This is a genomic window from Micromonospora sp. MH99 (genome assembly GCF_021442385.1).
GTDB lineage: Bacteria > Actinomycetota > Actinomycetes > Mycobacteriales > Micromonosporaceae > Micromonospora.
The window spans coordinates 1-57671 of record NZ_MUZA01000029.1 but is presented as its reverse complement, the minus strand read 5'-3'; the positions used below and the strand labels follow the sequence as shown (position 1 = coordinate 57671).

The 57671-nt window shown below is 71.5% G+C and carries 45 protein-coding genes, 1 tRNA gene and 1 pseudogene; 29 read left to right on the top strand and 18 right to left on the bottom strand.

The genetic code is table 11. The annotated features are described in order from the left end of the window. Window positions 1-119 precede the first annotated feature (119 nt). Window positions 120-2420, top strand: a complete 2301-nt coding sequence (locus B0E54_RS17175) for a cellulose binding domain-containing protein (protein WP_305076135.1) — start codon at window positions 120-122, stop codon at window positions 2418-2420. Window positions 2421-2613: 193 nt separating this feature from the next. Here B0E54_RS17175 and B0E54_RS17170 read toward each other — a convergent pair whose 3' ends face one another. Further along, window positions 2614-3624: an LLM class flavin-dependent oxidoreductase gene (locus B0E54_RS17170; protein WP_308195370.1), complete on the bottom strand. Its 1011-nt coding sequence runs from the start codon at window positions 3622-3624 to the stop codon at window positions 2614-2616. Window positions 3625-3669: 45 nt separating this feature from the next. Continuing rightward, a complete protein-coding gene (locus tag B0E54_RS17165) occupies window positions 3670-4149 on the bottom strand; it encodes an Lrp/AsnC family transcriptional regulator (protein WP_234584546.1) in 480 nt (159 codons plus the stop codon). An 83-nt stretch (window positions 4150-4232) separates the two neighbouring features. Between B0E54_RS17165 and B0E54_RS17160 the strand changes: the two genes are divergently transcribed. Beyond that, window positions 4233-5411: a PLP-dependent aspartate aminotransferase family protein gene (locus B0E54_RS17160; RefSeq protein ID WP_234584545.1), complete on the top strand. Its 1179-nt coding sequence runs from the start codon at window positions 4233-4235 to the stop codon at window positions 5409-5411. Here the strand turns inward: B0E54_RS17160 and B0E54_RS17155 are convergent, their stop codons facing one another. The 3 genes from B0E54_RS17155 to B0E54_RS17145 all read right to left on the bottom strand — a co-directional run bounded on the left by B0E54_RS17155 (window position 5412) and on the right by B0E54_RS17145 (window position 7081). Next, window positions 5412-6062 carry an epimerase gene (locus tag B0E54_RS17155; protein WP_234584544.1) on the bottom strand — a complete coding sequence of 217 codons (651 nt, stop codon included), beginning with the start codon at window positions 6060-6062 and terminating at the stop codon, window positions 5412-5414. A 155-nt stretch (window positions 6063-6217) separates the two neighbouring features. Continuing rightward, complete coding sequence (locus B0E54_RS17150) at window positions 6218-6952, bottom strand: transcriptional regulator (RefSeq protein ID WP_234584543.1); 735 nt, start codon at window positions 6950-6952, stop codon at window positions 6218-6220. Window positions 6953-6998: 46 nt separating this feature from the next. Next, a tRNA-Leu gene (locus B0E54_RS17145) sits at window positions 6999-7081 on the bottom strand. 83 nt (window positions 7082-7164) lie between these two features. Between B0E54_RS17145 and B0E54_RS17140 the strand changes: the two genes are divergently transcribed. From B0E54_RS17140 to polA, 8 genes are all read left to right on the top strand, one after another. After that, window positions 7165-7788, top strand: a complete 624-nt coding sequence (locus B0E54_RS17140) for an ANTAR domain-containing response regulator (protein ID WP_234584542.1) — start codon at window positions 7165-7167, stop codon at window positions 7786-7788. A 58-nt stretch (window positions 7789-7846) separates the two neighbouring features. Beyond that, entirely contained in the window at window positions 7847-9031 is a 1185-nt protein-coding gene (locus tag B0E54_RS17135; RefSeq protein ID WP_234584541.1) for a hypothetical protein, read from the top strand. 366 nt (window positions 9032-9397) lie between these two features. Next, the gene (locus B0E54_RS17130; RefSeq protein ID WP_234584540.1) at window positions 9398-10549 is read left to right on the top strand and encodes a branched-chain amino acid ABC transporter substrate-binding protein; all 1152 of its coding nucleotides are present in this window, start codon (window positions 9398-9400) and stop codon (window positions 10547-10549) included. 66 nt (window positions 10550-10615) lie between these two features. After that, window positions 10616-11599: a branched-chain amino acid ABC transporter permease gene (locus tag B0E54_RS17125; protein ID WP_234584539.1), complete on the top strand. Its 984-nt coding sequence runs from the start codon at window positions 10616-10618 to the stop codon at window positions 11597-11599. Further along, on the top strand, window positions 11596-12753 hold the full coding sequence (locus tag B0E54_RS17120) for a branched-chain amino acid ABC transporter permease (RefSeq protein ID WP_234584538.1): 1158 nt from the start codon (window positions 11596-11598) through the stop codon (window positions 12751-12753). Before B0E54_RS17125 ends, B0E54_RS17120 begins: the two co-directional genes overlap by 4 nt. 16 nt (window positions 12754-12769) lie before the next feature. Next, window positions 12770-13687: an ABC transporter ATP-binding protein gene (locus tag B0E54_RS17115; protein WP_374109281.1), complete on the top strand. Its 918-nt coding sequence runs from the start codon at window positions 12770-12772 to the stop codon at window positions 13685-13687. Beyond that, window positions 13674-14387: an ABC transporter ATP-binding protein gene (locus tag B0E54_RS17110; protein WP_234584537.1), complete on the top strand. Its 714-nt coding sequence runs from the start codon at window positions 13674-13676 to the stop codon at window positions 14385-14387. The genes B0E54_RS17115 and B0E54_RS17110 overlap by 14 nt, the downstream gene beginning before the upstream one ends. 135 nt (window positions 14388-14522) lie before the next feature. Then, window positions 14523-17222: a DNA polymerase I gene (polA, locus tag B0E54_RS17105; RefSeq protein WP_234584536.1), complete on the top strand. Its 2700-nt coding sequence runs from the start codon at window positions 14523-14525 to the stop codon at window positions 17220-17222. A gap of 146 nt (window positions 17223-17368) precedes the next feature. On the opposite strand, the pseudogene B0E54_RS17100 reads toward polA, so the two are convergent. The 3 genes and pseudogenes from B0E54_RS17100 to B0E54_RS17090 all read right to left on the bottom strand — a co-directional run. Further along, window positions 17369-17713, bottom strand: a pseudogene (locus B0E54_RS17100) (DUF3140 domain-containing protein); the annotation flags it as partial. 36 nt (window positions 17714-17749) lie between these two features. Continuing rightward, window positions 17750-18352: a Uma2 family endonuclease gene (locus B0E54_RS17095; protein WP_234584535.1), complete on the bottom strand. Its 603-nt coding sequence runs from the start codon at window positions 18350-18352 to the stop codon at window positions 17750-17752. A 57-nt stretch (window positions 18353-18409) separates the two neighbouring features. Continuing rightward, window positions 18410-19216, bottom strand: a complete 807-nt coding sequence (locus B0E54_RS17090) for a class I SAM-dependent methyltransferase (protein WP_234584534.1) — start codon at window positions 19214-19216, stop codon at window positions 18410-18412. A gap of 473 nt (window positions 19217-19689) precedes the next feature. On the opposite strand from B0E54_RS17090, the gene rpsA reads away from it, so the two are divergent. Together rpsA and coaE are read left to right on the top strand one after the other, a co-directional pair. Continuing rightward, the gene (gene rpsA / locus B0E54_RS17085; RefSeq protein WP_109819865.1) at window positions 19690-21189 is read left to right on the top strand and encodes a 30S ribosomal protein S1; all 1500 of its coding nucleotides are present in this window, start codon (window positions 19690-19692) and stop codon (window positions 21187-21189) included. A 350-nt stretch (window positions 21190-21539) separates the two neighbouring features. Further along, entirely contained in the window at window positions 21540-22724 is a 1185-nt protein-coding gene (gene coaE, locus B0E54_RS17080; RefSeq protein ID WP_234584533.1) for a dephospho-CoA kinase, read from the top strand. Window positions 22725-22755: 31 nt separating this feature from the next. On the opposite strand, the gene B0E54_RS17075 is transcribed toward coaE, so the two are convergent. Then, complete coding sequence (locus B0E54_RS17075; protein WP_234584532.1) at window positions 22756-24333, bottom strand: hypothetical protein; 1578 nt, start codon at window positions 24331-24333, stop codon at window positions 22756-22758. A 327-nt stretch (window positions 24334-24660) separates the two neighbouring features. On the opposite strand from B0E54_RS17075, the gene uvrB reads away from it, so the two are divergent. Together uvrB and B0E54_RS17065 are read left to right on the top strand one after the other, a co-directional pair. After that, window positions 24661-26769, top strand: a complete 2109-nt coding sequence (gene uvrB / locus B0E54_RS17070) for an excinuclease ABC subunit UvrB (RefSeq protein ID WP_234584531.1) — start codon at window positions 24661-24663, stop codon at window positions 26767-26769. Window positions 26770-26910: 141 nt separating this feature from the next. Then, window positions 26911-27768 (top strand): helix-turn-helix transcriptional regulator, encoded by an 858-nt coding sequence (locus B0E54_RS17065; protein ID WP_234584530.1) that lies wholly within the window; start codon window positions 26911-26913, stop codon window positions 27766-27768. Window positions 27769-27885: 117 nt separating this feature from the next. Here the strand turns inward: B0E54_RS17065 and B0E54_RS17060 are convergent, their stop codons facing one another. Next, window positions 27886-28179: an antibiotic biosynthesis monooxygenase gene (locus B0E54_RS17060; RefSeq protein ID WP_234584529.1), complete on the bottom strand. Its 294-nt coding sequence runs from the start codon at window positions 28177-28179 to the stop codon at window positions 27886-27888. A 401-nt stretch (window positions 28180-28580) separates the two neighbouring features. Between B0E54_RS17060 and B0E54_RS17055 the strand changes: the two genes are divergently transcribed. Beyond that, window positions 28581-29579, top strand: coding sequence for a TerC family protein (locus tag B0E54_RS17055; RefSeq protein ID WP_234584528.1), 999 nt, complete (start codon window positions 28581-28583; stop codon window positions 29577-29579). Window positions 29580-29617: 38 nt separating this feature from the next. Here B0E54_RS17055 and B0E54_RS17050 read toward each other — a convergent pair whose 3' ends face one another. Beyond that, window positions 29618-30535: an NlpC/P60 family protein gene (locus B0E54_RS17050; RefSeq protein WP_234584527.1), complete on the bottom strand. Its 918-nt coding sequence runs from the start codon at window positions 30533-30535 to the stop codon at window positions 29618-29620. Between the two features lie 59 nt (window positions 30536-30594). Continuing rightward, complete coding sequence (locus B0E54_RS17045) at window positions 30595-31692, bottom strand: mandelate racemase/muconate lactonizing enzyme family protein (protein ID WP_234584526.1); 1098 nt, start codon at window positions 31690-31692, stop codon at window positions 30595-30597. Window positions 31693-31735: 43 nt separating this feature from the next. Here B0E54_RS17045 and B0E54_RS17040 point away from each other — a divergent pair, with 43 nt between their 5' ends. Continuing rightward, a complete protein-coding gene (locus tag B0E54_RS17040) occupies window positions 31736-32533 on the top strand; it encodes a tyrosine-protein phosphatase (protein ID WP_234584525.1) in 798 nt (265 codons plus the stop codon). On the opposite strand, the gene B0E54_RS17035 is transcribed toward B0E54_RS17040, so the two are convergent. From B0E54_RS17035 to typA, 3 genes are all read right to left on the bottom strand, one after another. Then, window positions 32464-33195, bottom strand: coding sequence for a lysoplasmalogenase (locus B0E54_RS17035; protein WP_234584524.1), 732 nt, complete (start codon window positions 33193-33195; stop codon window positions 32464-32466). The genes B0E54_RS17040 and B0E54_RS17035 overlap by 70 nt on opposite strands. Window positions 33196-33249: 54 nt before the next feature. Beyond that, complete coding sequence (locus B0E54_RS17030) at window positions 33250-34101, bottom strand: serine hydrolase (RefSeq protein ID WP_234584523.1); 852 nt, start codon at window positions 34099-34101, stop codon at window positions 33250-33252. Window positions 34102-34215: 114 nt separating this feature from the next. After that, window positions 34216-36084, bottom strand: coding sequence for a translational GTPase TypA (gene typA / locus B0E54_RS17025; RefSeq protein WP_234584522.1), 1869 nt, complete (start codon window positions 36082-36084; stop codon window positions 34216-34218). Between the two features lie 133 nt (window positions 36085-36217). On the opposite strand from typA, the gene B0E54_RS17020 reads away from it, so the two are divergent. Both B0E54_RS17020 and B0E54_RS17015 read left to right on the top strand, forming a co-directional pair. Continuing rightward, window positions 36218-37633 carry a DedA family protein gene (locus tag B0E54_RS17020; RefSeq protein ID WP_234584521.1) on the top strand — a complete coding sequence of 472 codons (1416 nt, stop codon included), beginning with the start codon at window positions 36218-36220 and terminating at the stop codon, window positions 37631-37633. 33 nt (window positions 37634-37666) lie between these two features. Then, entirely contained in the window at window positions 37667-38551 is an 885-nt protein-coding gene (locus tag B0E54_RS17015; RefSeq protein WP_234584520.1) for a lytic transglycosylase domain-containing protein, read from the top strand. A 48-nt stretch (window positions 38552-38599) separates the two neighbouring features. On the opposite strand, the gene B0E54_RS17010 is transcribed toward B0E54_RS17015, so the two are convergent. Then, complete coding sequence (locus tag B0E54_RS17010; RefSeq protein ID WP_234584519.1) at window positions 38600-40726, bottom strand: efflux RND transporter permease subunit; 2127 nt, start codon at window positions 40724-40726, stop codon at window positions 38600-38602. 137 nt (window positions 40727-40863) lie between these two features. Between B0E54_RS17010 and B0E54_RS17005 the strand changes: the two genes are divergently transcribed. The 5 genes from B0E54_RS17005 to B0E54_RS16985 all read left to right on the top strand — a co-directional run bounded on the left by B0E54_RS17005 (window position 40864) and on the right by B0E54_RS16985 (window position 46064). Next, window positions 40864-41379 carry a MarR family winged helix-turn-helix transcriptional regulator gene (locus tag B0E54_RS17005; protein ID WP_234584518.1) on the top strand — a complete coding sequence of 172 codons (516 nt, stop codon included), beginning with the start codon at window positions 40864-40866 and terminating at the stop codon, window positions 41377-41379. A gap of 2 nt (window positions 41380-41381) precedes the next feature. Continuing rightward, the gene (locus B0E54_RS17000; protein ID WP_374109280.1) at window positions 41382-43061 is read left to right on the top strand and encodes a CocE/NonD family hydrolase; all 1680 of its coding nucleotides are present in this window, start codon (window positions 41382-41384) and stop codon (window positions 43059-43061) included. Window positions 43062-43223: 162 nt separating this feature from the next. Then, complete coding sequence (locus B0E54_RS16995; protein ID WP_234584517.1) at window positions 43224-44102, top strand: hypothetical protein; 879 nt, start codon at window positions 43224-43226, stop codon at window positions 44100-44102. Between the two features lie 109 nt (window positions 44103-44211). Next, window positions 44212-44787 (top strand): helix-turn-helix transcriptional regulator, encoded by a 576-nt coding sequence (locus tag B0E54_RS16990; protein ID WP_234584516.1) that lies wholly within the window; start codon window positions 44212-44214, stop codon window positions 44785-44787. After that, a complete protein-coding gene (locus tag B0E54_RS16985) occupies window positions 44784-46064 on the top strand; it encodes an MFS transporter (RefSeq protein ID WP_234584515.1) in 1281 nt (426 codons plus the stop codon). The genes B0E54_RS16990 and B0E54_RS16985 overlap by 4 nt, the downstream gene beginning before the upstream one ends. A gap of 48 nt (window positions 46065-46112) precedes the next feature. Here B0E54_RS16985 and B0E54_RS16980 read toward each other — a convergent pair whose 3' ends face one another. Then, complete coding sequence (locus B0E54_RS16980) at window positions 46113-46316, bottom strand: cold-shock protein (RefSeq protein WP_007072071.1); 204 nt, start codon at window positions 46314-46316, stop codon at window positions 46113-46115. 195 nt (window positions 46317-46511) lie between these two features. Between B0E54_RS16980 and B0E54_RS16975 the strand changes: the two genes are divergently transcribed. Continuing rightward, entirely contained in the window at window positions 46512-47195 is a 684-nt protein-coding gene (locus B0E54_RS16975; RefSeq protein WP_308195369.1) for a 50S ribosomal protein L11 methyltransferase, read from the top strand. A 101-nt stretch (window positions 47196-47296) separates the two neighbouring features. Further along, window positions 47297-47905: a DedA family protein gene (locus B0E54_RS16970; protein ID WP_234584513.1), complete on the top strand. Its 609-nt coding sequence runs from the start codon at window positions 47297-47299 to the stop codon at window positions 47903-47905. A gap of 105 nt (window positions 47906-48010) precedes the next feature. Here B0E54_RS16970 and B0E54_RS16965 read toward each other — a convergent pair whose 3' ends face one another. Continuing rightward, window positions 48011-48664 carry an MBL fold metallo-hydrolase gene (locus tag B0E54_RS16965; RefSeq protein WP_234584512.1) on the bottom strand — a complete coding sequence of 218 codons (654 nt, stop codon included), beginning with the start codon at window positions 48662-48664 and terminating at the stop codon, window positions 48011-48013. A 438-nt stretch (window positions 48665-49102) separates the two neighbouring features. On the opposite strand from B0E54_RS16965, the gene rsgA reads away from it, so the two are divergent. The 4 genes from rsgA (at window position 49103) to uvrC (ending at window position 56241) form a co-directional block, all read left to right on the top strand. Further along, window positions 49103-50173, top strand: a complete 1071-nt coding sequence (gene rsgA / locus B0E54_RS16960) for a ribosome small subunit-dependent GTPase A (protein ID WP_234584511.1) — start codon at window positions 49103-49105, stop codon at window positions 50171-50173. A 180-nt stretch (window positions 50174-50353) separates the two neighbouring features. Beyond that, window positions 50354-53299: an excinuclease ABC subunit UvrA gene (gene uvrA / locus B0E54_RS16955; RefSeq protein ID WP_234584510.1), complete on the top strand. Its 2946-nt coding sequence runs from the start codon at window positions 50354-50356 to the stop codon at window positions 53297-53299. A 249-nt stretch (window positions 53300-53548) separates the two neighbouring features. Then, window positions 53549-54034 (top strand): Rieske (2Fe-2S) protein, encoded by a 486-nt coding sequence (locus B0E54_RS16950; protein ID WP_234584509.1) that lies wholly within the window; start codon window positions 53549-53551, stop codon window positions 54032-54034. Between the two features lie 128 nt (window positions 54035-54162). After that, window positions 54163-56241: an excinuclease ABC subunit UvrC gene (uvrC, locus tag B0E54_RS16945; RefSeq protein ID WP_234584508.1), complete on the top strand. Its 2079-nt coding sequence runs from the start codon at window positions 54163-54165 to the stop codon at window positions 56239-56241. The last annotated feature ends 1430 nt before the right edge of the window (window positions 56242-57671 follow it).

The following is a 57671-nucleotide window of genomic DNA, read 5'->3' as shown; positions in this document are numbered from 1 at the left end:
AGGGCGTTTCACCCCGACCAGATCGCCGTTCGCCGTCACGTCGGCGGGCCGTTCACCGTGCTTCCCGGGCAGGGCAGGTGGACCACAGCGGTCATCACCGGATCCTCCGGAGGCAGTTCATGCACCCGTTACGACAACGGTTCATCCTGCTGGCCGCGTCGACGGCCGCCGCCGTCGTGGCCGGCACCGTCGGCACTGTCGTCGCCTCGGCCGCCGCCGTCGGCTGTCGCGTCGACTACCAGGTCAGCAACCAGTGGCAGGGCGGTTTCGGCGCCAGCGTCACCATCACCAACCTCGGCGAGGAGGTCAACGGCTGGGCCCTCACCTGGTCGTACGCCGCCGGGCAGCAGGTCACCCAGGCGTGGAGCGCCACCGTCACCCAGTCCGGCGCACAGGTGACCGCGCGCAACGTCGACTACAACGGTGCCCTCGCCACCAACGGCACCGCCTCGTTCGGGTTCAACGCCTCGTGGACGAGCAGCAACCCGGCGCCGACCAGCTTCGCGCTCAACGGCGTCACCTGCACCGGGGCGCCGGCCACCGACGGCCCGACCACCCCGCCACCCACGACGCCACCGCCCACGACGCCACCGCCCACGACGCCACCTCCGACGATGCCACCTCCGACGACGCCGCCCCCGACGACGCCGCCACCCACGACGCCTCCGGCCGGGGCGAAGCAGATGGAGAACCTGGACCGAGGGTTGATCAGCGTCCGCTCCGGTAGCGGCAACCTGGTGTCCTGGCGGCTGCTCGGCACCGAGACCTCCGGCGTGGCCTTCAACCTCTACCGGGGCTCGACCAGGGTCAACGCCAACCCGATCACCGGCGCCACCAACTACCTCGACAGCGGCGCGGCGGCCGGGTCGGCGTACACCGTGCGGGCCGTGGCGGGCGGCGCCGAGCAGGCGGCGTCCGCGCCCGCCCTGCAGTTCGCCAACGGCTACCTGGACGTGCCGTTGCAGGTGCCGGCCGGGGGCACCACTCCCAGCGGGGAGAGCTACACCTACAGCGCCAACGACGCCTCCGTCGGTGACCTCAACGGTGACGGCACCTACGAGATCGTGCTCAAGTGGGATCCGTCGAACGCCAAGGACAACTCGCAGTCCGGCTACACCGGCAACGTCTACGTCGACGCGTACACCCTGACCGGCACCCGGTTGTGGCGGATCGACCTGGGCCGCAACATCCGCGCCGGAGCCCACTACACCCAGTTCCAGGTGTACGACTACGACGGTGACGGTCGCGCCGAGGTGGCCATGAAGACCGCCGACGGCACCCGCTCCGGCACCGGTCAGCTCATCGGCTCGTCGTCTGCGGACTATCGCAACTCCAGCGGTTACGTGCTCTCCGGCCCGGAGTACCTGACCATGTTCAACGGCCAGACCGGCGCGATCGCATCCACGGTCAACTACGACCCGCCGCGCGGCACCGTGTCGTCCTGGGGCGACTCGTACGGCAACCGGGTGGACCGGTTCCTCGCCGGCACCGCCTACCTGGACGGGCAGCGTCCCTCGCTGATCATGGCCCGGGGCTACTACACCCGGGCGGTCATCGCGGCGTGGGACTTCCGCAACGGCACGCTGACCAAGCGCTGGACGTTCGACTCGAACTCGTCCGGCAACGGCGCCGCCGCCGGCCAGGGCAACCACCAGCTCTCGGTGGCCGACGTCGACGCCGACGGCCGTCAGGAGATCGTCTACGGCGCCGCCACGATCGACGACAACGGTCGGCTGCTCTACTCGACCGGCAACGGGCACGGCGACGCCCTGCACGTCGGGGACCTCGATCCGGGCCGCGCCGGCCTGGAGGTGTTCAAGGTCGACGAGGACGGGAGCAAGCCCAGCTCCTGGTTCGCGGACGCCCGTACCGGTCAGATCCTGTGGTCCACGCCGGCCTCGGGGGACAACGGCCGGGGCGTCTCGGCGGACATCTGGGCGGGCAGCCCCGGCGCCGAGTCGTGGTCCTCGGCAGTCTCCGGGCTCTCCAACACCCGGGGTCAGAACGTGGGCCGCAAGCCGTCGTCGGCCAACTTCCTCGCCTGGTGGGACGGCGACCCGGTCCGGGAGCTGCTGGACGGTACGAAGATCGACAAGTACGGCACCAGCGGCGAGACCCGGCTGCTCACCGGCGACCAGGTGGCGTCCAACAACGGCACCAAGTCCACGCCGGCGCTCTCGGGGGACATCCTCGGCGACTGGCGCGAGGAGGTGATCTGGCGGACCACCGACAGCCGGGCGCTGCGCATCTACAGCACGCCCACGCCGACCAGCACCCGGATCCACACCCTGATGCACGACCCGCAGTACCGGGTGGCGATCGCGTGGCAGAACACCGCCTACAACCAGCCGCCACACCCGGGGTTTTTCATCGGCGATCAGATGGCCAGCCCGCCGACCCCGAACATCTACCTACGTTGATCTGGCGGTCCTGATCGGGTTCGCCTAAGGTGGCAGGCACCGGGCCGCAGCCGCGGAATCCGCACAGCTGCAGCCCGGTGCTCCACACCGCGGCATTCCCGACCCGTCCCGACCGGGAATGCCGTACCACCACCGGCACCAACATTAGGCACCGTCCGGGTCGCGGGGGTGACGCTGACGTGAAGATCGTGTTTCACGCGTCCCGGCGCAGACCCCCCGCCACCTGCTCGGCGATCAATTCGTACGACCGCACCCGGTCCGCCACGTCGTAGACCAGGGTGGTGAGCATCAGCTCGTCCGCGTCGGTGCGCTCCTGCAACTCGGTCAACTGCCGGCGCACCGTCTCCGGCGAGCCCAGCGCCTGACCGTCGCGCCGCTGCAGCACGAACTCCCGCTCGAACTCGGTGTACGGGTAGGCCGCCGCCTCGTCGGGCGTCGACAGCGGTTCCGGTCGACCGGAGCGCAGCTTCAGGAACGACAGCGCGCTCGGCCCGGCCAGCCACTCGGCCCGCTCGTCGGTCTCGGCGCAGACCGCGTTGACGGCCACCATCGCGTACGGCTTGTCCAGCCACTGCGACGGCCGGAAGTTCTGCCGGTACAGCGCCAGCGCCGGCAGGGTGTTCGCCGAGCTGAAGTGGTGCGCGAAGGAGAACGGCAGGCCCAGCAGGCCGGCGAGTTGGGCGCTGAAGCCGCTGGAGCCGAGCAGCCAGACGGCCGGCTGCTCACCCCGACCCGGGGTGGCGATGATCTGCCCCGGCTTCTCTCCGCTGAAGTAGTTCATCAGGTCCGTCAGCTCACGCGGGAAACCCTCCGCGGACAGGCCCTCCATGGTGCGCCGCAACGCCAGCGCGGTCACCTGGTCGGTGCCCGGGGCCCGGCCGATACCCAGGTCGATCCGACCGGGGTGCAGCGCCTCCAGGGTGCCGAACTGCTCGGCCACCACCAGCGGCGCGTGGTTGGGCAGCATCACCCCGCCCGAACCGAGGCGGATCGTCGACGTGTTCGCCGCCAGGTGCGCCAGCAGGACCGCCGGCGCGGAGCTGGCGATCGCCGGCATGTTGTGGTGCTCGGCCACCCAGAACCGGTGGTAGCCCAGCTCCTCGGTGCGCCGGGCCAGCTCGGTGGTGGCCTGCAGGGCCGCGCCGGCGGTGGTCCCACGAGCGACCGGGGCAAGATCAAGAACAGACAACGGTACGGTGATCACACGCAGTGCCAACTCCCTGGCCTGCCCGTTCATTCCGACCGTCGCTCACCCCATCCCGCGGGCCTGCTCGAAGATCAGGCTGGTCTGCGTGTGCTGCACCGCCGGGTCGACCGCGAGATGGTCCAGCACGAAGTCCCGCAGCGCGTCGCCCGACGCCGCCCGCACGTGCAGCACGTAATCCTCCGCGCCGGCCACGTGGAACACCGACACCACCCCGGGCAGACGCACCGACCGGGCCCGGAACGCGTCCACCGCGGCCCGCTCGTGCGCGGTCAACCGCACCGACACCAACGCCTGCAACGGCAGACCCAGCGCGGCCGGATCCACCTCAGCGTGAAAGCCCCGGATCGCCCCGCGCTCGCGCAACGCCCGGGTGCGCGTCAGGCACGTCGACGGCGCCACCCCCACCCGTTCGGCGAGCGCGTTGTTCGGCAGGCGGCCGTCCGCCGCCAGCTCGGCGAGGATCGCGCGGTCCACCTCGTCCAGGGCCGGATACGGCCGCACTTCGTTCGGCTCAGGGGGCATCCGAGCATCCTCCACCGAATCTCCCGACGAAGCCAGCTCTCCTCGCAGAATCATTCACCAAACCATTGCCCAATCGACTCCGGATGTTCGACGCTACCGCCATGACGACGGTGGACACCCGGGCCGTACACGCCGGCCGCGACGACCTGCGCACGCTCGGCGTGCACGTGCCTCCGATCGACCTCTCCACCACCAACCCACTGCCCTCGGTCGACGACGGCGGCAACGCCTACGAACAACTCGCCACCGGCGGCACCCTCCCCGCCGACGGCAGCGCCGTCTACCAGCGGCTCTGGAACCCCACCGTCGCCCGCTTCGAAACCGCCCTCGCCGAACTGGAGGGCACCGCCCAGGCCGTCGCCTTCGCCAGCGGCATGGCCGCCCTCACCGCCACCCTGCTCGCCGCCACCCGCGACGGCCAGCGCCACATCGTCGCCGTCCGGCCCCTCTACGGCGGCACCGACCACGTCCTCGCCACCGGCCTGCTCGGCACCACCGTCACCTGGGCCCACCCCGACCAGGTCGCCGCCGCCATCCGCCCCGACACCGCGCTTGTCGTCATCGAGACGCCCGCCAATCCCACCCTCGACCTCGTCGACATCGCCGCGCTCGCCACCGCCGCCGGCGACGTACCCCTGCTCGTCGACAACACCGTCGCCACCCCCGTGCTCCAACAACCCGCCCGGCACGGCGCCGCCCTCGTCCTGCACAGCGCCACCAAGAGCATCGGCGGGCACGGCGACGTCCTCGCCGGCGTCGTCGCCTGCGACGCCGACTGGGCCGTCCGGCTGCGCCAGGTCCGCGCCGTCACCGGCGCGATCCTGCACCCCCTCGGTGGCTACCTCCTGCACCGCGGCCTGCAGACCCTGCCGCTGCGGGTCCGCGCCCAACAGGCCACCGCCGAGAAACTCGCCGGCTGGCTCGCCGACCACCAGGCCGTACACCGGGTGCACCACCCCTCGGTGTACGACCCGGCGGCGCTGGTCGGCCGCCAGATGGCCGGCCCCGGCAGCCTGCTCGCCTTCGAGGTACGCGGCGGAGCGCCCGCCGCCGCCACCGTCGCCGCCGCCTGCCGACTGATCACCCACGCCGTGTCCCTCGGCGGCGTGGACACCCTCATCCAGCACCCCGCCTCGCTCACCCACCGGCCCGTCGAGGGCGACGCGAAGCCCGACGGCGCGCTGCTGCGTCTCTCCGTCGGCCTCGAAGACCCCGACGACCTGCGCGCCGACCTCGCCCAGGCCCTCGACACGATCGCCTGATCAGCGCAGTTCGCGATTGCCCAGCACCCGGGTCGGTGAGCCCTCCCGAGCCACCCGCAGCATCGCCCGACCGATCCCGTCCGTCGTGGTGACCTGGTTGGGGAACAACCGGCGCAGCGCCGGGACCAGCGGACTGGTCGCCGCGTAGAGCACCCGGTACCACCGCGTCTTCGACACCGCCCCGTACGTCGGCTGGATGAAGCCCGGCCGCGCCGCGTACCCGTTGGGCAGCAGGTCGACGATCGCGTTCTCGGTGCGACCCTTGACCCGCGCCCACATCACCCGACCCTGCCCGGTCGAGTCGGTGCCGACGCCGGAGACGTAGATGAACGTGACCTGCGGGCTCACCTCGGCGAACAGCCGCGCCGCAGCCATCGGAAAGTCGTAGCTGACCCGGGTGTACGCCGCCTCGTCCAGACCCAGCGACGAGACGCCCAGGCAGTAGAAGCAGGCGTCAACGCCGGTCAGCTCCGCGCGGACCGTCTTTAGGTCGCCCACGTCGGGAACGGTCAGCTCCCGCAGCTTCGGATCCTGCCGGCCGGTCGGCCTGCGGCCGACGGTGAGCACCTCGCGCACGTCCTCGGCGAGCAGGCACTCCCGCAGCACACCCTGGCCCACCATCCCGGTAGCACCGAAAACCACCACCCGCATCAGAACCCGCCCTCCGTCGTCGACACCCGCCCAGGCTCCCACGCACGTCATGACCGCCGCCTCCGCCGGTCGATGATGAAGCTGTTGCCCTCGATGTCGGCGCGTCGGCGCGACAACTTCATGATCACTAGAGGTCTGGATGGCCCATCGGCGGTTCAGGACTTAGGGCCGACGTGTCGGTCTAGCGCGGCTACCGCGTCGCGTCGCGCCACCGACAGGGAGTTGCGGCGGTTCATCCGCCAGGAGATACCGAGCAGGTCCAGGCTCCACTGGCAGAGCCCCATGATGTCGGTCGACTCGTTGACGAACATGTAGCGCGGGTAGACGTACTCCTTGCCCCGCACGGTCACCCGGTTGGCGATGCGGCAGCCGTCGGAGTGGAACAGCCCTCTCAGGAAGTAGCCGGGGTGCTGTTCGATGATCGGCCTTTGCCAGTCGGCGAGGACGATCGGTCGATCGTGCTTCCTGCCAGGCCCGTGCTGCGGGAGCAGGCAGGGCCAGTGGAGGCCGTAACTCTGTACGCCCACGCAACCCTGCTTCTGGACCCGTTGCACCTTCGAGGCCAACACGGCTCGCATGGCCACATCGCACGCCTCGATCAGCCCCGGCCAGTCATTGGAACAGTAGATGCGCAACACCGGAACACGCGCCGTCGTCACCAGGTGGCCGTCGCCCAGGTAGAGGCCGAGCAGGTAGGCGTAGGCGGCGGGGTCGGTCGGATTGTCGACATCCGGCCGGCAACGAAAGCATCGGAGCTCGGTGCCGACCCCCGCCCGCTCGGGGCGATCGACGCACCAGTGCCAGACCGTGGAGTAGGGCAGGGCGAGCGAGCGAGCTACCGAGTGGATGTTCTGTCCACGAGCGCGGAGGGCGCGGGCGCGGGCCCGCATCTGCGGTGGGTGCACACCCGCATCGTCGAACACGTGTATGACAAAGTGCCGGGAGCGGGATTCGAACCCGCAAGCCCTTTCGGGCAGAAGTGTTTGAGACTTCCGTGTATGCCGTTCCACCATCCCGGCGGGTGACGCTCACTGTACCCGACTACTCTCATGCGGGAGCATGGGTGGTGACCGTGCAGTGATCGATGGTGGGGGTAGGGCTGGTGGCTGAGATGCCGACGGATGCCGAGCGTAGGCGCGTGCTGATCGCCGAGGACGAGGCGCTGATCCGGCTGGACCTCGCCGAGATGCTTGTCGAAGAGGGCTACGAGGTGGTGGGGGAGGCCGGCGACGGCGAGACCGCCGTGCGACTCGCCGAAGAGCTGAAGCCCGACCTCGTCATCCTCGACATCAAGATGCCGATCATGGATGGGCTGGCCGCCGCCGAACGGATCGCCGGCGCCCGGATCGCCCCGGTGATCATCCTGACCGCGTTCAGCCAGCGGGACCTGGTGGAGCGGGCGCGGGCGGCGGGCGCGATGGCGTACCTGGTGAAGCCCTTCCAGAAGAGTGACCTGGTCCCGGCGGTGGAGATCGCGCTGTCGCGCTACTCGGAGGTCGCGGCCCTGGAGGCGGAGGTCGCGAGCCTGACCGACCGCCTGGAGATCCGCAAGACCGTCGAGCGCGCCAAGGGCGCGCTGATGACGACGTACGGGATGACCGAGCCGCAGGCGTTCAAGTGGATCCAGCGCACGGCGATGGACCACCGGATGACCATGAAGGAGGTCGCCGAGCGGATCCTCGCGGAGACCGCCGGCGGCGAGGTGGCGCAGCAGCCGACCGTCTGAGCGCGTCCGCCCTGCTCGCGGGTCACCGCGCGCGCCGGGCGGTGGTTAGCATCGACGGGTGTCCGTCCGACGGGTGATTGCGGTGTTCGGCCTCTTCGCGCTGCTGCTCGCCGGCTGTGACGGGCCGGCCGCGCCGACCGGTGCACCGTCCGCTGCCGCCGCGCCCGCGCTGCGGCCGTCGTGGCAGGCGTTGACGCTGCCGGCGCCGCCGGGTGGCGCGGGCCGCCTGTTGGTGCGCGACGTGGCGGCGTGTGCGGGCCGCTGGTTCCTGGTGGGCGGTGTCGCGGATGCCGCTGGCGGCACGCGCCCGGCGGTCTGGACCAGCGTGGACGGTACGGCGTGGACGGTCCTGCCGGTGCGGGCGGATTCGTTCTATGGCAAACAGAACGTGCTGTCGTCGGTGGCCTGCCGCGACGGCCGGGTGGCGGTGATCGGCGCGAAGGTCGGCGGGGCGCACGGCTATCCACGGGTGAGCACGTGGCGGCAGGTGGCCGACGGCGCGCTGGTCGAGGTCCAGGCATCGTTCGAGACGTACGGCGGGCCGAAGGCGGTGAACGTGTCCCGCCTGGCGGCGGGCCCGGCGGGCTGGTTGATCGTGGGCAACCGTTCGGCGGGCGCGGCCTCGTGGGTGTCGGCGCCGGAGGCGGCGGAGTTCGCGCTGGTGGAGGGCGCACCGGGGCTGGCGAGTGACAGCACGGGGGTGACCTGGGCGTTCGACGCCGCGGCGACGTCGTCGGGTTGGCTGGCCGTGGGCGGTCTGCTGCCGGCCGGCCGGATCGACCGGGACCCGGCGGTGTGGTCGTCGCCGGACGGGCGGTCGTGGCAGCGCACGGTGTTGCCGGGTGGCCCGGAGTACGAGGAGTTGCAGCGCGTCGTGCTGGCCGGCGGGACGCCGGTGGCGGTCGGGCTGCGGGGGGCGACGTTCGGCGCGTGGCGTCAGGAGGCGGACGGCTGGGTGGCGGCGGGTGCGTTCGGGCGGCGGTCCGCGGCGGGGGTGCCCCAGGTGGCGTCGCTGGTGGGCTCCGGTGATCGGCTGTTCGCCGCGGTGACGGACGGCGGGCGTTACTCGGTGTGGGTGTCGACGGATCGCGGTGGGTCGTGGCGGGAGGCCGCGATGCCGCTCGATGTGGCGGCGGGCGCCGACCGGGATGTCGCGCTGGTCGCGGTGGGTGACCGGTGGTGGCTGGCGGTGGACGACGGTTCGCGGTCCGGGCTGTGGTGGGCGGGCGGGCTTGGCGACTGAGGGGTACGGCGAGGTGGTCCCGGCGGCCCGGCGGCCCGGTTGGCGGATTGTTTGCGCAGGTCAGTCCGACCCTCGGTGGGATCCGCCGCCCCGGGTGGGGGTGCGGGCGCTCCGACCGCCCCTGGGTTTAAGGACCGATCGACGGATTCACCTGTTACGGGCATCGACAGGATTGCCCACGTCTTCGTAACGGTTTCGCAGACCCCGCGTTCAGGCCTTCCGGGACGGTATGCGGTGTCGGTACGCTCCGCCATCACGAGCCGTTACGCAGGGGGCGTCCCTGCGGGGTGGGTGGATCTGCGGTCTGCGTGCTGTCGCCGTCACTACGGGTCAGCCGCGTCCGCATCTGGAGGAGGTCAGGAAGCCGTGAGGCGAAGCTATGTACGGGCGCTGGGCACTGTTGCGCTCGCCGCGACCCTGGTGGTCGCGGCCGGTTGCCAGGATTCCGGTGGCGGCGACGGTGGGACCGCGTCCGGTGACTGCGGTGGCAAGATCGCGATCTTCGGCGCGTTCACCGGTGACAACGCGGGTCTGGTGATCCCGTCGCTCAACGGCGCGAAGCTCGCCGTGAAGCAGTTCAACGAGGCGAACCCGAACTGCAAGGTCGAGATGCAGCCGTTCGACACCCAGGGTGACCCGGCTGTGGCGACCCCGTTCGCGAACCAGATCGCGGGTGACAAGTCGTTCCTCGGTGTCATCGGTGGTCACTTCTCCGGTGAGTCGGACGCCACCATGCCGATCTACCAGGCCGCCGGCCTGGCCATGATCAGCCCGTCGGCGACCCGGACGGACCTGACCCAGAAGGGCAACACGTCCTTCTACCGCGTCGTCGGCAACGACGGCACCCAGGCGGGCGCTGTGGCGACCTACCTGAAGGCGCAGAACGCCGCGAAGGTCTTCATGATCGACGACGGCAGCGCGTACGGCGCGGGCATCACCGCGGAGCTGGGCAAGAACCTCGGCGCCTCGCTGGCCGGCAAGGACAAGATCCAGGAGAAGCAGGCGCAGTTCGACGCCACCATCTCCAAGATCAAGTCGGCGCAGGCGGACTTCGTCTTCTACGGCGGTTACACCCGTGAGGCCGCGCCGCTGGTGAAGCAGATGCGCGCCGCCGGTATCCAGGCCAAGTTCGTCGGCCCGGACGGTCTGTACGACCCGGCCTTCCCGAAGGGTGCCTCCGGCGGCGCCGAGGGCGCGATCATCACCTGCCCGTGCCTCCCGGCCGACAAGGCCGGCGGCACCTTCTCCGCTGACTACCAGAAGGAGTACGGCATCGCGCCGGGCTCCTACGGTGCTGAGGGCTTCGACGGCGCCAAGGTCTTCCTGGACGCCTTCAAGGACGGCAAGAAGACCCGGCCGGACATCCTGGCGTACGTGAAGTCGTACGACAAGCAGGGTGTGTCGAAGTACATCAAGTTCGACGCTAAGGGCGACGTCGACCCGTCGAAGGTCGTCATCTGGGCCTACCAGATCAAGGGCGAGGCCATCGAGCCGCTGCAGGAGCTCAAGCTCAGCTGACGCCATGGCGATGGAGTGCGGCCGGGGTGTCTCACCCCGGCCGCACTCGATTCAAGGAGACCCCCGGTGCATTTCGATGAACTGATCGGTCATCTCGGCCAGCACACGGTCGATGGCCTTTCCAAGGGCGCCATCTACGCCCTGATCGCCCTTGGCTACACACTCGTCTACGGCGTCCTACGCCTGATCAACTTCGCGCACTCCGAGGTCTTCATGGTCGGCACCTTCGCGGTGCTGGGCGTTTGGACCGCGTTCGGCGTGCAAAATAACCCGCCGGTCGGCCAGGCGGTGCTCTTCCTGGTGCTCGGCCTGGTGGCCGCGGCGGTCGCGTCGGGCGGCACGGCCCTGGCGATCGAGCGGATCGCCTACCGTCCACTTCGCCGCAAGAACGCTCCGCCGTTGATCTTCCTGATCACCGCGATCGGCCTCTCCCTGGTACTGGTCGAGGTCTTCGGCCTGCTCCTGCCCGACACGGTCGGCGGCGCGCTGCCGGATCTGTTCGGCCGGCCCCGGCAGATCGTCGGCATGCCGACGATCATCAAGCAGGAGACCGTTATCCAGATCGGCAACACGGGGATCACCAACATCCAGGTGATCGTGTTCGCGTCGGCCGTGGTGATGATGGCCATCCTGGACTGGTTCATCAACCGCACCCGGTACGGCCGGGGCGTCCGCGCGGTCGCGCAGAACCCGGAGACCGCCGCCCTGATGGGCGTCAACCAGGAGCGCGTGATCATGCTGATCTTCGTGCTCGGTGGCATCATGGCCGGCGCCGCCGCGCTGTTGTGGAGCATGCGCTTCGGCTTCACCCAGAACAGCATCGGCTTCGTGCTGGGCCTGAAGGCGTTCACCGCCGCGGTGCTCGGCGGCATCGGCAACCTGCGCGGCGCGCTGGTGGGTGGTCTCTTCCTCGGCCTGGTCGAGGTCTACGGCGCCACCCTCTTCGCGTCCAACTGGGAGGACGTCATCGCCTTTGTGGTGCTGATCGTGGTGCTGATGTTCCGGCCCACCGGCCTGCTGGGCGAGTCGCTGGGGAGGGCCCGCGCATGATCGACAAGATCCGCACCGCAGACCGCCGCCGGCTCAGCCTGCTGACCTCGGTCGGGGACCGGTTCCGGGCGCTGCCGAAGTGGCAGCAGGCCGCGGCCTTCCTGGCCTTCGTGGCGTTCCTCTACTACCTGCCGCTGCTCGGCGTTCCCGGCCTCACCTGGCTGCGGACCGACTCGATCGCCGGCGGCAACAACTGGGCCGGTGTGCTCTTCGTCTGCGCCATCTACGTGCTGGTCGCGATCGGCCTGAACGTGGTGGTCGGCCTCGCCGGCCTGCTCGACCTCGGCTACATCGGCTTCTTCGCCGTCGGCGCGTACAGCGTGGCGCTCTTCGGCTCGGTCAACTCGCCGGTGGTGAAGTGGATCCAGCAGAAGTTCGACCTGCCGCCGACCTGGGCGGTGACCTGGGCGATCTGCCTGCTCCTCGCGATCGTGCTGACGATGATCTTCGGGGTGCTGCTGGGCTGGCCGACGCTGCGGCTGCGCGGCGACTACCTGGCCATCGTGACCCTCGGCTTCGGTGAGATCATCCGGATCGTGGCCCGCAACGCCACCAGCATCACCAACGGCAACCAGGGAATCTCGGCGATCCCCGGTCCGGAGGGCGCGCCGTCGGCGGACAACGAGGTCTTCGGGCTGATCGACGCGAAGCCGTGGTACTGGTTGGCGATCACCGCGGTGCTGCTGATGGTCTTCGCGGTGCGCCGGCTGGAGCACAGCCGGGTCGGCCGGGCCTGGCTGGCCGTCCGTGAGGACGAGGACGCCGCAGCGGTGATGGGTGTCTACCCGTTCAAGTTCAAGCTTTGGGCGTTCGCCATCGGCGCCGCCCTGGGCGGGCTCTCCGGGTTCCTCTTCGCCAGTCGGAACGCGTTCATCGACCCCACCCAGTTCAACGCGAACCTCTCGATCCTCTTCGTCGCCATGGTCGTGGTCGGCGGCTCGGGAAACATGATCGGGGTTTCGCTCGGCGCGGTGCTGCTGGCCTACCTGCCGGAGCGGTTCCGGGAGGTCGCCGACTACCGGTGGCTGGCCTTCGGCCTGGCCATGGTGCTGGTGATGATCCTGCGTCCGCAGGGTCTGGTGCCCAGCCGGCGGCGTGCCCGCGAGTTGTCCGATCGCGCGGCGGAGGCAGAGGAGGTGCCCGCTCGTGTCTGACCAGTCCACCAGCGCCGTGACGCCGAAGATCCCGACTCAGCCGGGGCCTCGGCAGGTGCTTCTCGAAGTCGACGACGTCACGCTCCGCTTCGGCGGCGTGGTCGCCCTCGACAAGATCAATTTCCAGATCTACGAGGGCGAGATTCTCGGCCTCATCGGGCCCAACGGTGCCGGCAAGACCACCAGCTTCAACGTGATGACCGGGGTCTACAAGCCGACGTCCGGCGCGGTCCGGTTCCGGGGCCAGAAGGTGACCGGCCGCAAGCCGCACCAGATCAGCCAGTTGGGCATCTCCCGGACGTTCCAGAACATCCGTCTCTTCCCGGAGATGACGGCGCTGGAGAACGTCATGGTCGGCACGGACTCCCGGCACAAGACCAGTGTGCCGGGGGCGCTGTTCCGGCTCTACCGGGTGCGACCCAAGCCGGAGGAGCTGCCGCAGGTCACCGCCGCGTCCGGGATCGTCCGGACCTGGCAGCAGGTGCGCCTGTCGGCCGCGAAGATCTTCGGCCTGTCCCGGCACATCCTGGAGGAGCGGGCGGCGGAGGCCAAGGCGCTCGAGTTGCTGCGCTTCGTCGGGATCGCCGACCGGGCCAACGACGAGGCGCGCAACCTGCCGTACGGGTACCAGCGCCGGTTGGAGATCGCCCGCGCGCTGGCCACCGAGCCGAAGCTGATCTGCCTGGACGAGCCGGCCGCCGGCTTCAACCCGGCGGAGAAGGAGGAGCTCCTCACCCTGATCCGCAAGATCCGTGACATGGGCCTGACCGTCCTGCTCATCGAGCACGACATGCGGCTGGTCATGGGTGTCACCGACCGGATCGTGGTGCTGGAGTTCGGCCGCAAGATCGCCGAGGGTGCGCCCGCGGAGGTCAGCCGCGATCCGAAGGTGATCGCCGCGTACCTGGGGGAGCCCGCCGATGACGCTGCTTGAGCTCGAGGACGTCGCCGTCGCGTACGGCCGGATCGAGGCGTTGCACGGGATCAGCCTCACCGTCAACGAGGGTGAGGTGGTGGCCCTGATCGGCGCGAACGGCGCCGGTAAGACCACCACGATGCGTGCCATCTCCGGGACCAGGTCGCTCAGCGCCGGGAAGATCACGTTCAACGGTGAGGACATCAGCAAGCTCCGGGCCGACCTGCGGGTGGTGCGGGGGTTGTGTCAGTCGCCGGAAGGGCGGCAGATCTTCCCCGGCATGACGGTCATGGAGAACCTGGACATGGGGGCGTACACCCGGCGGGACTCCGCCGGCATCGCCGCCGACCTGGAGCGGGTGCTGACCCTCTTCCCCCGGCTGGCCGAGCGGCGCAAGCAGGCCGGCGGCACCCTCTCCGGCGGCGAGCAGCAGATGCTCGCGGTCGGTCGGGCGCTGATGAGCCGGCCGAAGCTGCTGTTGCTCGACGAGCCGTCGATGGGTCTGGCCCCGCTGGTGATCCGGCAGATCTTCGACATCATCACCGAGATCAACCAGCAGGGCACCACCATCCTGCTGGTCGAGCAGAACGCCCAGCAGGCGCTCTCCCGGGCGCACCGCGGGTACGTGCTGGAGACCGGCCGGATCGTGAAGGAGGGGTCCGGCCAGGACCTCCTGCACGATCCGTCGGTCAAGGAGGCGTACCTCGGCGTGGCCTGAGCCACCGCATCCGGCGGCCGGTCGTCCCCTCGTGGGCGGCCGGCCGTCGGCGTGCGTGCCGTGGGGTGTGTTTTCGCGCCCGTGGCGCGGTGCCGCCACCCGGGGTTGTCGGTGCGACGGACTAGAGTCGCTGCCGTGACAGCTACGACGCCGCGCCTGCTCCTCGTCGACGGACATTCCCTGGCATACCGGGCGTTCTTCGCCCTGCCTGTGGAAAACTTCTCCACCACGACGGGTCAGCCGACCAACGCGGTGTACGGCTTCACCTCGATGCTGATCAACGTGCTGCGCGACGAGCAGCCCACCCACATCGTCGTCGCCTTCGACGTCTCCCGCCGGTCCTTCCGCACGGAGAAGTACGCGGAGTACAAGGCCGGCCGCAGCGAGACCCCGACCGACTTCAAGGGCCAGGTCAGCCTCGTCAAGGAGGTCCTGGCGGCGCTGCAGATCCCGGTGGTCGAGATGGAGGGCTACGAGGCCGACGACGTCATCGCGACGCTCGCCTGCCAGGCCCGCGACCAGGGCATGTCGGTGCTGATCAGCAGCGGCGACCGGGACGCGTTCCAGCTGGTCGACGACCAGATCACCGTCCTCTACCCGCGCAAGGGCGTCTCCGACCTGGCCCGGATGGACCCGGCCGCGATCGAGACCAAGTACGGCGTCGGGCCGCAGCAGTATCGGGACCTGGCCGCGTTGGTCGGCGAGACCAGTGACAACCTGCCCGGCATCCCCGGCGTCGGCCCGAAGACCGCGGCCAAGTGGATCACCACGTACGGCGGCGTGGAGGGCGTCATCGCCCGCGCCGACGAGATCAAGGGCAAGGCCGGCGACAGCCTGCGGGAGCGGCTGGCCGATGTGATCCGCAACTACGAGATCAACCGCCTCGTCTCCGACCTGGAACTGCCGCTGCGCCCAGAGGACACCCGCTGGACCGGGTGGGACCGGGAGGCCGTGCACCAGGTCTTCGACACCCTCGAGTTCCGCATCCTGCGCGACCGCCTCTACCAGTATCTGGAGGCCGTCGAGCCGGAGGCCGAGTCGGGCTTCGACCTGACCGGTGAGGTGCTCACCGAGCCGGGCGGGCTCGCCGCCTGGCTGGGCACGCACGCCCCGACCGGCACCCCGGTCGGCCTCGCGGTCAAGCTCGACACCGGCCCCAACCGCCGGCACACCGCCTCGATCACCGGCCTGGCGTTGGCCAGCGCCGGTGGCGCGGCCGCCTGGGTGGACCCGACCGGCCTGGACGCCTCCGACGAGAGCGCCCTCGCGGGCTGGCTGGCCGACGCGCAGCGGCCCAAGGTGCTGCACGACAGCAAGCCGGCGGTGCTGGCCTGCGCCGCGCACGGCTGGGACCTGGCCGGCATCGTCCGCGACACCCAGATCGCCGCGTACCTGGCCCGTCCCGACCAGCGGTCCTACGACCTGACCGACCTGGCCCTGCGCTACCTGCACCGCGAGCTGCGGGTGGACGTGCCCGAGACCGGGCAGCTCACCCTCGACGGGCTCGGCGACGAGGGCGTGGTCGAGCAGAACCTCATGCTCCAGGCCCGCGCCACCCTCGACCTGGCCGACGCGATCGACGCCGAGCTGTCCCGCGACGGCGAGCAGTCCGCGCGGCTGATGGCCGGGGTGGAGCTGCCGCTGATGCGGGTGCTCGCGGGCATGGAGCGCACCGGCATCGCCGCCGACACCGACTACCTCTCCGAGCTGGAGGCGCACTTCGCCGCCGAGGTGAAGGCCGCCGCCCAGGGCGCGTACGAGGCGGTGGGTCGGGAGTTCAACCTCGGCTCGCCCAAGCAGTTGCAGGAGATCCTCTTCACCGAGCTGGGCCTGCCGAAGACCAAGAAGATCAAGACGGGCTACACGACCGACGCCGACGCCCTGCAGTGGCTCTACGCGCAGCAGCCGCACCCGGTGCTGGCCCACCTGCTGCGCCACCGCGACGTCGCCAAGCTCAAGTCGACAGTGGACGGCCTGCTCAAGTCCGTCTCCGACGACGGCCGGATCCACACCACCTTCAACCAGACGGTGGCGGCCACCGGGCGCCTCTCCTCGACCGAGCCCAACCTGCAGAACATCCCGATCCGCACCGAGGAGGGCCGGCGCATCCGCCGGGCCTTCGTGGTGGGTGAGGGGTACGAGTGCCTGCTCACCGCCGACTACAGCCAGATCGAAATGCGGATCATGGCGCATCTCTCCTCGGACGACGCGCTGATCGAGGCGTTCAACTCCGGGGCCGACTTCCACGCCGCCACCGCCTCGTCCGTCTTCGGCGTGCCGGTCGACGAGGTCACCCCCGACCAGCGACGCAAGATCAAGGCGATGAACTACGGCCTGGCGTACGGGCTCAGCGCGTTCGGTCTGTCCCAGCAGCTCAACATCAACACCGAAGAGGCCCGTGGCCTGATGGAGAACTACTTCGCCGGCTTCGGCGGAGTGCGCGACTACCTGCACCAGGTCGTCGCCAAGGCCCGCCAGGACGGCTACACCTCGACCATCCTGGGCCGCCGCCGCTACCTGCCCGACCTGGTGAGCGACAACCGGCAGCGCCGCGACATCGCCGAGCGGATGGCTCTCAACGCCCCCATTCAGGGGTCGGCCGCCGACATCATCAAGGTGGCGATGCTGCACGTCGACACCGCGCTCGCCGACGCCGGCCTGCGCTCCCGGATGCTGTTGCAGGTGCACGACGAGCTGGTCTTCGAGGTCGCCCCGGGTGAGCGGGAGGCGTTGGAGGCGCTGGTGCGGCGCGAGATGGGCGGGGCGTACCCGCTGTCGGTGCCGCTGGAGGTGTCGGTCGGCGAAGGCCGGGACTGGAACAGCGCTGATCACTGACCCTCGGTCGCGGTGTGGGGGTTCCGGGGAAGCCCACACACCCTTGGGTGGTTGCGGTGTGGGGTTCCGGGGCAGCCCGACCCACTCCGGGCGGTCAGGCTTGATCCCTGCGTGGGTCGGGCTGCCCCGGAACCGCCTGCGGGTTACTTCATGGGGTCGTGGCCCCAGTTCATGAGGGACCAGCGCCACTTGGTGTCGTGGACGTTGCCGGACGGGCGCTGCGCCATGTGCCGGCGGACGTAGCCGACCACCTTGCGCATGTGCTTGTAGTCGCCCTCGGACAGGTCACCACGTTTACGGCGGAGCAGGTCGATGATCTTCCGGCCGGACTCGTGGCCGACGGACTCGCCGCCACCGGCGCGACCGCCCTTGTGCCAGCCGACCTGCTTCGACTCGTCGGTCTCCAGCCACGTGGACAGCTCGCCGGGCTTCATGTTCACCGCCTCGGTGAACTCCCGGTAGGTGTCCCGGCCATCGTCACCTCTGCTCATGACGCTCGGCTACCCGACCCGGCCGGGGAGAAACGACTACGGGGTGATCTCGGCGACCGGCAGTTTGATGTCGAACGGCTCGGCCAGCTCGATCACGTCGGCGCCGTCGGCGACCAGCTCGTACTGCCGCTCACCGCCCGGCCCCACCCGGTCGCCGATCCGGTACGCGTACACGTGCACCGGGTCCTGCTCGATCCGCCAGTAGAACGGGATGCCGGCGGCGGCGTACTCACCCGGCTTCGCGAACCTGTCGGTCCGTCGCGTGCCCGGCGAAACGATCTCCACGGCGAGGACGACGTCCTCCGGCCGCAGTGTGGACCGGTTGGACGGGATCTCGGCACGGCAGAGCAGCACGTCCGGCTGCCGGCTCGTGTTGCGGCTGAGCGCGACTCCGACTGCTTGGGCAGCACGAAGGTCCGCCGGGGCGTGGGAGCGCAGCCACAGCCACAGCAGGCTGCAGATGTCTTGATGGCCCAGGGTGGGGGAGGGTGTCACCTGGATAACTCCGTCGACGAGTTCGACGCGGGGGGCGTCGTCCGGCAGGGTGAGCAGGTCCTCCAGCGTGTAGTCGGCGCGCTGCTGCCGCATTGGATCCGGACACCAGGGGCCAGGTGGTGTCGGGATGGGCTCGGCGCTCATGGGGTCGAGCCTACCGGCGATCGATGGATCGCAGGTCGGACCGCGGGTGCGACGCGCTCACCCGGCCGGCTTCTCGGTGACGAAGATGGCGGTGCCGGGGAACAGCCGCCCGCGCAGCGGGCTCCACTGCCCCCAGATCCCCTCGTGCCCCTGCGGCCACTCCGGCTCCACCAGGTCCAGCAGCCGGAATCCGGCGCCGACCAGTTCGCGGATCCGGTCGCCGAGGGTCCGGTGCTGCTCGACGTAGGTGGCGACGCCGGCGTCGTCCTGCTCGACGTAGGGGGAGCGGTCGAAGTACGAGTGCACGGCCGTCAGACCGCCCTCGCCGGGATCGTCGAGGAAGATCCAGCGCATCGGGTGGGTCACGGAGAACACCCATCGGCCGCCCGGGCGCAGCACCCGGTGCACCTCGGCGAGCAGGGCCGCCGAGTCGTCCACGAAGGGGATCGCGCCGAACGCCGTGCAGGCCAGGTCGAACGAACGGTCGGCGAAGGGCAGGGCGAGCGCGTCGGCCTGCACCAGCGGTACGCGTACCCCGGTGCGGTCGGCGGCCTGCGCGGCGTGCCGCAACATGCCGGCGGACAGGTCGAAGGCGATCGGACGCGCGCCCTGCGTGGCGAGCCAGCGGGCGGCGGCGGCCGCGCCGCAACCCACCTCCAGCACCCGCCGCCCCGACAGGTCACCGAGCAGGCGGGCGTCGGCCTCGCGCAGCCCCTCCGGGCACCAGACGAAGTCCACGTCGCCGAGGAAACCCCCGTGCTCGGCCTGGTAGTCGTCGGCGTCGGTGTCCCACCAGCCGCGGTTGGCCCGCCGGGCCTCGGCGTCACCCACCCGGCGCCGGGTCACCCGGCTGTCGTCATCCACGCGCTCACGCTAGGCCCCGGCCAACCCGATGGCGGCGGCGGCGCGGCCTGATCGACTCGGTTTCCTCGAAGGCGTGGTGCGGCGCACCGGTGGGAAGCGCCGATTTTCCGGAAAAGCCGCGTCGATCAGGCATGGCGCGGGATCGCCCCGCCACCCCCACCGGGAGGGTGCGGTGGGGCCGCTGTGACGTACGAGACAGGTGGGGTCGTTTCCGGGCGATTGTTCGGCTTTCGCAGGTCATCACGCGTCGACGAGTCGGGAGGGCTTGCACGCTGTGGTAATGCGCACGGTAGGCTAGACGATGCGCTCGCGGATCGTGTGTCTCGGCAGGGAGCAGGTGCGCGGTCGACGGAGCACATCATGATCCCAGTAGGTGATCGTTCGGTGTGCCCGGCGACGGATCCGCTGGCGCGAACAGGTCACCGCGACACCAGCCTGCTGTGACAACCCATCCGACCGGAGCAACCGCCCACATGACGAGCAGCATCGAGGCCCCCTCGAGCGCCACCCGGGTCACCCACGACGATCTCGGTTCCGAGGAGGCATTCCTCGCCGCGATCGACGAGACCATCAAGTACTTCAACGACGGCGACATTGTCGAAGGCACCGTCGTCAAGGTCGATCGGGACGAGGTCCTGCTCGACATCGGCTACAAGACCGAGGGTGTCATCCCCTCTCGGGAGTTGTCGATCAAGCACGACGTGGACCCCGCCGAGGTTGTGACGGTTGGTGACCACATCGAGGCCCTGGTCCTCCAGAAGGAGGACAAGGAGGGTCGTCTGATCCTCTCCAAGAAGCGGGCGCAGTACGAGCGGGCCTGGGGCACGATCGAGAAGATCAAGGACGAGGACGGTGTCGTCCGCGGCTCGGTCATCGAGGTGGTCAAGGGTGGTCTCATCCTCGACATCGGGCTGCGCGGCTTCCTGCCCGCGTCCCTGGTCGAGATGCGGCGCGTGCGCGACCTGCAGCCGTACGTCGGGCGTGAGCTCGAGGCCAAGATCATTGAGCTGGACAAGAACCGCAACAACGTGGTCCTGTCCCGCCGGGCCTGGCTGGAGCAGACGCAGTCCGAGGTGCGCACCGAGTTCCTCAACAAGCTGCAGAAGGGCCAGGTCCGCAAGGGCGTCGTGTCCTCGATCGTCAACTTCGGCGCCTTCGTGGACCTTGGCGGCGTCGACGGTCTGGTGCACGTCTCCGAGCTGTCCTGGAAGCACATCGACCACCCGTCCGAGGTCGTCGAGGTCGGCCAGGAGGTCGAGGTCGAGGTTCTGGACGTCGACCTGGACCGCGAGCGCGTCTCGCTGTCGCTGAAGGCGACCCAGGAGGACCCGTGGCGGCAGTTCGCCCGCACCCACGCGATCCAGCAGATCGTGCCGGGTAAGGTCACCAAGCTCGTCCCGTTCGGTGCGTTCGTCCGGGTGGACGACGGCATCGAGGGCCTGGTCCACATCTCCGAGCTGGCCGAGCGCCACGTGGAGATCCCGGAGCAGGTCGTCCAGGTCGGCTCCGAGGTCATGGTCAAGGTCATCGACATCGACCTGGAGCGCCGCCGGATCTCGCTGTCGCTCAAGCAGGCCAACGAGGGCTTCGTCGAGGGCGAGGAGCACTTCGACCCGACCCTCTACGGCATGGCCGCGACGTACGACGCCGAGGGCAACTACATCTACCCGGAGGGCTTCGACCCGGAGACGGGCGAGTGGCTCGAGGGGTACGACAAGCAGCGCGAGACCTGGGAGAACCAGTACGCCGAGGCCCGTCAGCGTTGGGAGGCCCACACCAAGCAGGTGCAGACCTCTCGCGCCGCCGACGCCGAGGCCGCTGCCAACCCGACCCCGGCCGTTCCGGCCGCCGGTGGCGGCACCACCTCCTCGTCCAGCCCGGCACCGAGCCGGCAGGCCGAGGAGCCGGCCGGCACGCTGGCCACCGACGAGGCGCTCGCCGCTCTGCGGGAGAAGCTCGCCGGCGGTAAGTGACCCGCTGAACGACGACGGGCCCCGTCCCCGCGATCTTTCCGATCGCCGGGGGCGGGGCCCTCGCCATACCCGCTGCCGGAGGCAGCATCGCCGAGGCGAGGGTGGCGTGTCGCCGTGATTCGCCCTGATCACCTGACACTGGCGGGTCGGGAGCGCCCCACCCACCTTGCGTCCTTTGCTCTGCTTCAGCCCAGGAAACACCCGGTGTCCGATTATCGGACGGCAGCTGTTTCCTCGGTTGAAGCAGAGCAAAGGACGCGGGCGAGGGGCAGCGCACCGGACGGCCTGCGGCGCTCCCCGTGGGGCGGGTGTGGTTTGGCGGGCGAGCCGTGATCGGGTTGACTGGTGTGGTGCTGAGGGTGGGTTTGACCGGCGGGATCGGGTCGGGCAAGAGCGCGGTGGCCGCGCGGCTGGTGGAGTTGGGCGCGGTGCTCGTCGACGCGGACCAGATTGCCCGGGAGGTCGTCGCGCCGGGCACAGAGGGTCTCGCGGAGATCGTCGCCACCTTCTCGGAGAAGGTGCTGGGCGCCGACGGCGCGCTGGATCGCGCCGCGTTGGGGGCCGTGGTGTTCTCGGACGAGACCGCCCGCCGCCGGTTGGAGGCGATCACCCATCCCCGGGTGCGGGCGCGTACGGCCGAACTGGTCGCGGCGGCGGCACCTGACGCGATAGTCGTCAACGACGTACCGCTGCTGGTGGAGGTGGGGCTCGCGCCGACGTACCACCTGGTCATCGTGGTGCAGACGGCCGTGCCGACCCGGCTGGAGCGGCTGATGCGCGACCGGGGGATGGACCGCGCGGAGGCCGAGCGGCGGATCGCCGCGCAGGCCGACGACGCCCGTCGGCGTGCCGTGGCGGACGTGGTGCTGACCAATGACGGCACTCTGGCGGCGCTGCACGCCGCGGTGGATTCGCTGTGGCGGCAGCGGCTGCGTCCCTACGAGCACAACCTGCGGCAGCGGCAGGTCGTGCCGGTGCCGGACCGCGGCGCCGGGGTGGGTGCCGATCCGAGCTGGCCCGAGCAGTACGCCCGGCTGGCCGCCCGGATCCGTCACGCGCTGGCCCCGGCGGATCTGCGGATCGACCACATCGGTGCGACGGCGGTGCCCGGGCTCGCCGCCGACGACGTCATCGACGTGCAGGTGGCCGTGCCCAGCCTCGCCGACGCCGACGGGCCGCTGGCCGACCGGCTGGCGAACGCGGGGTTCCCCCGCGTGCCGGGGCACTGGTGGGACGATCCGCGCCCGGCGGGCCGGGGTCGGTGGGAGAAGCGGCTGCACGGCAGCGCCGACCCGGATCGCCCGGTGCGCCTGCACGTGCGGGAGGCCGAGTCGCCGGGCTGGCGGTACGCGCTGCTCATGCGTGACCACCTCCGCGCCGATCCGGATCAGCGGGCCACGTACCTGCTGTTCAAACGGGATCTGGTCGACGCCGCGCCGCTGGTCGCCGACTCCGGAACGGCCCGCGACCCCTGGTTCGACGAGGAGTACCTGCGGGCCGAGCAGTGGGCCGCACGGACCGGCTGGCGGCCCTGAGAGCCCTGCCACCAGGCTGACGGGCGTGTGGTCAGCGGGCTCCGGGTCGGGGCGGACCGCTCGCGGTGCGCGGCGGCGGGTTGAGGCGGGGCACCACGGCGGGGCTGAGGTCCACCTGCGCCCACGCGCCGGCGCCGGTGTGCAGTTCCACCCGGCGCAGCGACCCGTCGCGGTCGATCCAGTAGCGCAGGAGCGCGTCGGCCGTGCGGAGCTCCACGACGTCGACGGTCCGGCCGGCGGCGAGGTCCTCGCGTACCCGCACGGCCGCGCCGCGCAGCGCCACCGGCCCGGCGGCGGCCACCGCGGCGTCGACCAGCAGATCGAGGTCGTCGCGGGGGGACCGGGTGGGCCGCCACGACCCGGCCGGGACCGGAAACGGCGGCCGGCCCGGGACCTCGGCCGTGCCACCGCCACCGGCGGAGGCCGGCACGTCCGTCCGGGACAGGCCGGCCGCGTCCCGGTGCAGCAGGGTCCGGCGGTCCGGTACGCCCAGGTCGGCGACCGCCACGTACGCCGTGCGGGCGGCCCAGCTCAACCAGCCGGCGCCCCGCAGGTTGGTGTCCGTGCCCACCGGCGCGGTAAGCGTCAGCGTGGCCCCGCCCTGGCCGCGCAGCCGGGCGGGCAGCCGGTCCAGCCGGCGCTGCTCCGCATCCGTGAGCGCGCGGGGCAGCCCGGGTCGGCCGCCGAGAGCGTCGACCGGGGACAGCGTGGGACGGTCGATCCGGTTGAGGAGCACCGTGACCGGCCCGACGCCGGGCAACCGGGTCACCAGTTTGTGCAGTCGGCCATCCCGGTCGAGCCAGTAGCGGGTCGACCCGTCCGGACCGGTCGCCGCCGTGCCGCCCGTCGCCGCGCTGGCGGGGCTGGATGGGATCGCGGTGGGCAGTGGCGCCTGCACGACGTCGACCGGCCCTGCCGCGACCACGTCCCGGGCGACCCAGCGCGCGTCGACGCCGTCCATCGCCGGGGACGGGTCCGGTCGGTCGGCGGCGAGGCCGAGGAGCAGGTCGAGGACCGGTGCGAGGCCCGCGCCGGGCGTCAGGTGGTGCAGCCGCCAGCCGTCCGCCGGTGGCACCAGGGGCGGCGCGGCCGGAGTGGGCACGGCCGCCGGGTCGGGACGGGTGACCAGCACCGACCCAGCGCTCTGCAGAAGGCCACGCTCGGCGCCCGCCCCCGGCCCGCCCACATCCAGGTAGAGCAGGGGCCGCGACCAGTCCACCCAGCCCACCAGTTCGGTACGCGCGGCGCCGGCGCCGACCGTGACGTGGAGGCCGGCGCGCAGGTCCCGAAGGTTGGTGACCCGCATGGCGGCCAGCCGCTCGGCCTCGGCGACGGTAAGCGGTCGGGTCGGCTCGGGTGGGTCGGGAGCCCAGCTCAGCAGTCCGGCCACCAGCGCCGTCGCGGACGTCACCGCGGTCAGGGCGAGCAGCAGCAGCACCGTACGCCGACGACGGCTCGCCCGGGAGGGACCGACGCTGTCGGTGTCGGGGGCGTCCGTGTCGCGCGGGTCCCCGCCGGGGTTGGCGGACGGGCCGCCGGTGCGGACGGCGTCGCCGGCGCGTGTGGTGTCGGGGGAGGGGCCGCGCGCCGGGGCCGATGAGGTGTCCACGGATGTGAAACGGGCGGGACAGCACGGGGTGACGAGCTGAGGGCGACGAGTTGGGGGCGAAGCGGCAGGGGCGCTCGCGGCGGCCGGTCTGCGCCTCGAGCGCGACCACACGGGTGCGCACGCCGGACGAGCCGGGTGCTGCGACCGCTGTGCCGGGGGCGGCCGGCCGTGATGACGGCCCGGCCTCCTGCCCGGTCGGCCGCCGCGAGCGGCCTACATGAAGAGGGTAGTCCCGGTGACATGGGCCACACAATGGGAATATCGAAGCCGATCACGCACTCTGCGCGACGGCCGAACGTGTCGGACCTGCGGCGTACCGTTGAGGTCATGGCGCTCGACATTCCCCGGCTCGACGGCCGCTTCCAGGTCGTCAGTGAATTCCAGCCGGCCGGCGACCAGCCGGCCGCCATCGACGACCTTGAGCGCCGGGTGCGGCGCGGCGACCGCAACACGGTGCTCCTCGGCGCGACCGGCACCGGCAAGAGTGCCACCACCGCGTGGCTGATCGAGCGGCTGCAGCGCCCCACCCTGGTGCTCGCCCCGAACAAGACGCTCTGCGCGCAGCTGGCCAAGGAGTTCAGCGAGTTGCTGCCGCACAACGCCGTCGAATACTTCGTCTCGTACTACGACTACTACCAGCCCGAGGCGTACATTCCGCAGACCGACACCTACATCGAGAAGGACTCCTCGATCAACGAGGAGGTCGAGCGGCTGCGGCACTCGGCGACGATGTCGCTGCTCACCCGCCGCGACGTGATCGTGGTGGCGACCGTCTCGGCGATCTACGGCCTGGGCACCCCGGAGGAATACCTCAACCGGGCGGTGAAGGTGCAGGTCGGCCAGGATCTCGACCGCGACCAGTTGCTGCGGCGGCTGGTCGACATCCAGTACACCCGCAACGACATGGCCTTCCAGCGGGGCACCTTCCGGGTCCGCGGCGACACGCTGGAGATCATCCCGGCGTACGAGGAGCTGGCGGTCCGCATCGAGCTGTTCGGCGACGAGGTGGAGAAGCTCTACTACCTCAACCCGTTGACGGGTGACGTGGTCCGTGAGGTCGACCAGTTGGTGATCTTCCCGGCGACGCACTACGCGGCCGGTCCGGAGCGGATGGAGCGGGCCATCCGCGACATCGAGGTGGAGCTGGCCGAGCGCCTCGCCGAGCTGGAGCGCCAGGGCAAGCTGCTGGAGGCGCAGCGGCTGCGGATGCGCACCACCTACGACATCGAGATGATGCGGCAGGTGGGTTTCTGCTCCGGCATCGAGAACTACTCGATGCACATGGACGGGCGGCTGCCCGGCAGTCCGCCGCACGCCCTGCTCGACTACTTCCCGGACGACTTCCTCACGGTGGTCGACGAGTCGCACGTGACGATCCCGCAGATCGGCAGCATGTACGAGGGTGACGCCTCCCGCAAGCGGATGCTCATCGACCACGGGTTCCGGCTGCCCAGCGCCGCTGACAACCGGCCGCTGCGTTTCGACGAGTTCCTGGAGCGGGTCGGCCAGATGGTCTGCCTGTCGGCGACCCCGGGCACGTGGGAGCTGGAACAGGCCCAGGGTGAGTTCGTCGAGCAGGTCATCCGCCCCACCGGGCTGGTCGACCCGCAGGTCGTGATCAAGCCGACCAAGGGTCAGATCGACGATCTGATGCACGAGATCAAGCTGCGGACCGACCGCGACGAGCGGGTGCTGGTCACGACGCTCACCAAGAAGATGGCCGAGGACCTGTCGGACTACCTCCTGGAGAACGGCGTCCGGGTGCGCTACCTGCACTCCGAGGTCGACACCCTGCGGCGGGTGGAGCTGCTGCGCGAGCTGCGCAAGGGCGAGTACGACGTGCTGGTCGGCATCAACCTGCTCCGCGAGGGTCTGGACCTGCCCGAGGTGTCGCTCGTGGCGATCCTCGACGCCGACAAGGAGGGCTTCCTGCGCAGCGGTCGGTCGCTGATCCAGACCATCGGGCGGGCCGCCCGGAACGTCTCGGGCCAGGTGCACATGTACGCCGACAAGATCACCCCGTCGATGGCGGCGGCGATCGACGAGACCGACCGACGTCGCGCCAAGCAGATCGCGCACAACGAGGCACACGGGATCAGTCCGGAGCCGCTGCGCAAAAAGATCCACGACATCCTGGACGACATCTACCGCGAGGCGGAGGACACCGAGAACTCCCGGGTCGGCGGCGCGGCACGTCAGCTCTCCCGGGGCAAGGCGCCGGTCAAGGAGACCCGCAGCCGCAGTCGGTCCACCGCCGCCACCCCGTCCCGGGAGGGGATGGCCCGCGCCGACCTCGCCCAGCTCATCCAGGAGCTCAACGACCAGATGCTGGCCGCCGCCCGCGAGTTGCAGTTCGAGCTGGCGGCGCGGATCCGCGACGAGGTCGCCGACCTGAAGAAGGAGCTACGCGGCATGGACGCCGCCGGCGTGAAGTGAGGGCGGCCCGGCCGGCGTCGGCCGGGCTACCCGAACGGCGTCCCCGCCCGGCCCGCCGGCCGACCACTCGATTGCGGTGAGCAAGCAAGCTATTGCACTGGGTGATCGTCCTGCGTACGCTCCCTCGATGGGGAGGCGGGGATGCCGTTGCCAACAAGTCCTGTCATTCGACGCGCGCGGCTCGGCGCCGAGCTGCGTCAGTTACGTCGGCGCGAGGCGCTGACCCTGGAGCAGGTCTGCGACCGGCTGGGCTGGGCGTCGACGTCGAAGCTGTCCCGCATCGAGCTGGGGCAGAGCCGTCCGGATCTCGCCGACGTGCTGGACCTGCTCGACATCTACCAGGTGCCGGCGTCGGCCCGGGACGCGCTGATCGTGATCGCGCGGGATGCGGCCACCAGCCGCGGCTGGTGGAAGACGCTCGGCGAGATGAGCGAGCGGCAGCGCATCTACGCCGAGTTGGAGGCGGGCGCGGCCGACATCGTCGAGTACCAGCCGGCGGTCGTGCCGGGGCTGCTCCAGACGCCGGCGTACGCCCGGTCGCGGGTCGCCGCCGGCGTCCTGCTCGCGCCGGAGGTCGACGTGGAGGCGGAGGTGCGCGCCCGGGCGATGCGGCAGGAGGTGCTGCGCCGGGCCGAGCCGCCGCGCTACACGGCGGTGCTCGCCGAGGCGGTGTGCGATCCGGGTGACCTGCCGGTCGACGTCTGGCGAGAGCAGTTGCGGCACCTGGTGACGGTGACCGGGCTGGCCCACGTGACGGTGCGACTGCTGCCGCGCGGGGTGGCCGGCAGCGGCCTGCACCCGCTCACCCCGTACTCCTGGTATGCCTTTCCCGACCCGGCGGATCCGCGGACGGTGATGCTGGAGGCGTTGACCACCGACGTCCGCTTGGCGACCGTGCTCGACGTCGAAAGGTACGAGCGGATGACCGAGGCGTTGCTGGCGGCAGCCCTGTCACCGGAGGAGACGGTCACCGCGCTGGCCCGCCGCGTCGGCGAGTGAGCGGCGGTGCGGCGGGTGCCGCCCGCGCGGCCCCCGGACCCGGCGCCCCCGAGCCCGTCGGGGCCGGCGACCGGCGCGTGCGGGAGGCACGATAACCGCGGGGTGCGACAGATTGCCTCAGGCCGCTACGTCGAGGAAGTGCTCGACCACCGGTGGCCCGGCGAAGTGCGGCCCGATCAGCGCCCGCCACTGGGCGAACCGCTCGGTGTCCCGGAAGTTCTTCTCGTGCGCCTCGACCGAGTCCCACTCGACCAGCAGCACGAACCGGGTCGGGGACTCGATGCCCCGCGTCATCCGCACCGATCGGCAGCCGGGCGTCCCGGCGAGCACCGGGTGACCCTGGGCGTACGCGGCGGCGAACGCGTCCTCGTGTCCGGGCAGTACGTCGATCAGCGCGACTTCAAGCACCATGCCGCAAAGCCTCCCACGGCGTAGGCGTGCGGGTGTCGCGGGGCCGATTGCCGCACCGGGCACACACTAGCCTCCTAGGATGCCGGAGGCGGTGTGGCGTATTCCCGGTGACGCGGGCGCAACGGGTGCGCGGTGACACCCGACGCCCGGGGTGTGATCACGGCGAGTGGTGGGCAACAATGGTCACCGAGGAGGGGAGTATTCCCCCGTGACGAAGTCGTCAGCACGGACGATCGCCGGCACCTCGGCGTTCGACCCGGCTTCGTCGGTCGCCGACCCGTTCGCGGGTCGGGGGCGGAAGAGACCTCCGAGAGTCACCAGAGTGAGCGACAGCGGCACGCCAGCCCCCACGGGGGCGTTACGGTGTGCCCGACGCCGCGTGTCTGCCGGAGGAATGAACGTTGGACGTGTCCGGATTGGTGTGGGCGGGGACCCTCGTCGCACTGACTGCGGTGCTGCTCGTCGACCTGTTGATCATTGGCCGGCGTCCGCACGAGCCGAGCGTGCGCGAATCGAGCCTCTGGGTCGCCTTCTACGTGGGCCTCGCTCTGCTCTTCGGCGTCGGCGTCTGGTTGAGCGCCGGGGCCAGTTCGGCGGGGCAGTTCTACACCGGCTGGCTCACCGAGTACAGCCTCTCGGTGGACAACCTCTTCGTCTTCGTCATCATCATGGCCCGCTTCGGGGTGCCCCGGCAGTACCAGCAGAAGGTGCTGCTCATCGGCATCGTGCTGGCGCTGGTGATGCGCGGTGGCTTCATCGCCGCCGGCGCGGCGCTGATCTCGCAGTTCTCCTGGGTCTTCTACATCTTCGGCGCGTTCCTGATCTACACGGCGGTCAACCTGGCCCGCCAGGGTGAGCCGGACGAGGACGAGTTCTCGGAGAACCTGCTGATCCGGTGGAGCCGCCGGGCGCTGCCGATCTCCAAGGGCTACAACGACGCGAAGCTGATGACCCACGAGAACGGGCGTCGGCTGTTCACCCCGATGCTCATCGTGATGATCGCGATCGGCACCACCGACCTGATCTTCGCTCTGGACTCGATCCCGGCGATCTTCGGCATCACCCAGGAGCCGTACCTGGTCTTCACCGCGAACGTCTTCGCGCTGATGGGCCTGCGCCAGCTCTACTTCCTGCTCGGCGGCCTGCTCGACCGGCTGATCTACCTGAGCTACGGGCTGGCCGTCGTGCTGGGCTTCATCGGCGTCAAGCTGGTGCTGGAGGCGCTCGCCGACAACAACCTGCCGTTCATCAACGGCGGGGAGCACGTCGGCTGGGCCCCGCACATCCCGATCTGGCTGTCCCTGCTGGTCATCATCGGCACGTTGGGCATCGCCACCATCGCGAGCCTGGCCAAGTCCGCCCGGGACCGCCGCCGCGAGCTGGCCGGGGTCCGGCGCTGAACCACCACCGGTCGGGCCCGCACCACGGGCCCGACCGGTCAGACCCGGTGGACGCCGACGAGAGTGGCGGTCCGGTCGGCCGGCAGCTGTTCCTCCAGCACCCGTCGCCGCCGGTAGCAGGCGTGCAGCATCCGTCGGGTCGTCGGGTCGTCGGCGACGGCGGTGACGATGCCGATGTGGTGGATCTTGCGGCCGGGGCGGGCGAAGAAGTAGAGGTCGCCAGGACGCTCCGCGCCCAGGGGCAGCGGGGTCGTGGCGACGGCCTGGTCGTCGGCGTCGCGGGGCAGCAGTACGCCGAACCGGCGCCACGCCAGGTGGACGAGGCCCGAGCAGTCGATGCCGTACGCGGAGAGCCCGCCCCAGATGTAGGCGACGTCCAGCAGCCGCTGGGCCACCGCGAGCGCGTCGGCGGCGCTGGGCGGCTCGGTGGGCACCGGGACGAGCTGCCCGTCGGGCAGCCAGAGCGGCGCGGCCTGGGCGGGGACGTGCACCGGTCGCCAGCCGTCGCGGGCCGGGCCGGCCGGGACGAGGCGCGTGCCGACGACGACGCCGGGCAGCGCCACCGGCCCGCCCGGGGCGGTGTGCAGCCCGGTGACGGTTGCGTCCACGATCAGCGGGTCGCCGCTGACTGTGGGATCCACGGGGGTCAGCTGGTCGGCGGGGAGCCAACCCGGGTAGCCGCGGGGATCGAGCTTGGCGGCCGGCTGCTCGACGGCGACGACCCGTGCCCAGCCGTCGGGGCGCAGCTCGTCGATCAGCACCCGCTCGCCGAGCAGGAGCTGGCTCAGCACGCAGTCGCCGACCTGCTGGTCGGTGTCCATGCCGCGAACCCACGTCGGGATGTCAACGCCGGCCGTGAGCGCGGGACCGTCGACCGGCCGGACCGCCTCGGGGGAGGACCACAGCGTCGCGACGGCGACCCGGACGATGGCCTCGCGGCCCTGTTGCAGTTCCACGTCAACCCCCAGCTCGTGTCGGCTGTTCAGGGGAACCCTATGAAAGAAACCAACGGTCATCAACCGCGGGTCTGCACCTTTACTTCAGTCAGACCGGAGATGCCCAGGCCAGGCGCATTCGGCAGCACCACTGTCGGTCCCTCGTAGCGGATGCCCCCCTGCACCGGCGACCAGGCCAGCCACCAGGCGGCGTCCAGGTCGGCGACGGCAGTGGTGCCGTACGCGGCGACCAGGCTCGCCGCCGCGCCGATACCGACCTGACTCTCCATCATCGACCCGACCACAGTGCCGAGCCCGTGCGCGGCGGCCAGCTCCAGCAGGGTGCGCGCCGGCTGCAGCCCGCCGCACTTGGCCAGCTTGACGTTGACCAGGTCGGCGGCCCGGCGACGGATCACCTCGACCAGGTCGCGGACCCCGAAGACCGCCTCGTCGGCCAGGATCGGCACGGACACCCGGTCGCTGACCCACGCCAGCCCGTCCAGGTCCCACCGGGCCACCGGCTGCTCGACCAGCTCCACGTCCAGCCCGGCGTCCTCGATGCCACGGATCACCCGGACCGCCTCGCGGGGCGTCCAGCCCTGATTGGCGTCGAGTCGGATCCGGACCCCGGCGCCGACCGCCGCGCGGACCGCCCGTACCCGGTCCAGGTCGCCGGCCGCGTCCGTGCCGACCTTCAGCTTCAGCACGCCGAAGCCGTCGGCCTGCCGCTGCCGCGCGGCCGTCGCCAGGTCCACCGCGTCGCCCGCCGCGAGGGTGACGTCCGTCGGAACCCGCAGGGCCGTGCCGCCGAGCAACCGCACCAGGGGTACGCCCAACCGCTGCGCGGCCAGGTCGTGCAGGGCCACGTCCATCGCGGCCTTCGCCGCCTCGTTGCCGACCACGGCGCGCTGCACCTCGGCGCAGCGGGCCACCAGGTCGTCCGGGTCCCGCCCGGTGAGCAGCGGGCCGAGCAGTTCGCGTACGCACGCCTGCGCGCCGCCGACCGACGCGCCGGTCACCTGCCACACCTGCGGCGCCTCGCCGAAGCCGGACCGACCGTCGGCGTCGATCAGCTCGACGACCAGGGTTTCCACTGTGGTGGTACGGCGCAGCGCGGTGACGAACGGGGTGTGTAAGGGGGCAGAAACCCGGTGGGTGCGTACCGCCGAGATCGTCATTGGGGCACCCTATACGCAGACACGCGACGGGAGGAGAGACCGGATGGTCGAACGGGACTGGGAGCTGGTGGGCGCACCGAACGCCCGTGACCTGGGCGGGCTGCTCGGCGCCGACGGCCGCAGGGTGCGGGCCGGACGGCTGCTCCGCACCCCGGCGCTGGGTCGGCTCACCGACGAGGATCTGCCGGTGCTCGCGAAGCTGGGGCCGGCCTGCGTGCTCGACCTGCGCGCCTCGGCGGAGATCGATGTCGCCCCGCCCGACCGGCTGGCCGGCGAGCCGCGGGTCGTGCACCTGCCGGTGCACGATCCGGAGCACCCGGTCTTCACGTACGTCTCGGCGGTGCTGCTCGGCCACGACCTCGACGCGTACGCGGAGCTGGCCCGGCAGGGCACGGCGGGGGCGATGGCCGAGATCTACCGATGGTTCGTCACCGGCGAGTCGGCCCGGGTCAACTTCGGCGCGGCGGTGCGGCTGGCCGCCCGGCCGGAGAACCTTCCGCTGCTCTACCACTGCTCCGCGGGCAAGGACCGCACCGGGTGGCTCACCGTCGTCCTGCTGACCGCGCTCGGTGTGGACGAGGCCACGATCCGCGCCGAGTACCTGCGCAACAACGAGCTGACCGACAGCCTCCGGGCGGTGATCATCGAGGCGATGCGACGCCGGCAGCCCGGCCTGGACGTCGACGCGGTGCTGCCGGTGCTGGAGGTCCGCGCCGCGTACCTCGACGCCGGCTACCAGGAGGTGCGCCGGGTGCACGGCTCGTTCGACGGCTACCTGCGCGACGGGCTGGGGCTGACCGACGAGGTCCTCACGGCGCTGCGGGCGCAACTGCTGGAGTGACCGCCACGGCGGTCGGCGCGTGCGACCCGCCCGATGACGATCAACGCCTGGCCGGCCGCGTACGTCGCCATCACGAGCACCGACGCGCCGGGCGGCTGGGCCACGTCGGCCACCCCGGAGGCGATCAGCAGATCGGAGCCGAGGAACAGCGCGGCGCCCACACCGACCCGCCAGCCCTGGGTCACGGCGGTGGTGGCCATCGCCGCCAGCGCGACGGCGTAGCCGGCCACCGGCACGGCCAGCCCGGCCTCGGTCAGCCCCGCCCACATCCAGGCCAGCGCGGCGACGGTCAGCGCCGCGTACAGCAGAGGCGCCGCGACCAGCGGCGGACGGCGCAGCCGCGTCGCGGCGCCGTGCCGGGTGAAGGCCACGAGGTAGCAGACGTGGGCGGCGAGGAAGCAGACCATGCCGGCGATGAACCAGCCGGTGCCGGAGGCCAGCAGCGCCACGTCTCCGGCCGTGGAGCAGGCCAACGCGGCGAGCACCAGATAGTCCGGCCGGGCGCCGCGTTCGGTGGCCGCCCGCCAGAGGTACGCGGCCAGCAGCGGCATCAGCAGCGGCTTGGTGAGCAGCTCGGCCACTGCACTGTCGACGGCGTTGGCCAGCAGGTTCGCCACCGTCACGACGGAAAAGACGACGAGCAGGGTACGGCTGCGAGGCATCAGCGGCTCCGGGGTGGGGTGGCAGCAGCCTAGCCGGATCGGCGGGTGCCGGCCTCAGAGCCGGTGGCGGGCCGCCCAGGCCTGCGCCGAGACGTGCGCGATCAGGCGGCAGGCGTCGTCCTCGACGCCCTCGTCGCTGTCGGCCAGGTCGGTGGTGGTGCACACCGCGATGACGTACGGCGGTGCGTCGTCGGGCAGCACCACGCCGACGCTGTGGCGCACGCCGCGTACCCAGCCGTTCTTGAGCGCGACGCGGGTGCCCTCGGGCAGGCCGGCGGCCAGGTCCTCGCGGTGCTCCTGGGCGAGCAGCACGTCGAGCATGGTCGCGCAGCCGGCCGGCGAGGCGAGGCGGCCGGGAGTCGTGGCGCCGCTGGCCAGCGCGCCCAGCAGGGCGGCCAGGTCGGCGGCGGTGACGGTGTTGGTGATGCCGGCCTCGCGGGCGGCGAAGTCCTCGATGCCCCGGCCGGTGACGCTGTTGCGGGCGCCGGCCAGCGACCACACCTCGGCCACCGCGGGCAACCCGACGTGCCCGATGACCAGGTTGGTCGCCAGGTTGCTGGACCGTACGATCATCCGTTCGGCGAGCCAGCGCAGGGGCGCGGTGCCGCCGAGCCGGTCCCACACGGCGTCGTCGTTGTCGTAGTGCCGGGCGCAGGAGAAGCGGGGAGCGCCGGGCTGGGCCGAGTCGAACTCGTTGACCACCGGGACGTCGGCGTCCAACTCCAGCGTGCCGGCCTCGGCGGCGCGGTGCAGCGCGGCCAGCACCCCCACCTTCATGGTGCTGGCGGCGTAGTGGCCGGCGTCGGCGTGGCGGGTCCACGTCGGGGGTGCGTCGAGTCGACAGACGTACGCCGAGACCGTGCCCGGCACCCGGTCCAGATGGGCGTCGAGATCATCCCAGGTCATGCCGGTGACCGTAGCCGATCACGGGGCGGGCGGGCCCGCGTACCCCCGCCGGAAAGCGGACGGGCGCGTCGGCCGCAAGCGGCCGACGCGCCCGGTGCCGGGTGCTGGTGAAGGTCAGCCGGCGTGCTTGCGGCGGGCGGCGGCCCGACCGCGCTGCTGCTGGTCGAGCACCACCTTGCGGATGCGCACAGCGGTCGGGGTGACCTCGACGCACTCGTCCTCGCGGCAGAACTCCAGCGCCTGCTCCAGCGAGAGCTTGCGCGGCGGGATCAGCTTCTCGGTCTCGTCGGAGGTCGAGGCCCGCATGTTGGTGAGCTTCTTCTCCTTGGTGATGTTGACGTCCATGTCGTCGGAGCGCGAGTTCTCCCCGACGATCATGCCCTCGTACACCTCGGTGGTGGGGTCGACGAACAGCTGACCGCGCTCCTGCAGGTTGATCATCGCGAAGGCGGTGACCGCGCCGGCCCGGTCGGCGACCAGCGAGCCGTTGTTACGGGTACGCAGCTCACCGAACCACGGCTCGTACGACTCGAAGACGTGGTGCAGGATGCCGGTGCCCCGGGTGTCGGTGAGGAACTCGGTGCGGAAGCCGATCAGGCCGCGCGCCGGGACCAGCCACTCCATCCGGATCCAGCCGGTGCCGTGGTTGACCAGCTGCTCCATCCGGCCCTTGCGGGTCGCGAGGAGCTGGGTGATCGCGCCCAGGTACTCCTCCGGGGCGTCGATGGTCAACCGCTCGACCGGCTCGCAGGTCTTGCCGTCGATCTCCTTGGTGACGACCTGCGGCTTGCCGACGGTCAGCTCGTAGCTCTCCCGGCGCATCTGCTCGACCAGGATGGCCAGCGCCAGCTCACCACGGCCCTGCACCTCCCAGGCGTCCGGCCGCTCGGTGGGCAGAACCCGCAGCGACACGTTGCCGATCAGCTCCTTGTCGAGCCGGTCCTTGACCATGCGCGCGGTGACCTTGGAGCCCTTGACCCGGCCCACCAGCGGGGACGTGTTGGTGCCGATCGTCATCGAGATGGCCGGCTCGTCGACGGTGATCAGCGGCAGAGCTACCGGGTTCTCCGCGTCGGCGAGGGTCTCACCGATCATGATGTCGGAGATGCCGGCGACCGCGATGATGTCGCCCGGACCGGCCGTCTCGGCCGGCTTGCGCTCCAGGCCCTCGGTCATCAGCATCTCGGAGATGCGGACCCGCTGGGTGCTGCCGTCGGTGCGGCACCAGGCCACCGTCTGGCCCTTGCTGATCGTGCCCTGGCGCACCCGGCACAGCGCCAGCCGGCCGAGGAACGGCGAGGCGTCGAGGTTGGTGACGTGCGCCTGAAGCGGAGCGCCATCCTCGTACGCGGGGGCCGGGATGGTGTCCAGCAGGGTGCGGAACAGCGGCTCCAGGGAGGTGCTGTCGTCGGGGACCGAGCCGTCGGCGGGCTGGGTCAGCGAGGCGATGCCGTCCCGGGCGCAGGCGTACACGATCGGGAAGTCGATCTGCTCCTCGTCGGCGTCCAGGTCGAGGAAGAGCTCGTAGGTGTCGTCCACGACCTCCTTGATCCGGGCGTCGGGACGGTCCACCTTGTTGATCACGAGGATGATCGGCATCCGGGCGCGCAGCGCCTTGCGCAGCACGAAGCGGGTCTGCGGAAGCGGGCCCTCGCTGGCGTCGACCAGCAGGACCACACCGTCGACCATGGTCAGGCCGCGCTCGACCTCGCCACCGAAGTCGGCGTGGCCGGGGGTGTCGATGATGTTGATGGTGACCGGGTCGGAGCCGTCCGCCGGCAGGTAGCGCACGCCGGTGTTCTTGGCCAGGATCGTGATGCCCTTCTCCCGCTCCAGGTCACCCGAGTCCATCACCCGTTCGGTGTTCTCGCCACGGGCACCGTAGGCGCCGGCCTGCCGCAACATGGCGTCGACCAGGGTGGTCTTGCCGTGGTCGACGTGAGCGATGATGGCGACGTTGCGGAGGTCGGTGCGAAGCTGCATACCCTCTATCCTTCCGCCTGCGCTCGCGCAGGCTGCGTCGGGGTCACCCCCAGGTGCCCCTGATCTATGGTGAAACTGCTGTGCCGGTCGTTGCACCGGCTGGCATGCTGGCTCCCGTGTCCCGGGGGCCTGAGTGCACGACCTGCTGACCTGGGTGCAGGGTCTGCCCACCCTGTGGATCTACCTGGTCGCCGCGCTGATCGTGGCGGGCGAGACCGCGGTGATCTTCGGCCTGCTGGTGCCGGGTGAGGCTACCCTGCTGCTCGTCGGCTTCCTCACCTACAACGGTACCTTGCGGCTCGGACCGGCGCTGCTCGCGATGATCGTCTCGGCGTTCGTGGGTGACGCGCTGGCGTTCCGCGCCGGGCGGCGCTTCGGCCCGAAGCTGCGTGCCGGGCTGGGCCACCGGGTCGGGCCCGAGCGGTGGCGCCGCGCCGACGCGATGCTCGCCCGCCTGGGCGGCAGGGGCGTGTTCGCGGCGCGCTGGGTGGCCTTCGCCCGCACCCTGGTGCCCCGGCTGGCCGGATCCGCCGGCATGTCGTACCGGCGGTTCGCGCCGTGGAACCTGGCCGGCATCGTCACCTGGGTCGGCGGCTCGGTGCTGCTCGGCCACCTCGCCGGTGAGTCGTACGACACGGTCTCGCGACTGCTCGGCCGTGCCACCGGCGCGGCACTGGCGTTGCTGGCGGGGCTGCTGGGGGTGGTCCTCGCCGGGCGGTGGCTCGGCCGCAACCCCGACCCGGTACGCGCGCTGCTGTCCCGGGCCGCCGCGCTGCCGCCGGTGCGCTGGCTCAGCGCCCGCTACGGCGTGCTGTTCTTCCTGGTGGCCATGCGGATCGGGCCGGCCTGGACGCTGCTGCTCAACCTGGCCGCCGGGCTGCTGCTGCTCTTCGCCGCCGGGCTGGCCATCGCCGGCCTGCTCGCCGTCGTGGTGCGCAACAGCGGGCTGGCCGCGCTCGACGGGGCCATCGGGGCCTGGTTCACCGCCCGCCGTACCCCGGATGCCGCCGACGCCACACTTGTCGTGGTGTCGCTGGTACGCGGGTGGGTGCTGATCGTTCTGGTGGCAGTGGTGGCGGCGGTGCTGGCGTGGCGGAACCGGCCATGGCGCACGGATCTGCTCAGTGTGGTCGGCACCGTTGGCGCGTTCGTGCCACTGGTGGTGCTGGCCGTGGTGGCCGAGTTGACCTCGACGCCCGGTGGCGGTCCGGGTGGGCACGAGGCCGTTCCGTTCTCGACCCAGAACGCCGTTGTCGCGGCGAGCCTGTGCACCCTCGCGTGGCTGGTGTCGCGCAGCGCGCGGTGGCCGGTGGCGGTGGCCGCGTGGACGGCCGCCGCCGCGGGCGTGCTGGGGGTGGCGGCGGCACGTCTCTACCTCGGTCTGGAGACGGCGAGCGGTACGGCGGCGGCGGTGCTGCTGGGTGTGCTGTGGACTGTGGTGTTCCTGGTCGCCTGGGCCACCAGGGACCGGGCGGTGGGAGACCGGGAGCGGCCGGTAGGTCACGCCCGACCGTCGAAGGGGCACCGCCGGCCCGTCGAACCTTGCTAATCTGCGGCGACTGTCTGACGGGGGAGGACCACCATGCGTCAACGAACCGGTCGGCTGGGCGCACTCGTGCTCGCCGGCCTGCTGCTCGCGGGCGGGGCGGTCGGTTGCGCGGGCAAGGGGCAACGCCCCCAGGACCAGGCCGCAGCTCCGGTCTCGGTCACCGAGGCGCCGACCGACGAGCCGGTCGACGAGCCGGTCGAGGAACCGAGCCCCTCGCCGAGCGCCGTGGCGGCGATGGGCGCCGCCCCGAGCCGCAGCGCCTCGGCCTCCCCGACGCCCGCGAAGAAGCCGACCCGCACGACGGCGGCCCCGAAGCCGCGCGCGGTCGCCAAGCCGCCCACCGAGACGCAGGTTCCGCCGGCGCCACCAAAGCCCGCCCCCTCGTCCTGCAAGCCCAGCTACAAGGGCACCCAGGCGAGCCGCGCCGACGTGAAGGCGGCGCTCACCGACGCCGCCAACCGCACCTACTGGCCCAGCTCGGCCCCGGAGCTCAAGATCCCGCTCAACCTGGTCAAGGCGACCGCCTGGCAGGAGAGCGGCTGGCAGTCCAACATCTACGCCTGCGACGGCGGCGTCGGGCTGATGCAGGTGATGCCGGCCACCGCCACCTGGATGAACCAGCGGTTCGAGCAGAGCTACGCCATCGCCGACTACCGGGACAACGCGTACCTGGGGGCCAACTACCTGGCCTGGCTGACCAAGTACATCGGCGACATGTACTTCGAGTCCGACTTCCGCCTCGACGCGGACCTGTGCACCGCCGAACTCGACTCCTGCCTGCTCAACGCCGTCATCTCCGCGTACAACTTCGGGCACGGAGCGGTGGCGCAGGAGGGCAAGCCCCTCGCCATCCCCAACCCGTCGTACGTGCGCAACGTGCGGGCGTTGATGACCGAGTGCGTCTGCCTGGGCTACTGAGCACCACGAAAAGGGGCGGGGGTGGACCCCGCCCCTTTTCCGTGCGCGTCAGTCGCCGGCGGCCACCGGCTCCCGCGTCGCCGGGGCGTCGACGCCCGGGTCGGCGTCGACGCGGCCCGGCCACCAGAAGCGGTCCCCGAGCAGGAACGCCAGCGCCGGCACCAGCACCGTACGGACCAGCAGGGTGTCCAGCAGGACGCCGATGCAGACGATGATGCCGATCTGCGTGAGCGTGATCAGCGGCAGCACGCCGAGCACGGCGAACACCGCGGCGAGCAGCACACCGGCGCTGGTGATCACACCTCCGGTGACCCGCAACGCGGACAGCATCCCGTCGCGGGTGCCCGCGCTGCGGGCGTCCTCCCGGGCGCGGGTGACCAGGAAGATGTTGTAGTCCACGCCGAGGGCGACCAGGAACACGAAGGCCAGCAGCAGCACGCCGCTGTCGAGCGCCGGGAAGCCGAGCACGTGGTCGAAGAGCAGCCACGCCGCCCCGAGGCTGGCAAAGAATGACGCGATCACGGTGAGCACCAGCAGCACCGGCGCCAGCAGACCCCGCAGCAGCAGCACGAGCACCGCGCCGACGAGCAGCAGGATGATCGGCAGGATCAGCCGCAGGTCACGGTCGTTGGCCTGCTCGGAGTCGTACGTGGCGGCCACCGAACCGCCGACGATCGCCCCGTCGGGCGCGTCGGCGCCTGCGGCGGCTGGGGGAGCGGAGTCGGGAACGGCGGCTACCGCGTCGCGCAGCGCCTCGATCGTGCGGTCCGAGGCGGTCGTGCCGGGCTCGGCCTCCAGCACCACGTCGACCTGGGCGACGGCCTCGCCGGCGTCGCCGGGACGCGCCGAGGCGACGCCGGGGACGGCGGTGGCGGCGTCGGTGACCGACCGCACCGCCGCCGGGGTGGTGAGCACGGCCACCGGTTGGGTGCTGCCGGCGGGGAACGCCCGCGCCAGGGTCTGCGCGCCGGTCACCGCCTCGGGCTCGGCCCGGAACTGCTCGGTCTCGGACAGGCCGGTGCGGATCCCCAGCCCACCGAGGGCCAGACCGCCGAGCAGCATGGTGGCCAACACCGCGACGACCACCGGACGGCGTTGCACGGCGCCGCCGAGCCGACCCCAGAGCCGGCCCTCGCGCACCGGGCCGCCGACCCGGGGTACGAACGGCCAGAACAGGCCGCGACCGAAGAGCACCAGCACGGCGGGGAGCACGAACAGGGCCGAGAGCATGGCGAAGACCACACCTGTGGCGCAGGCCACGGCCAGCGCCCGGTTCGTCTCCTGCTCGCTGAGCAGCAGGGTGAGCACACCGAGCACCACGGTGCCGCCGCTGGCCAGGATGGGCTCGGCGGTACGCCGCAGCGCGGCGCGCATCGCCGCGAAGCGGTTCTCCTCGCGCCGCAGCTCCTCCCGGTAGCGGGCGATGAGCAGCAGCGCGTAGTCGGTGGCGGCGCCGAAGACCAGCACGCTGGCGATGCCGGTGACCTGGCCCTGCTGGAGGTTGATGCCGACGGCCGGCACGATCGTGTCCACCGCGCGCAGGGTGAGCTGTTCGGTGGCCGCGACGACGACCAGCGGCACGATCCACAGGAACGGACTGCGGTACGTGATCAGCAGCAGCAACGCGACAACTGCGGCGGTCACCGCGAGCAGGGTGACGTCGGCGCCCTCGAAGACCGACGACAGGTCGGCGGTGAAGGCGGGGGAGCCGGTGACCTCGACGGCCAGCCCGTCGGGCAGGTCCCCGAGCGTGTCGCGCAGCTGGGTGACGGTCTCGGTGACCTTCTCCTGACCCCCGGCGGTGTCCAGCGGCACGGCGACGAGCGCGACGGTGCCGTCCGGGGAGACCTGCGCGGGGCTGACCTGACCACCGACCGCGAAGCGACCCAGGTCGCCGGAGCGGGCGGCGAGGGTGGCCCGGTCGGCCTCGCTCAGCGCCCCGCCGTCGCTGCGGCTGACGACCACGATGGCCGGCTGGACGTCGCTGGAGGGCAGCTGGTCCTGCAGGCGCTGCACCTGGGTCGACTCCCACTGCACCGACAGGCCGGTGGACGAGACCGGTGCCGGGTTGTCCGGTCGGGGTATCCCGAAGACGACCGCGCCGACGACGAGCGCGGCGGCCACGGTGAGCCAGGCGGCCAGCCGCCCGCGCGCGACCCTGGTGAAGAAAGACATCGGGAACCCCTAAAATCCTTCGAGAGTCGAGTATCTTGATAAACGAGATTATCGGCGGTTGTTCTATGCTGCAACCCGGGGACCGGCAACCCGGGACCGACGACGGGGGGAAACGGCGCGAGGTGGCGACTCACGGCATGTACCGGCGGCGCGACACGCGCCGCGACCAGCTGGTCGCGGAGATCACCAACAACCTCCGGCGGTACTCGGTGGACGCCCAGCAGGTCGGCCACGCCTTCGCCAACCTGCACGGGCTCAACCCGACCGACCTGAACGCGCTGATCGCGGTCATGGACGCCGAGATGTTCGGTGACCCGATCACCCCTGGCCGCCTCGGCGAGCAGCTCAACCTGTCGTCCGGCTCGGTCACCGCCCTGATCGACCGGCTGGAACGGGCCGGGCACATCCGCCGGGACCGGGACACCGTCGACCGGCGCAAGGTGCTGCTGCACTACGCCGACCAGGGCGCCGCGCTGGCCATGGAGTTCTTCCGGCCGCTGGGCGCCCGCACCGACACGGTGATGGACCGCTTCAGCGAGGACGAGCTGGAGGTGGTGCACCGGTTCCTGGCGGAGATGGGGGAGGCGCTGCGGGGGCACCGCGACGCCGTCCGCGCCACCCGGCCCGAACCGTCCCGCCGGACGACGGCCTGAGCGTGCCGGGCCGGCTCGTCGCCCGTCTCGCCGCCGCCGCGCTGCGGCTGCCCGCCGTGCGTCCCGTCCCGGTGCGGGTCACCCGCGACATCCCGGTCCGGGCACGTGACGGCGTCGTGCTGCGGACCGACCACTACGCCCCGGGGGACCGGTCCGCGCCGACCGTGCTGATCCGCACCCCGTACGGGCGGGGCGGGCCGTTGCGGCTGCTCGGCCGGTTGCTCGCCGCGCGCGGTCGACACGCGGTGATCCAGTCGTGCCGGGGCACCGGCGGCTCCGGTGGCACGTTCGCCCCGCTGGTGCACGAGCGCGACGACGGGGTGGACACCCTCAACTGGCTGCGCCGCCAGCCCTGGTGGTCCGGGGCGCTCGGTATGTTCGGCGTCAGTTACCAGGGCTTCGCCCAGTGGGCGCTGGCCGCCGACGCCGGCGAGGACCTGCGTGCGATGGTCGCGGTGGTGACCGCGTCGTCCACCCGGGACTCGACGTACGCGGGGGAGTCGTTCGCCCTGGACACCGTGCTCACCTGGGCCGAGCTGCTGCACGCCCAGACCGTGCCGAGGCTGGCCAGGCAGTGGGAACTCAAGCGCGGGCAGCCCCGCCTGGCGGCCGCGCTGGACCACCTGCCGCTGGCCGGAGCGGACCGGGTCGCCACCGGCGTCACGATTCCCTTCTTCCAGGAGTGGCTGCGCCACCACGATCCCGACGCCGCGTACTGGAAGAACCGGGTCTTCGCCGACCGGGTGGCCCGGGTGCGCGCACCCGTGGTCATGGTCACCGGCTGGCACGACATCTTCCTGCCCGCCCAGCTCGACGACCACGCCACCCTGCGCGCCGCGGGCGCCCGGCCGCGGCTGGTGATCGGCCCGTGGACGCACGGCAGCCCCGGCCTCTTCGTCGCCGCGCTGCGCGAGGGGCTGATCTGGCTGGACGAGCACCTGGCCGGGTCCGCCGCCGACGGGCGGTGGCCCACCGAGGGGTCCGGCGGGGCCCCGGTCCGGTTGCACGTGGGCGGTGCCGACGGCGGCTGGCGGGACCTGCCGGACTGGCCACCACCGGCCACCGACACCCCGTGGCACCTGCACCCCGGCGGCGAGCTGGCGACCCGCCCGCCGAGCCCCTCGGCGCCGGACGAGTTCCGGTACGACCCGGCCGACCCCACCCCGTCGCTCGGCGGCCCCCTGTTGGTCGCCAAGCGGGCCGGTCCGGTGGACAACCGGCACGTCGAGGCCCGACCCGACGTCCTGACGTACACCAGTGCTCCGCTCACCGAAGCGGTCGAGGTGATCGGCGCCGTACGCGCGGAGATCCACGTCCGTAGCGAGCTCGCGTACCTGGACGTCTACGTCCGACTGTGCGATGTGGACCGGCGCGGGCGCTCGGTCAACGTGTGCGACGGACTGGTCCGGGTCGCGCCCGGACGGTTCGCCGCCGACGGGTCCGGGGCGCTGCGGGTGTCGGTACCGCTCTGGCCGACCGCGTACCGGTTCGCGGCCGGGCACCGACTACGCGTTCAGGTCGCCGGCGGCGCCCACCCGCGCTGGGCGCGCAACCCGGGCAGCGGCGAACCCCTCGGCACGGCCGTGACGCTGCGTGCCGGCTGGCGGCAGGTCCTGCATGATCCGGCGCACCCCTCGGCGCTGTGGCTCCCGATCGTCCACACTGCTCCGCGCAGCATCTGAAACGAACAGACCCCCTCTGAGCTGGGCATTCATATTTTTTGCGGGCTATGGTTGGGTCAACGCCCGGCGCCGTGCACCAGTAGGCCGGGCTCGCCTGAAGCCCAGCACCGCGTACGCGGTGTGACGTCGTGCCCGGCCCCCGTGAATTGGAAGGGGGGCCCCATGACCCGGGCTCCGGCGAACCTGTTGGCCGTCCGAAGTCTCCTTCTCACCCACCTCAACGTCGACCCGAAAACCGTCCGCGACGCCGACCTGGAACCGGCGGAGGTCGGCATCGTCGGCGACCCGGCCCACCGGGGCGGCTACCACTGCGGATCGGACCGGGTGGTGACCAACGACTACTCCGTGGTGGAGTCGTCGCGGGACCGCAACGGCCTGACCCTCGACGCGGCGGCGCTCGACGTCGGCGGCTTCTCGGTCCGTTCCGGCGGCCGTACGCACACCCTGCCCAGCTTCTCGCTCTGGTGTGTGGGCCAGTGCGCCGCGAACGCTGCGGACACCCGGGACATCCGCGAGATCATCTACAGCCCCGACGGCACGACGGTGAAGCGGTGGGACCGCCTCGGCAAGCGCACCAGCGGCGACAGCTCGCACCGCTGGCACACCCACTTCAGCTTCTTCCGCGACGCCATCAAGGCCGGTCGCGACCAGCGGCCACTGTTCCGCCGCTACCTGACCAGCATCGGCCTCATCGAGGTCGCCCCGACCCCACCCATGGAGGACCCAGAGATGGAACTCAGCGACCGACTCAAGCGGGACACGGGCCGCCCGCAGCGCACCGTCGACGACGTCCTGGCGGACCTGTCGAACCTGCGGAACTGGCTCGTGTCCGCACCGAACTCGCCGGGCGTGGTCGATGGCCCGGCGCCGAACTCTCCGCTGGCCGCGCTCCTCGCCGCCGCCGGGCGCCCGGCGGTCGACGTGCCGGCGCTCGCCACGGAGGTGCTCCGGGTGCTCACCCCGCAGGCCATCGCCGACGCGATCCCGGCGAGCCTCGCCAAGGAGGTCGCCGACGAGCTGGCCCGCCGGCTCGTCGCCTGAGTCGGAGGCGGCCCGTCCCCACCGGGCCGCCTCTCTTCGGGGGCATCCGCAACGACTGTTGAGCAATAGCGGTTGCGCAATAGCTGTTGCGGATGTGATGCTGGGTCTCGTGGAGAACCCCGACGTACGCCTGGTCACCGACTCGCGAGTCCTGGCCGCCATGGCCCACCCCCTGCGCCGCCGACTGATGGACGTGCTCAAGGTGCACGGCCCGTCGACCGTCGGGCTGCTCGCCGAGCGCACCGACCAGGCCCCCGCCAACGTCAGCCACCACCTCAAGGTGCTCGCCGCCGCCGACCTCGTCACCGAGGCTCCCGAGCTGGCCCGGGACCGCCGCGAACGGTGGTGGCAGCTCGTCAGCCGGGGAGTGCGCTGGTCCACCACCGACTTCGACGCCGACCCGGCGGCCCGGGCCGTCGCCGACGCCGCCACCTCACTCAACCTGGACCGGCACGTCGCGCTGGCCCGCGCCTGGCACGCCAGCGACGAGTCGGCGCAGGCCGCCTGGGCCGACGCGCCGTTCTCGACGGACAAGTGGCTGCACCTCACGCCCGAGGAACTGGACGAGCTGAGCCGCGAGATGATCGACCTGCTGGATCGCTGGGCCGCCCGGCCGCTGCCCGACGACGGCCGCGAACGGCAACCCGTGTTCGTGTTCGTCCACGGCGTACCGGCCCGACCGTGACCGCGGCCACCCGCACCGACCCGAGCCCGGTCCGACCGGCCGGTGGGCTGCTGCGGCACCGCGACTTCCGCCTGCTCTGGGCCGGGCAGACGGTCAGCAGCATCGGCAGCAACGTCACCACCGTCGCGCTGCCCCTGGTGGCGGTCGCCGTGCTCGACGCCGGCACCTTCCAGGTGGCGGTCCTCACCGCCGCGGCCTGGCTGCCCTGGCTGCTGATCGGCCTCCCGGCCGGCGCGTGGGTGGACCGGCTGCCACGCCGGCCCCTGATGGTCATCTGCGACCTGCTCTGTGCCCTGGCCTTCCTCAGCGTGCCGGTGGCCGCCGCCCTGGGCCGCCTCACCGTCGCGCAGTTGCTGCTGGTGGCGCTCGGCGCCGGCACCGTGCGGGTCTTCTTCGAGACCGCCGACCAGGTCTACCTGCCGGTTCTGCTGCGGCCCGAGCAACTGCCCGAGGGAAACGCGAAACTACAGGCCACCCAGACCGTGAGCTACGTCGTCGGGCCCGGCATCGCGGGCCTGATCGCCCAGGTCACCGGGGCGGTCGCCGCGTTGCTGCTGGACGCGCTCACGTTCCTGTTCTCGGCGGTCCTCCTGCTGCGCATCCGCACCGCCGAGCCGCGCCCCGACCGGCCGGACCGGTCCCGCTCGCTGCGGCGGGACATCGCCGAGGGACTGCGTTTCGTCATTCGCGACCCGTACCTGCGGGTGCTGACGGTCTTCGGCGCGGCCAGCAACATCGGTCTGACCGGCTACCAGGCGGTCCTGGTGGTGTTCCTGGTGCGTGAACTGCGGCTCGCACCCGGCCTGGTGGGCGTGCTGGTCGGCGTGATGAGCGTCGGGGGAATCATCGGCGCGCTGCTCGCCACCGCCCTGGCCCGCCGGTGTGGCACCGCGCGCGCCATGCTGATCGGGGCAGCGCTCACCGGCCCGCCCGCCCTGCTCATCCCGCTGGCCGCACCCGGCGTCGGGCTGGTGTGGCCGGCCCTCGGTGGCGTGCTGATCGGCCTCGGAGTGGCCATCGGCAACGTGGTCAAGGGCGCGTTCCGGCAGACGTACACGCCGCACCACCTGCTCGGCCGCGTGACGGTGAGCATGCACCTGCTCAACTTCGGTGCCATCCCGCTGGCGGCCGTTCTGGCCGGAGCCCTCGGCGCCCGCTACGGCGTCGGCACGGCAATCGGCGTGATGACCGCCTGGTTGGCGATCACCCCGCTGATCCTGCTGGTTGGACCGCTCCGGCGGCGGCGGGACCTGCCCGCCGCCCCGGCAGCGTCTTGAGTGCACTGCGACGGCGGCCAGGAACCGACCGCCGTCACCGGCACGGAGCTACATCGGGCGGACGTTGTCCGCCTGCGGGCCCTTCTGCCCCTGGGTCACCTCGAACTCGACCTTCTGGCCCTCGTTGAGCTCCCGGTAACCGCTCGTCGCGATGGCGGAGTAGTGGACGAACACGTCCGGCCCTCCACCATCCTGCTCGATGAAGCCGAAGCCCTTTTCCGAGTTGAACCACTTAACCGTGCCGGTTGCCATGCATCTCTCCCTGTTCAAAGCGGCGGACCACCGGCCCGTGGCCGATGGTCGCCCGTACCTGTTCGACAGTAACGGGCGAAACCCCGATCTGCCGGCCGAAGTGCCGTAGGTGTTTACTCGAACTCAGATGAACTCTGTGCGCGCCGGCACGCGAAAGCCGCCCCGACCACCCTCCGCTACGGCATGCTTGCGCCGATGAGGGGTGCCGCAGCCACCGCGCTGTCCGAGCTGGAGCGCGAGATCGACGCGCCCGGAACCGGCCTGGACCGGCTCCACCTGGTGCCCACCCCGTTCGTCCCGGAGGTGCGCCTGCACCTCGCCGAGGACGCGATCGTCTGGTGGGCCCGGATGGAGGCGCTCGCCGGTCACGCTCTGCCACCGCCGTTCTGGGCGTCCGCCTGGGCCGGCGGCCAGGCCCTGGCCCGACATCTGCTGGACCACCCGGAGCTGGCCGCCGGACGCCGCGTCCTCGACCTCGCCGCCGGCTCGGGTCTGGTGGCCATCGCCGCCGCGCTGGCCGGCGCCGCCGACGTCGTCGCCAACGACATCGACCCGTACGCCGTGGCGGCCATCACCGTCAACGCGCGCGCCAACCGGGTCACCGTCGACGCCAGCGGGGACGACCTGCTCGACAACGTCGGCGTCGACGCGGACCTGGTGGTCGCCGGGGACGTCTTCTACAGCCGCCCGATGGCCGAGAGGATGCTGCCGTTCCTACGACGGGCCGTCGCCTCCGGCGCCGAGGTGCTCATCGGGGACCCCGGCCGGGAGCACCTGCCCGAGGACGGACTACGGCTGCTGACCGACTATCCGGTGCCCACCACCGAGCCGTCGGTGGACTCGTCGCTGCGCCGGGTGCAGGTGCTGCGACCCGCGTGACGCGCGGGCTCCCTCAGGGGCGACCCCGAGGCCGATACCAGGGGACCCTGGGGGCTGCGACCTGATGTCCACCGTGGTCCGGCGGCCATAGCGTACGAGGCATGACGCAATGGCTGGCCCAGGTCGGAGAACTGCCCATCCTCGTGCTGATGGGCGCGCTCGGGCTGGTCATGCTCTTCGACGCCGTACCGTTGCTGGGTGTGCTGATCCCCGGCGACGTGGCGATCCTGGCCGCGGTCGGGGTGGGCCGCCCGGCCACCGGGCTGGCCACCTTCGCCGCGGTGCTGGCCGGTTGCCTGGCCGGCTGGTCGCTGAGTTTCCTGGTCGGTCGCCGCTACGCCGAACGCCTGCGCCACAGCCGGATCGGGGGCTGGATCGGTGAGGCGCGCTGGAGCGCGGCCGAGGGGATCCTCAACCACGGCGGTGGCCAGATGATGGTTGTCGCGCCGTTCCTGCCGGTGTTCAACGCGCTGCTGCCGCTGGCCGCCGGCGGGCTGCGGATGTCGTACCGCCGGTTCCTCGGCTGCGCGACCCTCGGCGCGGCGGCCTGGGCCGGCCTCTACCTGGCGCTGGGCACCGCGTCGCGGTCGCTGGCCGGGCTGCTGCCGGGGGCGCCGAGCCCGCTGCTGGTGACCATGGGGGTGGGGCTGGCGCTGGCGTTCGTGGTGTTGGTGGGGGCGCGGCGGCGGTTCTCCGCTCTTGCTGGTTGAGCCGTGGTTGCGGTGCGGGGGCGGTTCGTCCGGTGGTGCCGCGATCCGACTGTGGTGTGGATCTTCAGTGGTGATCGGTCAGCGTTGGGTGATCATCGCTCGGGGTTACCAGCCTCGGGCTCGCCACTGGGGGAGGGCTGGGCGTTCTGCTCCCAGGGTGCTGTCCTTGCCGTGGCCGGGGTAGAACCAGGTGTCGTCCGGCAGCTGGTCGAACAGCTTGTGCTCGACGTCGTCGATCAGCGCGGCGAAGCGCTGCGGGTCCTTGTCCGTGTTGCCGACGCCGCCGGGAAAGAGGCTGTCGCCGGTGAACAGGTGGGCGGTACCGGCCGGGTCGCGGTAGAGCAGCGCGATCGAACCCGGCGTGTGGCCCTTGATGTGGATGACCTCCAGCGCGCAGTCACCGACCGCCACGGTGTCGCCGTCGGCCAACCGCTCCGCCTCGATCGGCAGCCCCGCCGCGTCGTCGGCGTGCACGAGCGCCCGCGCGCCGGTCTTGGCAACCACCTCCTCCAACGCCACCCAGTGGTCCATGTGCTGGTGGGTGGTCACCACGGCGGCCAGACCGCCGTCGCCGATCAGCTCCAGCAGCCGGGGCGCCTCGTTGGCGGCGTCGATCAACACCTGGTCGCCGGTGCCCGTGCAGCGCAGCAGGTACGCGTTGTTGTCCATCGGGCCCACCGACAGCTTGCTGATGGTGAGCCCGTCCAACTCCCGTACCGCCGGCGGGCCGCCGTGGGTGACATCTCCGCTGTAGGTCATGACGTGTCCAAATCCGTTCCGGTGAAGTAGGCAGGGGTCCGTCGGGGTTGACGGCGAGCGTGGTCCACGCCTCGACCGGCAGGGCCGCGGGCGTCCCGGCGGACCGGTGTGCGGTGCGCCGCGGGTCGTCGAGGAGCGCGACAGGCGACCGGCCCGCGCCGGCGTCGGTGCCCGCCGCCCAGGCCGTCGCCGGTACGCGGCGGTCGGGTGGTGGTGGTGTCGTCCGCCGCGCCCTGAGGCGGCAGCGGATCCGTGGTCACGGGTCGACCCTAGCCGCCCCGCGCCGCGCCGTCGTCGCGGAAATCGCTTTCGGCGCGTCGTCGCGCGCCCTACCGTCGGCCTCACAAAGCGGCACCGGGACGTCGGACGGAGGTGGTGTTCATGCCGGACGTGACACGCGTGTTCCGCCATCACCAGCTCGACACCGATGAGGATGCCATGACTATCGATCTGACCGCCCTCGGCTGGGACGCCGACCGGGCGACGTACGCCGCCCGGCGCGGCGAGCACCACCCCGGCCGGGTGGCCCGGGTGGACCGGGGGGTCTGCACCGTGCTCACCGCCGACGGCCCGGTCCGGGCCAGCCTCGGCCCCTCCGTGCTGGCCGCCGCCGCCCAGGACCCCTCGGCACTGCCCTGCGCGGGGGACTGGGTGCTGCTCACGCACTGGCCGGACCGCCGGATCACCGTGGCGGCCGTGCTGCCCCGGCGGGCCGCGCTGATCCGTCGTACCGCCGGCAAGGACGCCAGCGGCCAGGTGCTGGCCGCCAACCTCGACGCCGCCGCCGTGGTGGAGCCGGTGCACCCGGAGCCGGACGTCGGCCGCATCGAGCGGCTGCTCTCCCTGGTCCACGAGTCCGGGGCCCGGCCGCTCGTGGTGCTGACGAAGGCCGACCTCGCGGCCGACCCGGATGCGCTGGCCCGCCAGCTCGCCGTGATCGCCCCCGGTGTGCCGGTGCTGCCGGTCAGCGCCGAGCGCGGCACCGGGCTGGACCCGCTGCGCGCCGAGGTCGCGCCGGGTCGCACGCTGGGGCTGCTCGGGCCGTCCGGCGCGGGCAAGTCGAGCCTGGTCAACGCGCTCGCCGGCGCGGTGATGATGCCGACGCAGGCGATCCGTCGGGTCGACGGCAAGGGCCGGCACACCACCACCTGGCGGGCCCTGGTGCCGGTCCCAAACGGGGGCGCCGTGATCGACACACCCGGCGTGCGGGCGGTCGGCCTGCTCGACGGCGTGGCCGGGCTGGACCGGGCGTTCGCCGACATCGCGGGGCTGGCCGAGGGCTGTCGGTACGCCGACTGTCGGCACGACGGTGAACCGGCCTGCGCGGTCCACGACGCGTTGCGGACCGGTGAGCTGTCCACGCGCCGGTGGGAGAGCTGGCGGCGTCTGCAGTCGGAGGTCACCCACGAGAGCCGGCGGCGTGAGGCGCGGCTGGCCGCCGAGCGGCGCGGCGGGTGGCGTTCGGCGCGGCGCAGGGCGGCCCGGCCACCGTCGCCCGGCGGGTACTGACGGAGGCTCGCGCGTGGTGCGGCCGACCGGGCTGAGCTGGGGGAATGTGCGGGCGGGGGAAACTGTCACACCTCGGGGCTAGAGTTGCCGAGGCGTGTTTTCCGCGCCCGCACGACCGCTCGAATCCACCCAGAGCGGGACAGATCCTTCGCTTCGTCTTCTCCCGGGAGTACACGCACTGTGGCCGACCGACTGATCATCCGTGGCGCGCGCGAGCACAACCTGCGTGACGTCAGTCTCGACCTGCCCCGGGACGCTCTCATCGTGTTCACCGGGCTGTCCGGGTCGGGCAAGTCGAGCCTGGCCTTCGACACGATCTTCGCCGAGGGGCAGCGGCGCTACGTGGAGTCGCTCTCCTCGTACGCCCGGCAGTTCCTCGGCCAGATGGACAAGCCCGACGTCGACTTCATCGAGGGCCTGAGCCCGGCCGTCTCGATCGACCAGAAGTCCACCTCGCGCAACCCGCGCTCGACAGTCGGCACCATCACCGAGGTCTACGACTACCTGCGCCTGCTGTTCGCCCGCATCGGTGAGCCGCACTGCCCGGTCTGCGGCGAGCGCATCTCCAAGCAGAGCCCGCAGCAGATCGTCGACCGGGTCCTCGCCATGGCCGAGGGCACCAAGTTCATGGTGCTCGCGCCGGTGATCCGCGGTCGCAAGGGCGAGTACGTCGACCTTTTCGCCGAGCTGCAGGCCAAGGGCTACGCCCGCGCCCGCGTCGACGGCGTGGTGCACCCGCTGACCGAGCCGCCGAAGCTCAAGAAGCAGGAGAAGCACACCATCGAGGTGGTGATCGACCGGCTCACCGTCAAGCCGAGCGCCAAGCAGCGGCTGACCGACTCGGTCGAGGCCGCCCTGGGCCTGTCCAGCGGCCTCGTGCTGCTCGACTTCGTCGACCTGCCGGAGGACGACCCGGACCGGGAGCGCCGCTACTCCGAGCACCTGGCCTGCCCCAACGACCACCCGCTGGCCATCGAGGATCTCGAGCCCCGGGTCTTCTCTTTCAACGCGCCGTACGGCGCCTGCCCGGAGTGCACCGGCCTGGGCACCAAGAAGGAGGTCGACCCGGAGCTGCTGGTCCCCGACCCGGAGCGCAGCCTGCGCGAGGGCGCCATCCAGCCCTGGTCCACCGGGCACAACCTGGAATACTTCCTGCGCCTGTTGGAGGCGCTCGGCGAGGCCCAGCACTTCGACGTCGACACCCCGTGGCGGGCGTTGCCGGCGCGGGCGCAGAAGACGATCCTGCACGGCTCCGACGACCAGGTGCACGTGCGCTACCGCAACAAGTACGGTCGCGAGCGCTCCTACTACACCGGCTTCGAGGGCGTGGTGCAGTGGATCGAGCGCCGGCACTCCGACACCGAGTCCGAGTGGTCCCGCGACAAGTACGAGGGCTACATGCGCGACGTGCCGTGCGCGGCCTGCGGCGGCGCCCGGCTCAAGCCCGAGGTGCTCGCCGTCACCCTCGCCGGTAAGAGCATCGCCGAGGTCTGCAACCTGTCGGTGGGGGAGTGCGCCGACCTGCTCGCCGGCATCGAGCTGACCGATCGGCAGAAGATGATCGCCGAGCGCGTCCTCAAGGAGATCAACGCCCGCCTGCGGTTCCTGCTCGACGTCGGCCTGGACTACCTCTCGCTGGACCGGCCGGCCGGCACGCTCTCCGGCGGCGAGGCGCAGCGCATCCGGTTGGCCACCCAGATCGGCTCCGGCCTGGTCGGCGTGCTCTACGTGCTCGACGAGCCGTCGATCGGGTTGCACCAGCGCGACAACCACCGGCTGATCGAGACCCTGATCCGGCTGCGCGGTCTGGGCAACACGCTGATCGTGGTGGAGCACGACGAGGACACCATCCGCGTCGCCGACTGGATCGTCGACATCGGGCCCGGCGCCGGCGAGCACGGCGGCAAGATCGTGCACAGCGGCTCGGTGCCGGCTCTGCTGAAGAACAAGGAGTCGATCACCGGTGCGTACCTGTCCGGTCGCCGGTCGATCCCGACACCGACGGGCCGCCGCCCGCAGGATCCGGCCCGCGAGCTGGTGGTGCACGGCGCCCGCGAGCACAACCTGCGCAACCTGAGCGTCTCGTTCCCGCTGGGCCAGCTCATCGCGGTCACCGGGGTCAGCGGCTCGGGCAAGTCGACGCTTGTCAACGACATCCTGTACGCCGTGCTGGCCAACCAGATCAACGGCGCCCGGCTGGTGCCCGGCCGGCACACCCGGGTCTCCGGTCTGGAGCACGTCGACAAGGTCGTCGGCGTGGACCAGTCGCCGATCGGCCGGACCCCGCGCTCCAACCCGGCCACCTACACCGGGGTCTGGGACCACGTCCGCAAGCTCTTCGCCGAGACCACCGAGGCCAAGGTCCGGGGGTACGGGCCGGGCCGGTTCTCGTTCAACGTCAAGGGCGGCCGCTGCGAGGCGTGCTCCGGCGACGGCACCATCAAGATCGAGATGAACTTCCTGCCCGACGTGTACGTCCCCTGCGAGGTCTGCAAGGGCGCCCGGTACAACCGGGAGACCCTGGAGGTGCACTACAAGGGCAAGACCGTCTCGGACGTGCTGGAGATGCCGATCGAGGAGGCCGCCGAGTTCTTCTCCGCCATCCCGGCCATCCACCGGCACCTCAAGACGCTCGTCGACGTCGGCCTGGGCTACGTCCGTCTCGGGCAGCCCGCGCCGACCCTCTCCGGTGGTGAGGCGCAGCGGGTCAAGCTGGCCTCCGAGCTGCAGAAGCGTTCCACCGGGCGGACGGTCTACGTGCTCGACGAGCCGACCACCGGCCTGCACTTCGAGGACATCCGCAAGCTGCTGATGGTGCTGGAGGGCCTGGTCGACAAGGGCAACACGGTGATCACCATCGAGCACAACCTCGACGTGATCAAGACGGCCGACTGGCTGATCGACATGGGTCCGGAGGGCGGTCACCGGGGTGGCATGGTGCTCGCCACCGGCACCCCGGAGGAGGTCGCCGAGGTGCCCGAGAGCCACACCGGCCAGTTCCTGCGCCAGGTGCTCAAGCTCGACGGCGAGGCCAAGGGCGCGGCGGCGGCCACCACCCGCGCCGCCAAGGCCAACGGCACCACCAAGACGCGGGCCAGCCGCAAGGTGCCGGCCGGCGCGCGCTGACCTGGGCCGTCCACGGCGGCGTCGGTCCACCCCTGCTCCGGCAGAGCCAGGGGTGGACCGGGCGCGGCTGTGCGTTCGACGCGTCCACCGCCGTGCTCTCGGGGCCGTCGCGGTTTCGACGCGGTCCTCGTCCCTCGTCCCATTTCCCGGGTCGGCACTGTGCCGCCGTGAACCATCCGGCACAGTTGCCCGTGTGCACAGGTGTGGCCGGCTTTCGGACCGGCGCAGTGGGCGAGAGAGAGGCGAGGCATGAGCGACGATCAGGCGCTGACCGATCCGGGTACGCAGACCCGTCGGGCCCTGCTCACCGGTGTCGGGGCCGTCGGCGCGGCAGTCGTCCTGGCGGCCTGCGGCAGTGACGACGACGGCGGTGGCAGCGGTGCCCCCACCAGTGGCGGCCCGGCGGTGCCCAGCACCGGGGACGCCGGTGGCGGTGATCGGCAGAACGCCCAGTCGCTGGCCACCACCGCCGACATTCCGGTCGGCGGCGGCAAGGTCCTCGCCGCCGAGGGCGTGGTGATCACCCAGCCCTCGGCGGGTCAGTTCAAGGGCTTCAGCCCGATCTGTACGCACCAGAACTGCCCGGTGACGAACGTCGACGGCGGCACGATCAACTGCACCTGCCACGGCAGCAAGTTCTCGATCGAGGACGGCTCGGTGAAGGCCGGCCCGGCCACCAAGCCGCTGCCGCCGAAGGACATCAAGGTGACCGGGGACCAGATCTCCCTCGCCTGACCACTCGATCGACTCGCGTTCGGGGAAGTCGGGGCGTCCGGCGCCCGTCGACGCCCCGACTTCCCCGCACGCCGAGTTGATCTAGCGCTCGGCGTGGTGTGTCGGGGGTGCGGACTAGGCTTGTCGACGTGGCTGACCCCTCGACCTACCGTCCCGCACCCGGCACCATCCCGGAGTCACCGGGGGTCTACCGCTTCCGCGACGGCACCGGCCGGGTGATCTACGTCGGCAAGGCGAAAAATCTGCGCAGCCGGCTCAACTCCTACTTCGGCGACGTCTGGAACCTGCACGAGCGCACCCGCCAGATGGTCACCACCGCCGAGTCGGTGGACTGGATCACCGTCGGCACCGAGGTCGAGGCGCTCCAGCAGGAGTTCACCTGGATCAAGCAGTACGACCCCCGGTTCAACGTCCGCTACCGCGACGACAAGTCGTACCCCTATCTCGCCGTCACCCTCGACGAGGAGTACCCGCGACTCCAGGTGATGCGCGGCGCGAAACGCAAGGGTGTGCGCTACTTCGGCCCGTACTCGCATGCCTGGGCCATCCGGGAGACCCTCGACCTGCTGCTGCGGGTGTTCCCCGCGCGCACCTGCTCGGCCGGCGTGTTCAAGCGGGCCGGCCAGGTGGGTCGTCCCTGCCTGCTGGGCTACATCGGCAAGTGCTCGGCGCCGTGCGTCGGCACGGTCTCCGTCGACGAGCACCGTGCCATCGTCGACGACTTCTGCGACTTCATGGCCGGGCGCACCGACACCATGGTCCGCAAGATCGAGCGCGAGATGACCGAGGCGAGCGAGCAGCTGGAGTTCGAGCGGGCCGCCCGGCTGCGCGACGACGTGGCAGCCCTGCGCCGGGCCATGGAGAAGCAGACCGTGGTGCTCGGCGACGGCACCGACGCCGACGTGGTCGCGTTCGCCGACGACCCGCTCGAGGCGGCCGTGCAGGTCTTCCACGTCCGCGACGGCCGGGTCCGCGGCCAGCGCGGCTGGGTCGTGGAGAAGACCGAGGACCTGACCACCGGCGACCTCGTGCACCACTTCTGCACCCAGGTGTACGGCGGCGAGCACGGCGAAGCCGATGTACCCCGCGAACTGCTGGTGCCCGAGTTGCCCGCCGACGCCGACGCGCTGGCCGAGTGGCTCAGCAGCCACCGGGGCAGCCGGGTGTCGCTGCGCGTGCCGCAGCGCGGCGACAAGCGCACCCTCATGGAGACGGTGGAGCGCAACGCCAAGGACGCGCTGGCCCGGCACAAGCTCAAGCGAGCCGGCGACCTGACCACCCGGGGCAAGGCGCTGGACGAGATCAGCGAGGCGCTCGACATGCGCACCTCACCGCTGCGCATCGAGTGCTTCGACATCTCCCAGATCCAGGGCACCGACGTGGTCGCCAGCATGGTGGTCTTCGAGGACGGGCTGCCCCGCAAGAGTGAGTACCGGCGGTTCATCGTGCGGGGCGCCACCGACGACCTGTCCGCCATGTCCGAGGTGCTGCGCCGCCGCTTCGCCCGCTACCTCGACGCGCGGGCCGAGACGGGCGAAGTCGGCGTGGAGTCGGCCGACGACCCGACCGCGCCCGGAGGCGCCACCGATCCGCAGATCGGCATCCTGGTCGACCCGACCACCGGCCGGCCGCGGAAATTCGCGTACCCGCCGCAGCTGGTGGTCGTCGACGGCGGCGCCCCGCAGGTCGCGGCGGCCGCCCAGGCCCTGGCCGATCTGGGCATCGACGACGTCGCGCTGTGCGGCCTCGCCAAGCGGCTGGAGGAGGTGTGGCTCCCCGACGACGAGTTCCCGGTCATCCTTCCGCGCACCTCGGAGGGCCTCTACCTGCTGCAACGGGTCCGCGACGAGGCACACCGCTTCGCCATCACGTTCCACCGCCAGCGTCGCTCGAAGCGGATGACCGAGTCGGCGCTGGACAACGTCCCCGGCCTGGGCGAGGTACGCCGCAAGGCGCTGCTGCGGCACTTCGGCTCGCTGAAGCGGCTCTCCACGGCGACCGTCGAAGAGATCACCGAAGTGCCCGGGGTGGGCCGCCGCACCGCCGAGGCGATCCTGGCTGCCCTCGACAAGGGCCCCAAAGCCGATGACAGCCCCGACGCGATCCCCAGCGCGGAAGCGACGCCCAGCGCGGAAGTGACCCACAGCGCGGAAGCGATCCACAGCGCCGAGCCGATCCACAGCGCGGAGGCGACGCCCGGCGCGTAAGCGACCCACAGTACGGAGGCGACGCCCGGCGCGTAAGCGACCCACAGTGCGGAGGCGACGCCCAGCGCGTAGCCACCCGCGGCGATCCACGTGGTCCCACCCGATCCATCCGGTTGGCCTGGTGATCGGCGGGCACGATCCGGCCGGCCCGCATGATCGTGCTCGATCCTGGTTGTAGTGGCTTTGCCCGCGTGGTGAGGGCCCTGTTTCCTAGATCGAGCGCGATCATCCGGTTGGGCGTCTTGCCGCCCCGGGTTGATCGACTCGGGTTCGGCGATGTTGGGGTGTCGCGGGCGTCCGGATACCGCGACATCGGTGAAGTCGAGTGGATCAACCCTGGCGGTGTCGACGCCGGGGTCCCCGTTGGGTGGTTTGTCCGGTGCCGGCGGTGGCGTGACCCCAAGCCGGCGGTGGCGTGACCCCAAGGTCGCCGTGCGATGGGGTGCCGCCCCCGCGTCGGACACCGCGCACGGTGGGCGTTTCGGCGGGCCTGGTCGTGCTCGATCCTGGGTGTAGTGGCTTCGCCCGCGTCGCGAGGGCCGTGTTTCCCGGATCGAGCGCGATCATCCGGTTGGGCGCAGGTCCCGTGCGGGGGTGATCGACTCGGGTTCGGCGATGTCGGGGTGTCCCGGCGTCCGGATACCGCGACTTCAGCGAAGTCGGGTCGATCAACCGCCGCCGGTGGTGGATGTCCGTGTTTCCCGGATCGAGCACGATCATCCGGTTGGGCGCAGGTCCGCAGGTCCCGTGCGGGGTGATCGACTCGGGTTCGGCGATGTCGGGGTATCCCGGGCGTCCGGATACCGCGACTTCAGCGAAGTCGAGTCGATCAACCGGCGGGTGGTGGTGGATGTCCGTTTCCGCCGGGTGGTTTGTCGGGTCATGGGGTGGGTGTCCTGTGGTCGGTGGCACTCTGGCGGCGGAATCGGTGACCCGCCGGGGTCGTTATACCTGGCATGCCGCCGCGACCTTCGGGCTAGCGGCGCACCGCAGCCGCCGGGAACACCCACCCGGCCGCCACCGTTACGCCCCCGCACCGCCAAGCACGACCGCAAGTTGGTGTGACAGCCGCCGGGAACACCCGCCCGGCCGGCACGGTTACACCCCCCGCACCGCCAAGCACCACCGCAGGTCGGTGTGACAGCCGCCGGGAACACCCGCCCGGCCGGCACGGTTACACACCCCGCACGGCCGAGCACCACCGGCCGCCCCCGGCCCCGGCACCGCGTTGGTGGAATGCCTCGCCGCCCCCGGGTCGTTGCACCACCCTCCGGGACACCCCCGCGCAGGCCCCCCGGGGCCGCCAGGCCACGTCCCCCCTGAACTTTTCCCGCCCGACACACACCCCCGTTCGTGTGTCGGCGCGTATCCCCCCGATGCAGAGGAGCACGCCATCATGCGTACCGATCTGATCCGTAAGACCGCCCTGA

What these genes read in the sequence shown, in the direction of transcription:
- B0E54_RS17175 (WP_305076135.1), top strand. Translation starts at nt 120, where the DNA reads ATGCACCCGTTACGACAACGGTTCATCCTGCTGGCCGCGTCGACGGCC.
- B0E54_RS17165 (WP_234584546.1), bottom strand. Translation starts at nt 4,149, where the DNA reads ATGCCCCCTGAGCCGAACGAAGTGCGGCCGTATCCGGCCCTGGACGAG.
- B0E54_RS17160 (WP_234584545.1), top strand. Translation starts at nt 4,233, where the DNA reads ATGTTCGACGCTACCGCCATGACGACGGTGGACACCCGGGCCGTACAC.
- B0E54_RS17155 (WP_234584544.1), bottom strand. Translation starts at nt 6,062, where the DNA reads ATGCGGGTGGTGGTTTTCGGTGCTACCGGGATGGTGGGCCAGGGTGTG.
- B0E54_RS17150 (WP_234584543.1), bottom strand. Translation starts at nt 6,952, where the DNA reads ATGCGGGCCCGCGCCCGCGCCCTCCGCGCTCGTGGACAGAACATCCAC.
- B0E54_RS17120 (WP_234584538.1), top strand. Translation starts at nt 11,596, where the DNA reads ATGATCGACAAGATCCGCACCGCAGACCGCCGCCGGCTCAGCCTGCTG.
- B0E54_RS17110 (WP_234584537.1), top strand. Translation starts at nt 13,674, where the DNA reads ATGACGCTGCTTGAGCTCGAGGACGTCGCCGTCGCGTACGGCCGGATC.
- B0E54_RS17095 (WP_234584535.1), bottom strand. Translation starts at nt 18,352, where the DNA reads ATGAGCGCCGAGCCCATCCCGACACCACCTGGCCCCTGGTGTCCGGAT.
- rpsA (WP_109819865.1), top strand. Translation starts at nt 19,690, where the DNA reads ATGACGAGCAGCATCGAGGCCCCCTCGAGCGCCACCCGGGTCACCCAC.
- uvrB (WP_234584531.1), top strand. Translation starts at nt 24,661, where the DNA reads ATGGCGCTCGACATTCCCCGGCTCGACGGCCGCTTCCAGGTCGTCAGT.
- B0E54_RS17065 (WP_234584530.1), top strand. Translation starts at nt 26,911, where the DNA reads ATGCCGTTGCCAACAAGTCCTGTCATTCGACGCGCGCGGCTCGGCGCC.
- B0E54_RS17060 (WP_234584529.1), bottom strand. Translation starts at nt 28,179, where the DNA reads ATGGTGCTTGAAGTCGCGCTGATCGACGTACTGCCCGGACACGAGGAC.
- B0E54_RS17045 (WP_234584526.1), bottom strand. Translation starts at nt 31,692, where the DNA reads ATGACGATCTCGGCGGTACGCACCCACCGGGTTTCTGCCCCCTTACAC.
- B0E54_RS17040 (WP_234584525.1), top strand. Translation starts at nt 31,736, where the DNA reads ATGGTCGAACGGGACTGGGAGCTGGTGGGCGCACCGAACGCCCGTGAC.
- B0E54_RS17035 (WP_234584524.1), bottom strand. Translation starts at nt 33,195, where the DNA reads ATGCCTCGCAGCCGTACCCTGCTCGTCGTCTTTTCCGTCGTGACGGTG.
- B0E54_RS17030 (WP_234584523.1), bottom strand. Translation starts at nt 34,101, where the DNA reads ATGACCTGGGATGATCTCGACGCCCATCTGGACCGGGTGCCGGGCACG.
- typA (WP_234584522.1), bottom strand. Translation starts at nt 36,084, where the DNA reads ATGCAGCTTCGCACCGACCTCCGCAACGTCGCCATCATCGCTCACGTC.
- B0E54_RS17015 (WP_234584520.1), top strand. Translation starts at nt 37,667, where the DNA reads ATGCGTCAACGAACCGGTCGGCTGGGCGCACTCGTGCTCGCCGGCCTG.
- B0E54_RS17010 (WP_234584519.1), bottom strand. Translation starts at nt 40,726, where the DNA reads ATGTCTTTCTTCACCAGGGTCGCGCGCGGGCGGCTGGCCGCCTGGCTC.
- B0E54_RS17005 (WP_234584518.1), top strand. Translation starts at nt 40,864, where the DNA reads ATGTACCGGCGGCGCGACACGCGCCGCGACCAGCTGGTCGCGGAGATC.
- B0E54_RS16995 (WP_234584517.1), top strand. Translation starts at nt 43,224, where the DNA reads ATGACCCGGGCTCCGGCGAACCTGTTGGCCGTCCGAAGTCTCCTTCTC.
- B0E54_RS16980 (WP_007072071.1), bottom strand. Translation starts at nt 46,316, where the DNA reads ATGGCAACCGGCACGGTTAAGTGGTTCAACTCGGAAAAGGGCTTCGGC.
- B0E54_RS16975 (WP_308195369.1), top strand. Translation starts at nt 46,512, where the DNA reads ATGAGGGGTGCCGCAGCCACCGCGCTGTCCGAGCTGGAGCGCGAGATC.
- B0E54_RS16970 (WP_234584513.1), top strand. Translation starts at nt 47,297, where the DNA reads ATGACGCAATGGCTGGCCCAGGTCGGAGAACTGCCCATCCTCGTGCTG.
- B0E54_RS16965 (WP_234584512.1), bottom strand. Translation starts at nt 48,664, where the DNA reads ATGACCTACAGCGGAGATGTCACCCACGGCGGCCCGCCGGCGGTACGG.
- rsgA (WP_234584511.1), top strand. Translation starts at nt 49,103, where the DNA reads ATGACTATCGATCTGACCGCCCTCGGCTGGGACGCCGACCGGGCGACG.
- B0E54_RS16950 (WP_234584509.1), top strand. Translation starts at nt 53,549, where the DNA reads ATGAGCGACGATCAGGCGCTGACCGATCCGGGTACGCAGACCCGTCGG.